The 57,265-nt window shown below is 70.5% G+C and carries 51 protein-coding genes and 2 pseudogenes (2 of these 53 only partly in view); 40 read left to right on the forward strand and 13 right to left on the reverse strand.

The features are described 5' to 3' along the window. Positions 1 to 209, forward strand: the 3' end of a protein-coding gene (locus ACWD4G_RS13180; protein WP_451292779.1) for a D-alanine--D-alanine ligase family protein. It extends 949 nt beyond the left edge of the window; 209 of the gene's 1,158 nt are visible here — the last part of the coding sequence; its start codon lies off the left edge, out of view; the stop codon is at positions 207 to 209. A 126-nt stretch (positions 210 to 335) separates the two neighbouring features. On the opposite strand, the gene ACWD4G_RS13185 is transcribed toward ACWD4G_RS13180, so the two are convergent. Together ACWD4G_RS13185 and ACWD4G_RS13190 are read right to left on the reverse strand one after the other, a co-directional pair. Further along, positions 336 to 857, reverse strand: coding sequence for a DUF3515 domain-containing protein (locus ACWD4G_RS13185; protein ID WP_451292780.1), 522 nt, complete (start codon positions 855 to 857; stop codon positions 336 to 338). A gap of 20 nt (positions 858 to 877) precedes the next feature. Next, the gene (locus ACWD4G_RS13190) at positions 878 to 1,111 is read right to left on the reverse strand and encodes an Lrp/AsnC family transcriptional regulator (RefSeq protein WP_451292781.1); all 234 of its coding nucleotides are present in this window, start codon (positions 1,109 to 1,111) and stop codon (positions 878 to 880) included. 332 nt (positions 1,112 to 1,443) lie between these two features. Here ACWD4G_RS13190 and ACWD4G_RS13195 point away from each other — a divergent pair, with 332 nt between their 5' ends. After that, entirely contained in the window at positions 1,444 to 2,409 is a 966-nt protein-coding gene (locus ACWD4G_RS13195; RefSeq protein ID WP_451292782.1) for a thiamine-phosphate kinase, read from the forward strand. Next, positions 2,406 to 3,254 (forward strand): bifunctional hydroxymethylpyrimidine kinase/phosphomethylpyrimidine kinase, encoded by an 849-nt coding sequence (gene thiD, locus ACWD4G_RS13200; protein WP_451292783.1) that lies wholly within the window; start codon positions 2,406 to 2,408, stop codon positions 3,252 to 3,254. The genes ACWD4G_RS13195 and thiD overlap by 4 nt, the downstream gene beginning before the upstream one ends. Here the strand turns inward: thiD and ACWD4G_RS13205 are convergent. From ACWD4G_RS13205 to rpmB, 3 genes and pseudogenes are all read right to left on the reverse strand, one after another. Then, positions 3,229 to 3,774 (reverse strand): annotated as a pseudogene (locus ACWD4G_RS13205) (FAD-dependent oxidoreductase); the annotation flags it as partial. The gene thiD and the pseudogene ACWD4G_RS13205 sit on opposite strands and share 26 nt — an antisense overlap. Continuing rightward, positions 3,768 to 4,265: pseudogene (locus tag ACWD4G_RS13210) on the reverse strand (AfsR/SARP family transcriptional regulator); the annotation flags it as partial. The pseudogenes ACWD4G_RS13205 and ACWD4G_RS13210, both read right to left, overlap by 7 nt. 114 nt (positions 4,266 to 4,379) lie before the next feature. Then, the gene (rpmB, locus tag ACWD4G_RS13215) at positions 4,380 to 4,565 is read right to left on the reverse strand and encodes a 50S ribosomal protein L28 (RefSeq protein ID WP_003993230.1); all 186 of its coding nucleotides are present in this window, start codon (positions 4,563 to 4,565) and stop codon (positions 4,380 to 4,382) included. 258 nt (positions 4,566 to 4,823) lie between these two features. On the opposite strand from rpmB, the gene ACWD4G_RS13220 reads away from it, so the two are divergent. Then, on the forward strand, positions 4,824 to 6,623 hold the full coding sequence (locus ACWD4G_RS13220; RefSeq protein WP_451292784.1) for a DAK2 domain-containing protein: 1,800 nt from the start codon (positions 4,824 to 4,826) through the stop codon (positions 6,621 to 6,623). Positions 6,624 to 6,843: 220 nt separating this feature from the next. Here the strand turns inward: ACWD4G_RS13220 and ACWD4G_RS13225 are convergent, their stop codons facing one another. Both ACWD4G_RS13225 and ACWD4G_RS13230 read right to left on the reverse strand, forming a co-directional pair. After that, positions 6,844 to 9,780: a tetratricopeptide repeat protein gene (locus ACWD4G_RS13225; RefSeq protein WP_451292929.1), complete on the reverse strand. Its 2,937-nt coding sequence runs from the start codon at positions 9,778 to 9,780 to the stop codon at positions 6,844 to 6,846. Positions 9,781 to 9,839: 59 nt separating this feature from the next. Beyond that, positions 9,840 to 11,714, reverse strand: coding sequence for an HSP90 family protein (locus ACWD4G_RS13230; RefSeq protein WP_451292785.1), 1,875 nt, complete (start codon positions 11,712 to 11,714; stop codon positions 9,840 to 9,842). A gap of 203 nt (positions 11,715 to 11,917) precedes the next feature. Here ACWD4G_RS13230 and ACWD4G_RS13235 point away from each other — a divergent pair, with 203 nt between their 5' ends. The 8 genes from ACWD4G_RS13235 (at position 11,918) to mutM (ending at position 20,679) form a co-directional block, all read left to right on the forward strand. Next, on the forward strand, positions 11,918 to 15,136 hold the full coding sequence (locus ACWD4G_RS13235) for a helicase-related protein (protein ID WP_451292786.1): 3,219 nt from the start codon (positions 11,918 to 11,920) through the stop codon (positions 15,134 to 15,136). Between the two features lie 352 nt (positions 15,137 to 15,488). Beyond that, entirely contained in the window at positions 15,489 to 16,073 is a 585-nt protein-coding gene (gene rsmD, locus ACWD4G_RS13240; RefSeq protein ID WP_451292787.1) for a 16S rRNA (guanine(966)-N(2))-methyltransferase RsmD, read from the forward strand. Between the two features lie 38 nt (positions 16,074 to 16,111). Then, positions 16,112 to 16,591, forward strand: a complete 480-nt coding sequence (coaD, locus tag ACWD4G_RS13245) for a pantetheine-phosphate adenylyltransferase (protein ID WP_451292788.1) — start codon at positions 16,112 to 16,114, stop codon at positions 16,589 to 16,591. Positions 16,592 to 16,689: 98 nt separating this feature from the next. After that, complete coding sequence (locus ACWD4G_RS13250) at positions 16,690 to 17,793, forward strand: ATP synthase F0 subunit B (protein WP_451292930.1); 1,104 nt, start codon at positions 16,690 to 16,692, stop codon at positions 17,791 to 17,793. Positions 17,794 to 18,013: 220 nt separating this feature from the next. Beyond that, positions 18,014 to 18,658 (forward strand): YceD family protein, encoded by a 645-nt coding sequence (locus ACWD4G_RS13255; protein ID WP_451292789.1) that lies wholly within the window; start codon positions 18,014 to 18,016, stop codon positions 18,656 to 18,658. Between the two features lie 2 nt (positions 18,659 to 18,660). Further along, positions 18,661 to 18,834, forward strand: coding sequence for a 50S ribosomal protein L32 (gene rpmF / locus ACWD4G_RS13260; protein WP_003951102.1), 174 nt, complete (start codon positions 18,661 to 18,663; stop codon positions 18,832 to 18,834). 7 nt (positions 18,835 to 18,841) lie between these two features. After that, positions 18,842 to 19,669 (forward strand): ribonuclease III, encoded by an 828-nt coding sequence (rnc, locus tag ACWD4G_RS13265; RefSeq protein WP_451292790.1) that lies wholly within the window; start codon positions 18,842 to 18,844, stop codon positions 19,667 to 19,669. A gap of 149 nt (positions 19,670 to 19,818) precedes the next feature. Continuing rightward, entirely contained in the window at positions 19,819 to 20,679 is an 861-nt protein-coding gene (gene mutM / locus ACWD4G_RS13270) for a bifunctional DNA-formamidopyrimidine glycosylase/DNA-(apurinic or apyrimidinic site) lyase (protein WP_451292791.1), read from the forward strand. Here the strand turns inward: mutM and ACWD4G_RS13275 are convergent. Both ACWD4G_RS13275 and ACWD4G_RS13280 read right to left on the reverse strand, forming a co-directional pair. Then, entirely contained in the window at positions 20,652 to 21,092 is a 441-nt protein-coding gene (locus ACWD4G_RS13275) for a winged helix-turn-helix transcriptional regulator (RefSeq protein WP_451292792.1), read from the reverse strand. The two genes, mutM and ACWD4G_RS13275, sit on opposite strands and share 28 nt — an antisense overlap. Positions 21,093 to 21,177: 85 nt before the next feature. Next, on the reverse strand, positions 21,178 to 22,143 hold the full coding sequence (locus ACWD4G_RS13280; RefSeq protein WP_451292793.1) for a CAP domain-containing protein: 966 nt from the start codon (positions 22,141 to 22,143) through the stop codon (positions 21,178 to 21,180). 191 nt (positions 22,144 to 22,334) lie between these two features. Between ACWD4G_RS13280 and ACWD4G_RS13285 the strand changes: the two genes are divergently transcribed. From ACWD4G_RS13285 to smc, 3 genes are all read left to right on the forward strand, one after another. Then, positions 22,335 to 22,616, forward strand: coding sequence for an acylphosphatase (locus ACWD4G_RS13285; RefSeq protein ID WP_451292794.1), 282 nt, complete (start codon positions 22,335 to 22,337; stop codon positions 22,614 to 22,616). A gap of 414 nt (positions 22,617 to 23,030) precedes the next feature. After that, positions 23,031 to 23,234 carry a hypothetical protein gene (locus tag ACWD4G_RS13290; protein WP_451292795.1) on the forward strand — a complete coding sequence of 68 codons (204 nt, stop codon included), beginning with the start codon at positions 23,031 to 23,033 and terminating at the stop codon, positions 23,232 to 23,234. Between the two features lie 225 nt (positions 23,235 to 23,459). Next, positions 23,460 to 27,080, forward strand: coding sequence for a chromosome segregation protein SMC (smc, locus tag ACWD4G_RS13295; protein ID WP_451292796.1), 3,621 nt, complete (start codon positions 23,460 to 23,462; stop codon positions 27,078 to 27,080). On the opposite strand, the gene ACWD4G_RS13300 is transcribed toward smc, so the two are convergent. Continuing rightward, entirely contained in the window at positions 27,061 to 28,059 is a 999-nt protein-coding gene (locus tag ACWD4G_RS13300) for an LLM class flavin-dependent oxidoreductase (RefSeq protein ID WP_451292797.1), read from the reverse strand. The genes smc and ACWD4G_RS13300 overlap by 20 nt on opposite strands. 135 nt (positions 28,060 to 28,194) lie before the next feature. Between ACWD4G_RS13300 and ftsY the strand changes: the two genes are divergently transcribed. Beyond that, positions 28,195 to 29,403: a signal recognition particle-docking protein FtsY gene (ftsY, locus tag ACWD4G_RS13305; RefSeq protein ID WP_451292798.1), complete on the forward strand. Its 1,209-nt coding sequence runs from the start codon at positions 28,195 to 28,197 to the stop codon at positions 29,401 to 29,403. Between the two features lie 111 nt (positions 29,404 to 29,514). On the opposite strand, the gene ACWD4G_RS13310 is transcribed toward ftsY, so the two are convergent. After that, positions 29,515 to 30,171 (reverse strand): bifunctional DNA primase/polymerase, encoded by a 657-nt coding sequence (locus tag ACWD4G_RS13310; protein WP_451292799.1) that lies wholly within the window; start codon positions 30,169 to 30,171, stop codon positions 29,515 to 29,517. A 426-nt stretch (positions 30,172 to 30,597) separates the two neighbouring features. On the opposite strand from ACWD4G_RS13310, the gene nsdA reads away from it, so the two are divergent. From nsdA to ffh, 5 genes are all read left to right on the forward strand, one after another. After that, positions 30,598 to 32,076 (forward strand): transcriptional repressor NsdA, encoded by a 1,479-nt coding sequence (nsdA, locus tag ACWD4G_RS13315; protein ID WP_451292800.1) that lies wholly within the window; start codon positions 30,598 to 30,600, stop codon positions 32,074 to 32,076. A 549-nt stretch (positions 32,077 to 32,625) separates the two neighbouring features. Next, on the forward strand, positions 32,626 to 33,873 hold the full coding sequence (locus ACWD4G_RS13320; protein ID WP_451292931.1) for an ammonium transporter: 1,248 nt from the start codon (positions 32,626 to 32,628) through the stop codon (positions 33,871 to 33,873). Continuing rightward, positions 33,870 to 34,208: a P-II family nitrogen regulator gene (locus tag ACWD4G_RS13325; protein ID WP_009308760.1), complete on the forward strand. Its 339-nt coding sequence runs from the start codon at positions 33,870 to 33,872 to the stop codon at positions 34,206 to 34,208. The genes ACWD4G_RS13320 and ACWD4G_RS13325 overlap by 4 nt, the downstream gene beginning before the upstream one ends. Positions 34,209 to 34,233: 25 nt before the next feature. Then, positions 34,234 to 36,693 (forward strand): [protein-PII] uridylyltransferase, encoded by a 2,460-nt coding sequence (locus ACWD4G_RS13330; protein WP_451292801.1) that lies wholly within the window; start codon positions 34,234 to 34,236, stop codon positions 36,691 to 36,693. Positions 36,694 to 36,836: 143 nt separating this feature from the next. Beyond that, on the forward strand, positions 36,837 to 38,396 hold the full coding sequence (gene ffh, locus ACWD4G_RS13335) for a signal recognition particle protein (RefSeq protein WP_451292802.1): 1,560 nt from the start codon (positions 36,837 to 36,839) through the stop codon (positions 38,394 to 38,396). Between the two features lie 333 nt (positions 38,397 to 38,729). Here the strand turns inward: ffh and ACWD4G_RS13340 are convergent, their stop codons facing one another. After that, positions 38,730 to 39,590 carry an SAM-dependent methyltransferase gene (locus ACWD4G_RS13340; RefSeq protein WP_451292803.1) on the reverse strand — a complete coding sequence of 287 codons (861 nt, stop codon included), beginning with the start codon at positions 39,588 to 39,590 and terminating at the stop codon, positions 38,730 to 38,732. Positions 39,591 to 39,793: 203 nt separating this feature from the next. On the opposite strand from ACWD4G_RS13340, the gene proS reads away from it, so the two are divergent. The 18 genes from proS (at position 39,794) to ACWD4G_RS13430 (ending at position 55,051) form a co-directional block, all read left to right on the forward strand. Then, complete coding sequence (proS, locus tag ACWD4G_RS13345; RefSeq protein WP_451292804.1) at positions 39,794 to 41,209, forward strand: proline--tRNA ligase; 1,416 nt, start codon at positions 39,794 to 39,796, stop codon at positions 41,207 to 41,209. Between the two features lie 260 nt (positions 41,210 to 41,469). Continuing rightward, positions 41,470 to 42,066 (forward strand): hypothetical protein, encoded by a 597-nt coding sequence (locus ACWD4G_RS13350; protein WP_451292805.1) that lies wholly within the window; start codon positions 41,470 to 41,472, stop codon positions 42,064 to 42,066. Between the two features lie 441 nt (positions 42,067 to 42,507). Then, positions 42,508 to 42,927 (forward strand): 30S ribosomal protein S16, encoded by a 420-nt coding sequence (gene rpsP / locus ACWD4G_RS13355; protein WP_451292806.1) that lies wholly within the window; start codon positions 42,508 to 42,510, stop codon positions 42,925 to 42,927. 2 nt (positions 42,928 to 42,929) lie between these two features. Beyond that, positions 42,930 to 43,169 (forward strand): RNA-binding protein, encoded by a 240-nt coding sequence (locus ACWD4G_RS13360; protein ID WP_033526925.1) that lies wholly within the window; start codon positions 42,930 to 42,932, stop codon positions 43,167 to 43,169. A gap of 87 nt (positions 43,170 to 43,256) precedes the next feature. Next, complete coding sequence (gene rimM, locus ACWD4G_RS13365) at positions 43,257 to 43,799, forward strand: ribosome maturation factor RimM (RefSeq protein ID WP_451292807.1); 543 nt, start codon at positions 43,257 to 43,259, stop codon at positions 43,797 to 43,799. A gap of 3 nt (positions 43,800 to 43,802) precedes the next feature. Then, positions 43,803 to 44,636, forward strand: coding sequence for a tRNA (guanosine(37)-N1)-methyltransferase TrmD (gene trmD, locus ACWD4G_RS13370; RefSeq protein WP_451292808.1), 834 nt, complete (start codon positions 43,803 to 43,805; stop codon positions 44,634 to 44,636). A gap of 135 nt (positions 44,637 to 44,771) precedes the next feature. Further along, positions 44,772 to 45,122: a 50S ribosomal protein L19 gene (gene rplS, locus ACWD4G_RS13375; protein WP_451292809.1), complete on the forward strand. Its 351-nt coding sequence runs from the start codon at positions 44,772 to 44,774 to the stop codon at positions 45,120 to 45,122. Positions 45,123 to 45,168: 46 nt separating this feature from the next. Further along, positions 45,169 to 45,915, forward strand: coding sequence for a signal peptidase I (gene lepB / locus ACWD4G_RS13380; protein ID WP_451292810.1), 747 nt, complete (start codon positions 45,169 to 45,171; stop codon positions 45,913 to 45,915). Next, positions 45,908 to 47,020 carry a signal peptidase I gene (lepB, locus tag ACWD4G_RS13385; protein ID WP_451292811.1) on the forward strand — a complete coding sequence of 371 codons (1,113 nt, stop codon included), beginning with the start codon at positions 45,908 to 45,910 and terminating at the stop codon, positions 47,018 to 47,020. Before lepB (ACWD4G_RS13380) ends, lepB (ACWD4G_RS13385) begins: the two co-directional genes overlap by 8 nt. Beyond that, positions 46,902 to 47,894: a signal peptidase I gene (lepB, locus tag ACWD4G_RS13390; RefSeq protein WP_451292932.1), complete on the forward strand. Its 993-nt coding sequence runs from the start codon at positions 46,902 to 46,904 to the stop codon at positions 47,892 to 47,894. The genes lepB (ACWD4G_RS13385) and lepB (ACWD4G_RS13390) overlap by 119 nt, the downstream gene beginning before the upstream one ends. Before the next feature lie 80 nt (positions 47,895 to 47,974). After that, positions 47,975 to 48,724, forward strand: a complete 750-nt coding sequence (lepB, locus tag ACWD4G_RS13395; RefSeq protein ID WP_451292812.1) for a signal peptidase I — start codon at positions 47,975 to 47,977, stop codon at positions 48,722 to 48,724. A gap of 97 nt (positions 48,725 to 48,821) precedes the next feature. Further along, positions 48,822 to 49,307 (forward strand): NUDIX hydrolase, encoded by a 486-nt coding sequence (locus ACWD4G_RS13400; RefSeq protein WP_451292933.1) that lies wholly within the window; start codon positions 48,822 to 48,824, stop codon positions 49,305 to 49,307. Between the two features lie 56 nt (positions 49,308 to 49,363). Then, positions 49,364 to 49,672, forward strand: a complete 309-nt coding sequence (locus ACWD4G_RS13405; RefSeq protein WP_055510545.1) for a DUF2469 domain-containing protein — start codon at positions 49,364 to 49,366, stop codon at positions 49,670 to 49,672. Positions 49,673 to 49,885: 213 nt separating this feature from the next. Further along, entirely contained in the window at positions 49,886 to 50,251 is a 366-nt protein-coding gene (locus ACWD4G_RS13410; protein ID WP_451292813.1) for a YraN family protein, read from the forward strand. Between the two features lies 1 nt (position 50,252). Next, entirely contained in the window at positions 50,253 to 51,875 is a 1,623-nt protein-coding gene (locus ACWD4G_RS13415) for a YifB family Mg chelatase-like AAA ATPase (protein ID WP_451292814.1), read from the forward strand. A gap of 34 nt (positions 51,876 to 51,909) precedes the next feature. Beyond that, on the forward strand, positions 51,910 to 53,070 hold the full coding sequence (gene dprA / locus ACWD4G_RS13420; RefSeq protein WP_451292815.1) for a DNA-processing protein DprA: 1,161 nt from the start codon (positions 51,910 to 51,912) through the stop codon (positions 53,068 to 53,070). 272 nt (positions 53,071 to 53,342) lie between these two features. Continuing rightward, a complete protein-coding gene (gene whiG, locus ACWD4G_RS13425; protein ID WP_451292816.1) occupies positions 53,343 to 54,179 on the forward strand; it encodes an RNA polymerase sigma factor WhiG in 837 nt (278 codons plus the stop codon). Positions 54,180 to 54,493: 314 nt separating this feature from the next. Beyond that, positions 54,494 to 55,051 (forward strand): TetR/AcrR family transcriptional regulator, encoded by a 558-nt coding sequence (locus ACWD4G_RS13430; RefSeq protein ID WP_451292934.1) that lies wholly within the window; start codon positions 54,494 to 54,496, stop codon positions 55,049 to 55,051. A gap of 469 nt (positions 55,052 to 55,520) precedes the next feature. Here ACWD4G_RS13430 and ACWD4G_RS13435 read toward each other — a convergent pair whose 3' ends face one another. After that, positions 55,521 to 56,144, reverse strand: a complete 624-nt coding sequence (locus ACWD4G_RS13435) for a murein hydrolase activator EnvC family protein (RefSeq protein ID WP_451292817.1) — start codon at positions 56,142 to 56,144, stop codon at positions 55,521 to 55,523. 275 nt (positions 56,145 to 56,419) lie between these two features. Between ACWD4G_RS13435 and rpsB the strand changes: the two genes are divergently transcribed. Continuing rightward, positions 56,420 to 57,265, forward strand: the 5' portion of a protein-coding gene (gene rpsB / locus ACWD4G_RS13440; protein ID WP_451292818.1) for a 30S ribosomal protein S2. 57 nt of this gene lie beyond the right edge of the window; only the first 846 of its 903 coding nucleotides appear in the window; it begins with the start codon at positions 56,420 to 56,422; its stop codon lies beyond the right edge, outside the window.

Consider the following 57,265-nt stretch of genomic DNA (forward strand, 5'->3'; position numbering starts at 1 on the left):
TCGAGGCCACGTCCTGCGAGGGCCTGGTCCGCGCGGACTTCTTCCTCACGGAGGACGGCGAGTTCGTGATCAACGAGATCAACACGCTGCCGGGTTTCACACCGATCTCGATGTATCCGGCGATGTGGGCGGCGAGCGGGGTGGAGTACGGGGAACTGGTGGACAGACTGATCCAGGCGGCATTGCGCCGGTCGACGGGTCTGCGCTGAGGCGTGCCCCTGATGGGCCGAAGGCCCAAAGGGGCGCGGGGCTGTATCGATGTACGGCTTCGCCGCGTGGGCGCGACCAGCCACAAACGAGCCGCAGCCTCCAGACGGCCGACCGAGGCACCCCCCTTAGGAAGCAATCCCCTCGGGAACCGCCTTCTTGATGGCAGGCGCGAGCGCCACAAGGATCGGTGAACTGTCCTCCCCGGCCCTCTCCGCCGGCACCGTCACCTCCACGTACGCGGAGCGGTTCGCGGTGGTGAAGCGGTACCCGCCCCCGTCCCGCTTCTCCATCAGCCAGTCGACCCCGTTCACGCCCCCGGCGACGGCGTCGGCGTCATGCCCCTGGGCCACCTTGGGGTCGACCATCTTCGGCGGCTGCTCCACACCGCAGCGCAGTATGATCGCCGGGCTGCCCCAGCCCGCCGTCAACGGGGAGGCCGGCTCGGGGTCCCGGCGGCTCAACCCGTCGACTTCCCGCGGCAGCGCCCCGTCCAGGTTCCGGCACAGCTTCGTGACGGCCGCGTCCGGGCTGGGAACCGCCGTCGATCCGTCGTCGTCTGCTGAGGAGCAGCCCGCGACGACGATCAACGACACAGCCAGGACGGGCGGCCAGGAGCGAGGGGCGAGCCGGTGACGGAACGGGTTCACCGGCCCAGGGTAGACGGGGGCTACAGGTGTACGACCGGGCAGGTCAGGGTGCGGGTGATGCCGTCCACTTGCTGGACCTTCGCGACCACCAGCCGACCGAGGTCGTCTACGGTGTCCGCCTGTGCGCGCACGATGACGTCGTAGGGGCCCGTCACATCCTCGGCCTGGATGACACCGGGGAGTTTGCCGATCGTCTCGGCGACGGTCGACGCCTTGCCGACCTCCGTCTGGATCAGGATGTACGCCTGTACCACGGAACCTCCAGGGCGGCCACGAGGATCATGTGGATCATGTCGGGAAAAGGAACGCCACGGTATCGCGTCGTCAGGCGCCGGGGGGAGACCCGTGGAGGCCGCGCCGCGCACACCGGGGTACCGGGACCGCGGAAGCCGACGGCCGCAACGACCGCCGAGTCGACCGTACCGAGGACGAGGACCGCTCGCGACCGGGCGCGCGCACTGCGTTTTCCCGGGGGACGACCCCCGGACCCCCAGCAGAAAAGCGGATCGGCCCGGATGACCGGCGCGGACATCGCGAGGCAAACCTGCGGAACACTGGAAGTGGCACGAGAAGGGGCGATACGAGGATGAAGGGCACCGTGGGAGAGCTGGGGGAGTTCGGGCTCATCAGGGAGCTCACCTCCCGGCTCACCACCACCCCGGCGGTCAGGGTCGGCCCCGGCGACGACGCCGCGGTGGTGGCCGCGCCGGACCGCCGGGTCGTGGCGAGCACCGATCTGCTGATCGAGGGGCGGCACTTCCGCCGCGACTGGTCCACGGCGTACGACGTCGGCCGCAAGGCCGCCGCGCAGAACCTCGCGGACATCGCCGCCATGGGCGCCGTGCCCACCGCGCTGCTCCTCGGTCTGGTCGCCCCGGTGGATCTGCCGGTCACCTGGGCCACCGAACTGATGGACGGGCTGCGCGACGAGTGCCAGGTCGCGGGGGCGGCCGTGGTGGGCGGCGATGTCGTACGCGGGGACACCATCATGATCTCGATCACCGCGCTCGGTGATCTGCGCAACCACGAGCCGGTGACCAGGGCGGGCGCCCAGCCCGGCGACGTCGTGGCCGTCACCGGCTGGCTCGGCTGGTCCGCCGCCGGGCACGCGGTGCTCTCCCGGGGCTTCCGCTCGCCGCGCGCCTTCGTGGAGGCCCATCGACGCCCGGAGCCGCCGTACCACGCGGGCCCCGCGGCGGCCGCCCTGGGCGCGACCGCGATGTGCGACGTCAGCGACGGGCTGATCGCCGATCTGGGGCACATCGCGGAGGCCAGCAAGTGCCGGATCGACATCCGTTCCGGCGCGATCGACATCCCGACCCAGATGAACGACATCGGGCAGGCCGTCGGCGTCGACCCCATCCAGTGGGTGCTCACCGGGGGAGAGGACCACGCGATCGTGGCGACCTTCCCGCCGGACGTGAAGCTGCCGGCACGGTGGAAGGTGATCGGCGAGGTGCTGAACCCCTCCGCCCTGCCCCAGGTGACCGTGGACGGGGCGCCCTGGACCAACAAGGGCGGCTGGGACCACTTCGCGGACATCGAGTCATGAGCGGGGCCGGGCTCTTTCGGTCCGGGGCCCGTGAGGCGGCGACCGCGCCTCCGCGCGTGCTGACGGTCGCCGGCTCCGACTCCGGTGGCGGGGCCGGCATCCAGGCCGACCTGAAGACGATGCTCGCGCTCGGCGTGCACGGCATGAGCGTCGTCACGGCGGTCACCGCGCAGAACTCCCTGGGCGTACAGGGCGCTTGGGAGCTTCCGGCGGAGGCCGTGCGCGCCCAGTACCGCGGTGTCGTCGACGACATCGGCGTCCAGGCGGTCAAGACCGGCATGCTCGCGACCGCCGAACTCGTCGAGGCCGTCGCCGAGTTGCTCGCGGCCACGGACGCGCCGGTCGTCGTCGACCCGGTCGGCGTCTCCAAGCACGGCGACCCGCTGCTCGCCGCGTCCGCGCTGGACTCCGTACGGGAACGCCTGCTTCCGGTGGCGACCGTCGCGACCCCGAACCTCGACGAGGTGGCCCAACTCACCGGCATACGAGTCGAGTCGGAGGCGGGGATGAAGAAGGCCGCGGCGGCCGTGCTCGCGTACGGGCCCCGGTGGGTGGTCGTCAAGGGCGGGCATCTGTCCGGGGACGCCGTTGATCTGCTCACGGACGGTTCCGAGGAGCACTGGCTGCGGGCGCCCCGCCACGACAACCGGCACACCCACGGTACGGGCTGCACCCTCGCCTCCGCGATCGCGTCACAGCTGGCCAAGGGGCACAGCGTGCCGGAGGCGGTGGCGGCGGCCAAGGAGTACGTCACCGGGGCGATCGCCGCCGGGTTCGCACTCGGCGGCGGGATCGGGCCCGTGGACCACGGCTGGGCGCTCACACGGGGTACTCCGGGAGCTTGATGTTCGTCGCCGACTTCTCGGTGATCCGCTTGAAGAAGGCCGTCGGCGGGCGCGATGCGAGCAGCCGGTACACGCGGTCCCGGCTGCGGACGCGCCGCTCGGTGGGCGGTGCGAAGAACGGGCCCGTTGCCGGAGGTCTTCTGGCAGCCCTTGGCGAAGCCCGCGATCCGCGCCTCGTACGCGGCGGACGCCGTACGGTGATCCCCGCCCGCCAGGGCGAGTTCACCGGCGAGGACAGGGGCGCCGACCATCGCCACTCCGGTGCCCATGCCAACCCGTGGTCGCCCGGCCCACCCAGCCCATGCCCGCGAACCGCTCGGCGACGATGCGCTTCTGGGCGGCGATGTCCTGACGGTCGTACGACATCCGCTCGGAGGGCGAGGGAACGGGTGTGGGAGTGGAGGCCGTCCGCGCCGATCACCAGGTCGAAGCGGCTGTCCGGGCCCTTGTCGAACGTGGCGTCCACACCGTGGGGTGTGTCGGTGAGCGTGGCGATCGAGTCGCCGAACACATACTCGACAGTTCATCGGTGAGGACGCGTCTGGCCTGCTCGTAGATGTGGAGTGCTTCGGCGGGGCGTCCGCTCGCGTGCAGGGCCCGCATCAGCTGGAGGTCGGGCAGGGCGGGTCCGCGCCAGAGGGCGAGCGCCTCGCGCAGTGGGGCGGTCGCCCGTGGATGGTCTCCGGCCGTGAGCGCGGTCCGCCCTTCGACGGTCAGCCGCTCGAAGCGGTGGGCGTCGACGGAGTCGGGCGGGACGGCGATGCGGTATCCGGCAGGTGTGGCCTCGATCTCCGTGTGCGGGCCCAGACGTCTGCGCAGGCGGGAGATCTGTGACTGGAGCGCGTTGGCGGCCCCGGCGGGCGGTTGGGCGCCGTACAGGCCGTCGACGAGGCGCTCGACGGAGACCGCACGGCCGGCGTCGAGGAGCAGCAGCGTCAACAGCGTGCAGGAGCTTTTCGCTCGGCGTGGTGGTGCGTTCGCTCGGCTGTGGTGGGTGTGGGAGCACAGCAAGAAACCGGCCCACCTTTGGTTTTGGTGGACCGGTTCTGTAAAGCGAACCAGCAGTGGCCGCGCGCGATGGGGGTCCCCCCGTCTCGAACGAAGTCGAGAGATGGGGGATGTGCGTCAGCGCGAGACCTTGCCGGCCTTGATGCACGAGGTGCAAGCGTTCACGCGCTTCGGCGTCCCGCCGACCACGGTACGCACACGCTGGATGTTCGGGTTCCAGCGGCGGGACGTACGGCGGTGCGAGTGCGAGATGTTGTTGCCGAAGCCCGGCCCCTTGCCGCAGACGTCGCAGTTGGCAGCCACGGGTCACTCCAAAGACTTCAGATGCACTTACGGTTGATCCCGGCATGCCGGGATCAAGATCGCAGGATCAGAGATCTGAGTGGCGGTGCCAGGGGAATGGCCCGATCTGCATCGGGCAACCGGAGCAGCATACAACGACTGCGCCAGTAGAACGAAACTACCATGGCTGCTCAGGGCCCTGTTCCCGGCCCTCTTCCGGTGGGCACCCACCCTGGGTCTACGCTGCGTCCGACGTTCCGGCAGTTCAAGGAGGCGCAGGTGGCGCAGGTGCCGCAGACATTCTTCGATGCTCTCGCGGTGCGCACCTGGTGCGGCCTCGCGCTGGCGGCGCTGGGACGCGCGCGTGAGGAGATCGACGCGATCAACGTGTACCCCGTCGCGGACGGGGACACCGGCACGAACCTGTATCTGACCATGGAGTCCGCCGTCACGGCCGTCGAGGCGGTGTTCGCGGGCCATGCGGCCGGTGCCGGGGCGGGCTCCGAGGCAGGGCCAGGGGCGAGCGGCAAGCCGACTCTGTCCGATGCCGCGCGCGCGATGGCGCACGGCGCGCTCATAGGCGCCCGGGGCAACTCCGGGACGATCCTCGCCCAGCTCCTGCGAGGCATGGCCCAGGTGCTGTCCGACGACGGTGAGGCCGCCCACACCGACGGACGGGGCCTGCGCCTCGCCCTCCGGCACGCCGCCGACTCCGCCCGCGACGCCGTGGCCCACCCCGTCGAGGGCACCGTCCTCACGGTCGCCTCCGCCGCGGCCGACGCGGTCACCGCCGTCGAGGGCGACTGCGGCGCGGTCGCCAGGGCCGCCTACGAGGGCGCCGGACGGGCCCTCGCCGCCACCCCCGGGCAACTGGCCGTCCTCGCGCGCGCGGGCGTCGTGGACGCGGGCGGACGGGGCCTGGTGGCGGTGCTGGCGGCACTCGTGGAGACGTTCACGGGGGAGGCCCCGAAGATTCCGGTGCCTGCCGCATCCGGTTACGGGGGGCACGCGCGCGTGGGGGAGCGTGTGCTGGACGCCGGGGGCATCGCGTCGGCCGGCACGGACGCCGGTACGGATGCCGCTGGGGCTGGGGCTGGGGCCGGCGTCGGTGTCGCGGTGGACGCGTGTGCGGATGACCGGCCCGGCGGCGGTGGGCCCGCGTTCGAGGTGATCTACCTCCTGGAGGCGGACGACGAGGCCGTGGCCCGGCTGCGGCGACGGCTCGACGCGCTGGGCGACTCACTGGTGGTGGTCGGCGGGGACGGCCTCTGGAACGTCCATGTGCACGTCGACGACGCCGGGGCCGCCGTGGAGGCCGGGGTCGAGGCCGGGCGGCCGTACCGGATCAGGATCACGCACTTCGGCGCCGAGGACGCCCATGTGTCCGGGGGCACCGGGCGCCCGCCGCGCGAGCGGGCCCAGCGGGCGGTCGTGGCCGTCGTACCGGGGGAGGGGCTGGCCGGGCTGTACACGGAGGCCGGTGCGACGACCGTGCTGGCCCGCCCCGGGGAACCGCCCGCCAGCGGGGAGTTGGTGGAAGCGGTACGACGTGCCCACGCGCGCGAGGTGGTGCTGTTACCCAACGACCCCGACCTGCGGCACACGGCCGCCGCAGCGGCCGACCAGGCGCGCGCCGAGGGCGTACGGGTCGCCCTCATCCCCACCCGCTCCGCCGTCCAGGGCATCGCCGCGCTCGCCGTCCACGAGCCGGACCGCCGCTTCGACGAGGACGTCGTGTCCATGACCTCGGCCGCCGGTGCCACCCGCTACGGCGAGGTCGCGATCGCCGAGCGGCAGTCCTGGACCATGGCTGGCATCTGCCAGGCCGGCGATGTCCTCGGCCTCATCGACGGGGACGTCGCCGTCATCGCCGACGACATCACGGCCACCGCCGTGACCGTCGTCGACCGCATGCTCGCCGCGGGCGGCGAGATGGTCACGCTCGTTCTGGGCGACGCCGCCCCCGCCGAGGTCGCGGACCGGGTGGAGGCCCGGGTACGGGAGTCGTACCTGGCGGTGGACACCGTGGTGTACCGGGGAGGCCGACAGGGGGCGTTGCTGTTGATCGGGGTGGAATAGGGCGAGCGGGCGCTGGGCGCGCGCGGGGCGCCTGAGAGGTCGATGGGCTCGGTGGTCGGGCGGCTCGAACGAACTGGCGGGGGTTCCAAGGGGGCGCAGCGCCCCTTGGCGGGGTCCGGGGCGGAGCCCCGTGGCGGGGTCGAAGGGGGCGCAGCCCTCTGGGGATGGGACGGGTAAGGGCGGCGGGGGCTAGGAAACCGCAGGAGTGCCCCCGCCACGTTCAGCCGCCCCGCCACCCCCGCCGCCCCGCCACACTCAGCCCGCCCCGGCCTCCCGCCACCTCCACGATCCGCTCCGCCTCCGCCCGCCGCGCCACCGCCACCTCGTCGTCCCGGTCGGCCAACGCGGAAAGCACTCCACGCGCGCGTGCCCTCGCCGCAGCGGCCCTCCGGAGGTCCGTCTCCAGCCATCCGGCGGCGAGTTCGGCGGCCGTGCGGGCATCGAGGAAGTCGGGGCCCAGGGAGTCGTACGCCGAGATCGCGCGCTCCATGGAGGACAGGGCCTCCTCGAACACCGGCCCGAACTCGGAGAGTTCCGCCTCTTCCCCCACCGACCGGGCGAGCAGATCGCCGAACTGCCGGTGGGTCTCGGCGAGTTCGGCGACGACACGGCGGCGGTCGTCCTCGCCGGCGACGTCCGACAGGGCCGCCTCACAGCCCAGCACCGCGTCGCCCATCAACTCCCGGGCCGCGTCCGGGCCGGCACCCTCCTGGGCCGCGTACCAGGCACGCGCGCGCAGCGCCCGCACATACCCGTGGACGTTGCCGAGCGAGCCCCACAGATCACCGGCGCGCTCGTAGGCGCGGTCGGCCTCGGCGGGCATTCCCGCGCGCGTGAGCGCCTCGGCGGCGAGATGGGCGAGCATGGCGTGGTCGCGCTGCTCCGGCCAGTGCCGGGTGATGTCGGCGGCCCGGAGCCAGCGTTCGGCCGCCTCCCGGTGCTCGCCCAGCTCGGTGTGGCAGTCGCCGAGCCACCACAGGGTCTGCGCGACGGCCCCCTCGCCGTGTGTCTCGGCGGTGAGATCGGCGAGCGCCGACTCCAGTACCTCAGCGGCCTCCGCGAAGCGCCCCTGGCCCAGCTGGAAGCCGCCGAGCAGATGCCGGGCCCAGGAGCCCAGCGTCCGGCTCTCGCCCGCCTCGTCGGCCCAGTGGGCCGCTTCCAGGGCGTGTTCTGCGGCCGGGTCGACCTGGTCGCTCGCGCCGAGGAGTTCGGCCAGCTGGATGTGGAGCTGGGCGTGGCCGAGCGGTTCCAGCTCCGGGCCGCTGTGCTCCAGCGCCGCCCGTGCCGCCCGTACGGCGGTCTCCAGGTCCCCGAGCTGCTGGGCGATCCTGGCGAGCCGTGCCTCGTACTGCACCGCGAACCACGGCAGCCCGGCCGCCACATAGCGCTCGGCCGCCTCCGCGAACAGCTGGGCGGCGCCCTGGGCGTCCTCCCGGTGCGCGGCCACCTCCCCGAGCAGCGCCCGTGCCTCGGCGGCCCGCGAGGCCAGCCGCGCGTCGTCCGCGCGATGCGGCTCGGTGAACTCCGCCAGCTCCCGTACGGCCGCCTCGGCGGCGTCCACCGCGTCCGCCGTGTCTGCGGACCGAGTCTCCTGCATCCGCTGGACGAGGACACGCGCGCGTCCCACCAGCACGGACGCCGTCTGCCGTACGCCGGTCGTGCCCGCCGCGCGGAGAGCCAGAACCTTCTCATGCGTCTCGGAGATCAGTTCGAGCGCCGTCTCCGTGCGGCCGTTCAGGGCCTCGACCGTGGCTCCACGCGCGCGTGCCGCCAGTGCCTCGCCCGGGTCGCCGGCCTCCTCGTACAACTCGGCCGCGCGCGCGAAGAGCGGGGCGCCCTCGGGGCCGCTGCCGATCGCCTGGTGGTCGACGAGTTCCGCGCGGTCATAGGGGCTCAGCGCCGCGTCCTCGGCCTCGGCGGCGCGCGCCACCGCGGCCCATGCCTCCACGGAGTCGGGATGCAGCGACTCGGAGAGCTGTCGCGCCCTCGCCAGCAGCGCGGGCACGCCGTCCGGGGCCGGTGCGGCACCGGTGGCCCTCTCCTCCGCGGCGGGCTGCCGGGGGGCCGGTACCGGCACCGTCCGCGTCGCACGCACGCCCAGCGGCAACCGCTCCACCAGCGGCCGCTGGTCCATGCGCTCCCGGGCGCCCGCGCTGACGTACGACGTGCCGTTGCGCGCGTCGAACAGCGCGGCCAGGGAGAGGGCCTCCTCGCGCGCGTGGGAGGCCAGTTCGGCGGCGGTCCAGGTGCGGCCCGCCGGGCCCGGGACCGTTTGGTTTCCGAACCCGCGCGCGGTGAGCCGGTCCATGAGCAGGGCCACCGACGACATGAAGTCCAGCCTGCTGCGCGGGTCCCCGGAGTCCGTGAAGTACGCCGGGCGCTCGGCCAGCAGCTCCAGACCGCGCGCCTCGTTGCCGGACAGGGCACAGAACTCCACGTGGTCCGCGTACGCGCCCCGCATGCTCTCCATGGCCCGCACCAGCCGGAAACCCCGCAGATGGTGGCCACGGGCCTCGTCGAGACGGCCCAGGCGCAGCAGTGGCACCAAGGAGGACGCCAGGACCGTGTGCGGCTCATGGGCGCACGTGTACTCGCCCTCCAGGACCGGCGCCCACAGCCGCAGCGCCTCCTCGTCCCGGCGCAGCCGGGCCTGCCACCAGCCCTGGCCGTGCAGTTCGCACGCGTGGCAGTCGGCCATGGTGTCCCGGTCCGCCGCCAGCCACGCCCCGTACGCCCGCTCGGCGCGCTCCAGGTCGCCGATGTGCGCGGCCACACTGAACTCGGCGCTGCGCACGGCCCGTTCGGAGTGCCCGGCGAGCCGGTAGCGGTGCTCCATCTCGCCGAGCCACTTCTCGATGGAGGCGAGCGGGATGTGCGGCTGGTTGAGCATGCCGGCCGACATCCACTTGAAGACCCAGTGCAGGGAGTGGATCTCGTACTCGTCGAAGTCCTCGGGGCGTTCGTCCCACATGCGCAGAAGTCGCGCGAAGGGGACGAACATCTTGTCCTTCTCGGAGCTGTAGTTGTAGACCTTCAGCTGGTGTCCGAGCGCCTCGATCACGGCGAGCGGGATGTTCAGCTTCTCGGCCTCCGCGAGCAGCCGCTCCGCGCGCGCGTTGCGGGCGGGGCCCTCCGGCTCCTCGTAGTTCTCCGCCATGGCCCGGCGCAGCTCGTCGAAGGCCGTGTTCTCGAAGGCCGCGCTCTCGGTGGACTCACTCACTGACGGCCGCCCTCCCCGTTGCCGTTCTCGCTGTGCGTGGCCCACTCCAGCAGGCCGATGAAGGCGCGGTTCAGCAGCGCCGAGTCGGCGGGCCTGAGCGGGCGCTGCGCCATCAGCAGGGCCTGCCCGTAGAGGGACTCGGTGGCGGTGCCGATCAGCTCCGGGTCCTTCAGGGAACCGATCCGCCGGATCAGCGGGTTGAGATGGTTGAGCACCAGCCGCGCGCGCGGGGCACTGCCGCGCAGCGAGCCGAGGATGCCCGCCCACAGGTCGTCGGCCTGCTCCTCGGCCTCCGCGCGGGCCTGCTCATGCCGGGAGGACCGGTCGTCCAGGTGCAGCGCGGGCACCGACAGCGGATGGAAGGCCCGGAGCACCACATCGCACCCCAGCGGGTCCAGCTTGGCCCGCGCGGCCGTCAGAAAGCCCGCCAGGGCCAACTCCTCGTCCGCGTCCAGCGCGTCCAGATGCGCGGTCACCGTGTCGGCGTCCAGCTCGGCGACCACCGTCCCCGGCCGCACCGACGGCAACGCCTCCACCAACTCGCTGTCATACGTGTAACCGCCGTTGACCACGCCGACGCCCTGCGCGGACGCGATCGGCGCCACCTGGCGGTACTCCTCCACCGTGCGCGTGAAGTGCACCACCGGGTGCCGCTGCGCGAACTCCTCCAGGGACAGCCGTCCGTCGGTCGTCTCGAAGGGCAGCCACGGCAGCATCGTGCGCAGCATCTCCTTGTCGTGCCGCGCCAGGGACTTCACCCCCAGGTAGTGCACCGACAGGAAGGCCGCCAGCCGCTCCGGATCACCGGCGGCCAGCCCGGTCAGCCACCCGCGAATCCTCTCCCCGAGCGCCTCCCGTACGGCCGACAGCATCTCGTCCTCGTACAGCGACTCGCGCGACGCCGTGGGCCGCAGACTGTCCGTGTCGAGCACACAGCGCACGAAGAACGCCCAGTCCGGCAACAGCTGTTCGGCCCGTTCGGTGAGCAGCATGCCCTTCAGATGCACCCGGTGACCGGCCCGCTGGGCCGGACTCACCGACGACGGCAGCACATACGCCACCCCCCGTATCCCGGCGAGCGGAACGTCCAACTCGATCGCGTCCAACGGCGTGAACCCGAACAGGTCGTGGCAGTGCCGCGCCAGAGCCACCCGCCGGGTCGCCGGGGACGGGTAGCGGCGGTCCCAGGGCGCGGGCAGATCGGTGACCGACTCCTCGCCCACCCGCACGTCGTACGGCAGCAGCGAACCGAAGTCCCGCGCCAGCGTCAGCACGCGCGCGTGGGAGAGCCATTCGTCCGCGCCGGGCCGCGCCACCAGGTGCACGGTCGTACCCGGTTCGGGGCGCGCCTCGTCGGGCAGCGTCCGCACGGTGTACGAGCCGTCGTCGGTCGCCGTCCATTCCACGGGCGGCGCCCCGGGCGTACGGGCGCTGCGGCTCACCACGCGGATGCGTTCGGCGACCACGAAGCAGGCGAGCAGCCCGATGCCGAACTGGCCCAGGAAGTCCGAGCGGACCTCCTGGAGCCCGTCGGCGATCCCGTCGGTCCGCTTGGAGCTGCGGCCGATCGTGGCCAGCAGATCGTGCACATCGGACTCGGTGAGCCCTATGCCGGAGTCCTCCACCCGCAGCGCGCCGCCCTCGGCGAACAGCCGTACCCGGGCGGGCGCGTCGGGCTGCTCGGCCCGGCGCGCGGTGATGGCGTCCACGGCGTTCTGCAGCAGCTCGCGCAGATAGACCTTGGGACTGGAATAGAGGTGGTGCGAGAGCAGATCCACCAGGCCACGCAGATCGACCTGGAACGTATGAGGCGACTGGGGTGACTGGGATGTCCGAGGTGCCTGGGATGACTGTGAGGTCATTGAATCCATCGTCGCAGCGCCGGTGGGGTGGGATTCTGGCGACGGCGGCGGGGTCGGGCGGTCCCGCGAGAGGGTGACCGCGGACGGGATGCGGACGAGGTGCGGCCGGGCCCGACTGCTGGGCCCGGGAGTGCGTCATCCTAGGCCCGAACGACCCGTCTGACCAGCGGATTTCAAGGACATTCACGGGATTGTCAGTGGCGTGGTGTGCAATGGATCTCGTGCCCGCGCTCGAAGAACCGCTCAAGAACTCGCTCGGTGCCGCCACCGCGAAGGTGATGGCCGAGCACCTCGGCCTGCACACCGTCGGGGATCTGCTGCACCACTATCCCCGCAGGTACGAGGAGCGCGGCCAGCTCACCCACCTCGCCGACCTGCCCATGGACGAGCACGTCACGGTCGTCGCCCAGGTCGCCGACGCCCGCCTCCACACCTTCGCCTCCGCCAAGGCGCCCCGGGGCAAGGGCCAGCGCCTCGAAGTCACCATCACGGACGGCAGCGGCCGCCTCCAGCTCGTCTTCTTCGGCAACGGCGTGCACAAACCCCACAAGGAACTCCTCCCCGGCACCCGAGCCCTCTTCGCCGGCAAGGTCTCCGTCTTCAACCGCCGCCTCCAGCTGGCCCACCCGGCATACGAACTGCTGCGCGGCGAAGACGTGTCGGAGACGGTCGACAGCTGGGCCGGTGCCCTCATCCCCCTCTACCCGGCCACCGCCAAGCTGGAGTCCTGGAAGATCGCCAAGGCGGTCCAGACGGTCCTGCCGAGCGCCCAGGAGGCCGTCGACCCGCTGCCTGAGTCGTTGCGAGAGGGCCGGGGCCTGGTCCCGCTCCCCGAGGCCCTGCTGAAGATCCACCGCCCCCACACCAAGGCGGACATCGAAAGCGCCCGGGACCGCCTGAAGTGGGACGAGGCCTTCGTCCTCCAGGTCGCCCTGGCCCGCCGCCGCCATGCCGACGCCCAGCTCCCCGCGGTGGCCCGCACACCCACCCCCGGCGGCCTCCTCACCGCCTTCGACGCCCGCCTCCCCTTCACCCTCACCCAGGGCCAGCAGAAGGTCTCCAAGGAGATCTTCGACGACCTGGCGACAGAGCATCCGATGCACCGGCTGCTTCAGGGAGAGGTGGGTTCGGGCAAGGCTCAGCCTCTCGACTCGCTCGTGCTCACACCCGCCGGTTTCCGCCGCATGGGGGACTTGAGGGTGGGGGACGAAGTCATCGTGCCGGACGGAGAGATCGCGCTGATCGACGGCGTCTTCCCGCAAGGGGCGCGCGATGTCTGGCGGCTGGTCCTTTCCGACGGAAGTTCCGTCGAGTGCGACGACGAACACCTTTGGATCGTCGGCACTGGTTGTGGATGGCGCCGTGGCCGGCCCCCCAAGGTCATGACGACTCGGGAGATCCGCCTTGACACGTCCAAAGCCAACGGATCTTCGAAGTGGTATCTCCCAACGGCCACGCCGGTTGACCTCGGGGACGACTCCGGTCTCCCTCTCGATCCGTACCTGCTCGGCCTCCTCCTGGGCGACGGCTCATTCCGCCACAACCTGCGCCTGTCCACGATCGACGCCGAGATCCGTGACGCGGTAGCGGTCGCCGTGGCACCGGAATGCCGACTGGTTCCGGTGGAGGGATCTCGCTGCGACTACACGATCCAGCTGACCCGCCGAACGGGCGGCGCTCGCCATCCACTGATCCAGACCTTGCGGGACTTGAGTCTTTGGGGCGTGACGTCGCATGGCACATTCGTTCCCGAAGCGTTCAAGAACACGTCGATCAAGAACCGCCTGGCCGTGCTCCAAGGGCTCATGGACACCGACGGCACTGTCGACACGGGCGGCTTCAGCACCTCGTTCCGCTCGGTCTCGCGGACGCTCGCGGAGGACGTCGCCTGGCTGGCGCGCTCGTTGGGAGGTCGGGCACAGATCTTGCCGAAGCGGGAGGCGTTCAGTGTCTCCGTGTCTCTGCCCGACGTGTACGCCCCGTTCAGATTGACACGCAAGGCTGAACAGCTGGGCCCCCGCCCGGAATACAACACATTCCGACGCGGGATTCGGGCGGTCGAGCACGTGGGACGGAAGCCGGTCCAGTGCATCAGCGTCGCCCACCCGAGCCATGCCTACATCACCGACAACTTCACGGTGACCCACAACACGATGGTGGCCCTGCGCGCCATGCTCGCCGTCGTCGACGCGGGCGGACAGGCCGCGATGCTGGCGCCCACCGAGGTGCTCGCCCAGCAGCACCACCGGTCGGTCACCGAGATGATGGGTGAGCTGGCCGAGGGCGGGATGCTGGGCGGGGCCGAGCACGCCACCAAGGTGGTGCTGCTGACGGGGTCGATGGGGGCCGCCGCCCGCCGCCAGGCACTGCTCGACCTGGTCACCGGCGAGGCCGGGATCGTCATCGGCACCCACGCGCTGATCGAGGACAAGGTGCAGTTCCACGACCTCGGCCTGGTCGTCGTGGACGAGCAGCACCGCTTCGGCGTCGAGCAGCGCGATGCCCTCCGGGGCAAGGGCAAGCAGCCGCCCCACCTCCTCGTGATGACGGCCACCCCCATCCCGCGCACGGTCGCCATGACCGTCTTCGGCGACCTGGAGACCTCGGTCCTCGACCAACTCCCCGCCGGCCGCTCACCCATCGCCAGCCATGTCGTCCCGGCAGCCGACAAACCCCACTTCCTCGCCCGCGCGTGGGAGCGCGTCCGCGAGGAGGTCGAGGCCGGCCACCAGGCGTATGTGGTCTGCCCGCGCATCGGGGACGAGGAGGACGACCCGAAGAAGGCCAAGAGGTCGCCGGAGGACGAGGCCGAGAAGCGCCCGCCTCTGGCGGTCCTCGACGTGGCGGACCAACTGACCAAAGGCCCCCTCCAGGGCCTCAAGGTCGAGGTGCTGCACGGCCGTATGCACCCCGACGACAAGGACGCGGTGATGCGCCGCTTCGCCGCCGGTCAGACCCATGTGCTGGTCGCCACCACGGTCATCGAGGTCGGCGTCAACGTCCCGAACGCGACGGCCATGGTGATCATGGACGCCGACCGCTTCGGCGTCTCCCAGCTCCACCAGCTCCGCGGCCGGGTGGGCCGAGGCTCCGCCCCGGGCCTCTGCCTCCTGGTCACGGAGATGCCGGAAGCCAGCGCGGCCCGCCAGCGCCTGAACGCCGTCGCCTCCACCCTCGACGGCTTCGAACTCTCCCGTATCGACCTGGAACAACGCCGAGAGGGCGACGTCCTCGGCCAGGCCCAGTCCGGCGCCCGCACCAGCCTGCGCATGCTGGCCGTGATCGAGGACGAGGAGATCATCGCCGAGGCGAGGGAGGAGGCAGCGGCGGTGGTGGCGGCCGACCCCGAGCTGCGGCACCTCCCCGGCCTGCGAACAGCCCTGGACGCCCTGCTGGACGAGGAGAGGGAACAGTACTTGGACAAGGGCTGAGCAACACCGGCCACTCGCCGCTCGTTGCTCGCCAGGGGCCAGGGGCCAGGGGCCAGGGGCCAGGGGCCAGGGGCCAGGGGCCAGGGGCCAGGGGCCAGGGGCCAGGGGGATGGCGGATGGGTGCTGGAGAGAGACGGTGCCGCTTGTCTCCGCTGGCGGCCGCCGACCTGTCTTTTAAGGGGCGCGGGGAACTGCGCGACCAGCCCCCACTCACCTGAAGCGGCCGACGCCGACCAGTCACCCACCCCCCTCCCGCCTGCCAAACTGAACCGTAAAGCCGCCCACGAGCCCACAACGCCCACGAGCCCACAACGCCCATGAAGCCCACAACGCCCACGAAGAAGGACCCCACATGACCCGCGTGATCGCAGGCCGAGCCGGCGGACGGCGCCTGTCGGTGCCGCCCGGCACAGGAACCCGGCCCACGTCGGACCGCGCACGCGAGGGCCTCTTCTCCACCTGGCAGGCCCTCCTCGGCGGCCCCCTGGAAGGCGAACGCGTCCTCGACCTCTACGCCGGCTCCGGCGCCGTAGGCCTGGAGGCCCTCTCCCGAGGCGCCGCCCACACCCTCCTCGTGGAGGCCGACGCCCGCGCCGCGAAAACGGTCCGCGACAACGTCAGATCGCTCGGCCTCCCCGGCGCCGAAGTGAGATCCGGCAAAGCCGAACAGATCATCCAGGGCCCACCCCCATCCACGCCGTACGACATCGTCTTCCTCGACCCCCCGTACGCCGTCTCGGACGACGATCTTCGCGAGATCCTGCTCACACTCCTGACCGGAGGCTGGCTCGCCGAGGAAGCCCTCGTCACCGTGGAGCGCAGCACCAGGGGCGGTGAATTCCGGTGGCCCACCGGTTTCGACGCGATCAGGGCCCGTCGCTACGGCGAGGGAACGTTTTGGTACGGTCGCGCCGCCGCTACGAGCGAAGACGCATGATGACCGGACCGAACGGACCGAAGAGCGAGGGAACCCAAGTGCGCCGAGCCGTCTGTCCCGGGTCGTTCGACCCCATCACCAACGGACATCTCGACATCATTGGCCGCGCCTCCAAGCTGTACGACGAGGTCTACGTCGCGGTGATGATCAACAAGTCGAAGAGGGGCCTCTTCGAGGTCGAGGAGCGCATCGAGCTGATCCGCGAGGTCACCGCCGAGTACGCGAACGTGAGAGTCGAGGCCTTCCACGGCCTCCTCGTCGACTTCTGCAAGCAGCGCGACATCCCGGCCATCGTCAAGGGCCTGCGCGCCGTCAGCGACTTCGACTACGAGCTGCAGATGGCCCAGATGAACATCGGCCTCTCCGGAGTGGAGACCCTCTTCGTCCCCACCAACCCCACCTACAGCTTCCTCTCCTCCTCCCTCGTCAAGGAGGTCGCCACCTGGGGCGGCGACGTCTCCCACCTCGTCCCCCCGGCCGTCCTCGACGCCCTCAACACGCGGCTGAAGAAGGACTGACGAGGCTCTACGGCTGAGCCGGGACGGTTGGGGCTACAGTCGACCCGACCGTCTCCAACACAGCTGTAGAGAGTGGCGAGCACACGGTGGACCACACGGTGGACGTGCAGAAGAAGCTCGACGAGATCGTCTCGGCGGTCTCCGGCGCCCGGGGCATGCCCATGTCGGCCTCGTGCGTGGTCAACCGCGCCGACCTGCTCTCGCTGCTCGAAGAGCTGCGCGCGGCCCTGCCCGACTCCCTCGCCCAGGCCCAGGAGCTGATCGGCGACCGCGACCACATGGTCGAGCGGGCCCGGCAGGAGGCCGAGCGGATCATCGAGAACGCGCACGCCGAGCGCGGTTCCCTGATCTCCGACACCGAGATCGCCCGCCGCTCCCAGAACGAGGCCGACCGCATCCTCACCGAGGCCCGCCAGGAGGCCGAGGAGGTCCGTGCCGAGGCCGACGACTACGTCGACTCCAAGCTCGCCAACTTCGAGGTCGTCCTCACCAAGACCCTCGGCTCCGTCGGCCGCGGCCGCGAGAAACTCCTCGGCACGGGCCCTGGCCTGGACGAACAGGGCTACGTGGACCCTGAAGAAGACGACGCCCCCGAGCGCAGCCACGACCCCGAGACCCTGCGCCGCGACGCCGACGCCTACGTGGACGCCAAGCTGGGCGCCTTCGAGGCGGTCCTCGCCAAGACCCTGGAGGCCGTCGGCCGGGGCCGGCAGAAGCTCCACGGCCGTATCGCCACCGACGACCTCGGCGCCCTCGCCCTCAACGACGACGGGGGCAACTCCCCCCGCCCCACCAGCGACGCCGACTACCTCGCCGAACTCGCCGCCCTCTCCGACACCCCCACCGGCGCACAGTCCCGCACGACCACGGACCAGCAGGACCAGTACGGCGCCCGGCAGGACGCGTACACGGCGACGGCGTACCAGCAGGACCCCTACGGCGGCTACCAGCAGCAGTACGGCCAGCCCCAGCAGCAGGCCGACCCCTACGGGTACGCGCAGGCCGACCCGTACGCCGTCGGCTACCCCCAGCAGCCCTCGTACGACCCGAACCAGCCGAACCAGGGGCTTCAGGATCAGCACGGGCAGCAGGGCCACCAGGGGTACGCGCAGCAGCAGCCGAACACGCTCGACGAGACCAGTCTCTTCGACACCACCATGATCACGGCGGAGCAGCTGCGCCGTTACGAGCAGGGCCGCTGACCGACGTACGACGAGGACCGCTGACCGAGGGACGACCAGGGCCGCCGACCGCGGATTGGGCCGACAGCGAAAGGTCCAGTATCCTGGCTCTTCGGTCGCGCGTGCGTTCATGCTGTCCTGCGTTCACGCTGTCTGCGGAAGACGCCCGCGATCGTGCGCTGCCCGGAACACCAGGGGCAGCGTCCTCCCCGAGTTTCGAATTCGAAGATCGAAAGTTGAAATGGCTCTGAACGCCCGCCTCGACCACCGCAACCCCCTCGTGTTCGACACGCACGAGCTGGGCCGGCGGCCGGGCGCGCTGCAGCGTCTGACGCGTTCGGTCGACGCTCCCCAGGACCTCGGGATCAAGGGGGTCATCGGAGTGCCGGAAGGCGCCCCGGTGGAGCTCGAACTCCGTCTGGAATCGGTCATGGAAGGGGTGCTCGTCACAGGCACCGCCCGTGCCGGGGCCGAGGGGGAGTGCGTAAGGTGTCTGGAGCCGGTCGAGCTGGAGCTCGAAGCGGACTTCCAGGAGATGTTCTCGTACCCCGACGCCGACGAGCGGGGCCGCGTGATCGCGGAGCCCGACAGCGACGCCGAGGACGACGAGGACAGGCTCTTCCTCGAGGACGGCATGTTCGACCTCGAACCCGTGCTGCGCGATGCGGTGGTGCTCGCACTGCCGATGCAGCCGGTGTGCCAGGACGACTGCCCCGGCCTGTGCTCCGAATGCGGAGCCCGGCTCGCGGACGACCCGGACCACCACCATGACGCCGTCGACATCCGTTGGGCGGCACTGCAGGGACTCGCCGGTTCACTCGAAGGCGGCGAGAAGGACGAGATGAGCGGCGCCGAAGCCGGTGTCGACGAGAAGCAGGAGAAGTAGCCGTGGCTGTTCCGAAGCGGAAGATGTCGCGCAGCAACACGCGCCACCGCCGGTCGCAGTGGAAGGCTGCGGTCCCCACCCTGGTTGCGTGCGAGCGCTGCCACGAGCCCAAGCAGCAGCACATCGCGTGCCCGTCTTGCGGCACCTACAACAAGCGCCAGGTCCTCGAGGTCTGAGCGGCTGGTGAGAGGCACCGTGTCCAGCCCCAAAAAGGCGCAAGACGCCAAGAAGCTCCGTGCCGACGGAGCCGGTCCGGCGGACAGCACGGCCTCGTCCCACACGCTTCTGGAAGGGCGGCTCGGGTACAAGCTCGAGTCCGCCCTTCTGGTGCGTGCCCTGACCCACCGTTCGTACGCGTACGAGAACGGCGGTCTGCCCACCAACGAGCGCCTGGAGTTCCTCGGGGACTCCGTCCTCGGCCTCGTGGTCACGGACACGCTGTACACCACCCACCCCGACCTGCCCGAAGGCCAACTGGCCAAGCTGCGGGCCGCGGTGGTCAACTCGCGTGCGCTGGCGGAGGTGGGCCGTGGGCTCGATCTCGGCTCCTTCATCCGGCTCGGCCGCGGTGAAGAGGGCACGGGTGGCCGGGACAAGGCATCCATCCTCGCCGACACCCTCGAAGCGGTGATCGGCGCGGTCTATCTCGACCAGGGCCTCGGCGCGGCCTCCGAACTGGTGCACCGCCTGTTCGACCCGCTGATCGAGAAGTCCTCCAACCTCGGAGCCGGCCTGGACTGGAAGACGTCCCTCCAGGAGCTCACCGCGACCGAGGGGCTCGGTGTGCCCGAGTACCTGGTCACGGAGACCGGCCCCGACCACGAGAAGACCTTCACCGCTGCCGCCCGCGTCGGAGGCGTCTCGTACGGCACCGGCACCGGCCGCAGCAAGAAGGAAGCGGAGCAGCAGGCGGCTGAGGCCGCCTGGCGTTCCATCCGCGCGGCTGCGGACGAACGCGCGAAAGGCTCCGCCGACGAACCGGGCCCGACCTCGGACGTGGCCTCGGCCTGATCCGGGGTGTGGGTTCGCCTGAGAGCTCGGGTGGTGGGGGTTGTCGCAAAAAGCACGGGGCGCAGCCCCAAGCTTTTAGGGGCGCGGGGAACTGCGCGACCAGCCCCCACCCACCCGCACGTACAACCGCCCAACCTCCGGAGGACCCCGTGCCCGAACTGCCCGAGGTCGAGGTCGTACGGCGGGGGCTGGAGCGGTGGGTCGCCCGGCGTGCGGTCGCCGATGTCGACGTGCTGCATCCCCGGGCCATACGGCGGCACCTGGCCGGTCCGGAGGACTTCGCGCACCGGCTCAAGGGGCAGCGCATCGGTGAGCCGAGCCGGCGCGGCAAGTACCTGTGGCTCCCGGTGGAGGGCACCGGCACGGCCGTTCTCGCGCACCTCGGGATGAGCGGCCAGTTGCTCGTGCAGCGGCACGACGCGGCCGAGGAGAAGCACCTCAGAATCCGTGTCCGCTTCGCGGACGCCCTGGGCACCGAACTCCGGTTCGTCGACCAACGCACCTTCGGTGGGCTCTCGTTGCACGACACCGGCCCCGAAGGGCTCCCGGACGTCATCGCCCACATCGCGCGCGACCCCCTGGACCCCCTGTTCGACGCCGAGGCCTTCCACCAGGCGCTGCGGCGGAAGCGTACGACCATCAAACGGGCCCTGCTCGACCAGTCGTTGATCAGCGGGGTCGGCAACATCTATGCGGACGAGGCGCTTTGGCGCGCACGCATCCACTACGAGCGCCCCACCGCCGGTTTCACCCGCCCCCGCACCACCGAACTCCTCGGCCACGTACGGGATGTGATGAACGCGGCCCTGGCGGTGGGCGGCACGAGCTTCGACAGTCTGTACGTCAACGTGAACGGCGAGTCGGGGTACTTCGACCGGTCACTGGACGCGTACGGCCGTGAGGGGCTCCCCTGTCGGCGCTGTGCCACCCCGATGCGACGGCGGCCCTGGATGAACCGGTCCAGCTACTACTGCCCCAGGTGTCAGCGGGTGCCGCGCGCCTCGTCGTAGCGGGCGCGGGCCTGAAGCACGTCCTCCATGCGGTCCTCCAAGCAGTTGATGAGGGCCATCAGCCGCTCGGAGACCTCGCGGCCGAGCGGGGTGAGGGTGTAGTCCACACGGGGCGGGTTGGTGGGCTGGGCCTCGCGGTGGACCAAGCCGTCGCGCTCCAGGGCGTGCAGGGTCTGGGAGAGCATCTTCTCGCTGACACCGTCCACGCGTCGCCGCAGCTCGTTGAAGCGGAGCGTGCCCTCATACAGCGCGCAGAGCGTGAGACCGCCCCAGCGGCCGGTGACATGCTCCAGGGTGCCCCGCGAGGGACAGTTCCTGGCGAACACGTCGAACACCAGCTCGTCGAGGCTCGGACCGTCCGCGTCCACGGAGGCCCGCGCGGGCGTCACTGCGGTCTGCGCGGCTGATTCCATACCCCGAGGATACTCCGGCGCAGCGCTAACCAACAGGTTGCACTAACTTCCAGATAGCGGGCCGGGGTGGTGCCTGGCCTAGCGCCTAGTACCCGAAGTCCTGGGTCCACCAAGGGCCGCCGTCGGCCATGTGGACGCCTACGCCGAGGGTCTTGAAGTCGCAGTTGAGGATGTTCGCGCGGTGGCCGGCGCTGTTCATCCAGGCATCCATGACCGCCTCGGCGGTGGCCTGGCCGCGGGCTATGTTCTCGCCGCCGAGAGTGGTGATGCCGAGGGCGGCGGCCCGGTCCCAGGGGTCCTGGCCGTCGAGGTCGGTGTGGTCGAAGAAGCCTCGCGCGGCCATGTCCTCGCTGAACGCCTCGGCGAGCTTGGCCAGCGAGCTGTCTGCGGCGACCGGGTCGCAGCCCGCCTTGGCGCGCTCCTCGTTGACCAGCTGGAGCACCGCGGCCTCGGCCTGCGTCTCGGAGGAGACCTCTGCCGGAGAAGTGGTCTGCTTCTCCTTCTCCTTCTCCTTGGTGGGCTCGGTGCTCGGCTTCTTGGTCTTCTGCGAGCCGTTGGATTTGCCCGGGTTCTCGGTGGGCTTCCCGGACGGCTTCTTCGCCTCGGACGGACTGGCCGACGGCGACGCCTCGCGCTCGGAGTCACGGCTGGTGGACTCGTCCTCGCGCTGCTGCTCCTGCGCGGAGCCGCCCAGACCGCCCTGCTGGTTCGCCGCACTGGTGGGCGAGCCCGCGGGAAGGGCGGTGTCGGCGCTGCTGCCACCGCTGATCGTGTACTGATCGCTGCCCGGCAGCACCCCGGTGGCCACCGCGACGGTGCCGAGGGCCACGGCGGCGGACACACCGAGCAGGCCGGTCTTCACGGGCGTGACGGCCCTCTTCTTACGGCGCCGCGAACCGCCGGCGCGCGTCGCGGCGGCGTCGGCCTCCAGGAACTCGGCGAACCCGTACAGGTTCTCCGGACCGTAGTACGGCTCCGGACCGGTACCCCCGGCCCCGGTGGCGCGGTCCCTGGCGGCGCGGCCGGCGGCTGAGCGTCGGTGGCGTCCCATGTACTGGCCTTCCTCGTCCTTGCGGTGTTCCTGCGGTCAACGTCGGAGAGATCGTCAACGTTGTGATCGTCGCCTTCACGAATCTCACACGAAGGAGTGAGTTTCATATGAGATTCATTGGGTTGGGACGGTACAGCATGGCGCCGGAGAAGGAAGAGACCCGGGAGACATTGGCCCGTTAGCGTGCAGTCATGAGCGAGGATGTACGGCTGGTCGTCTGGGTGCGCGGACGGGTGCAAGGTGTGGGTTTCCGCTGGTTCACCAGGGCCAGGGCGCTGGAGATCGGCGGGCTGAGTGGCTTTGCTCTCAATTTGGCCGACGGGCGGGTGCAGGTGGTCGCGGAGGGGCCCCGGGAGGGATGTCAAGGGCTGCTGGAGTGGCTTCAGAGTGACGACACGCCCGGGCGCGTGGACGGTGTCACCGAGATCTGGGACACACCGAGGGGCGGTTACGACGGCTTCGCCGTCCGCTGAGTCGTCCCGTGGGGCCGGGGTGGTCGGGAGGGGGAGGGGTGGGCCACTGGCATATGCCAACAGCATGAACAAAACAGAAACATGCTGGTGGTTGCCAAGAAGCACCAGACGTGGCAGGCTCCGCCAAGAGGATGATCCCCGCACCCCACCGCCTCTTCGGCGGCTCGCGGAGGCCCCGGAAACACCGCAGCGTCGCCCGTTTCGAGGCCGCGCGCACCGGGCCACCGCCCAATACGGGGCGTGATCGTGTTGACCGTCAAACTTTTTGGTGAGACGCTGAAAGCCCCGCGCACCTTAGCTGTTTGGCATGGATGAACGGCAGCTCGAACTCAACAGTGCCAAGCACCGCGGGTGCGATTTCCCTCACGACCCACACCGATTCGGTCGGTCACTCAGTGTGGAGGACCATCCATCATGGCAAAGGCGCTTCTCGGTTACGTCGGCGGCTCCGACCCGCGACTCCTCGCCGAGATGCGACGGCTCCAGCAGCGTGTCCAGGACCTGGAATCCGAGCTCGTACGGATTCAGGCCGAGAACGACGCGCTGACGGCTGCCGCTTCTCATGACTCGCTTCTGGAGAGCATCGACGCGAACCAGGCGGAGCCTGCGCTCACCTGATCACTGCATCGCATCGCACCAAGACAGCAGTGGTTGGGCTGCCCGTATCAACCGCTAAGTTGTCAAGATCTGCAAGGGGCGCCCTCCCAGGCGTCCCTTTCTCTTTGCGTCCCCCGCGCTCCCGCGCCTCCTCATCGTCTTTAACGTTTGGTGTGCCCTGCACGTTCATCCGCGAAACCGCGCGTTCATGGAGCGAGACAAACCCGGAAGGTAGAGTCCAGCGGCGTGCACCTCAAGGCCCTGACCCTCCGTGGGTTCAAATCGTTCGCCTCGGCGACCACGCTCCGGTTCGAACCGGGCATCACGTGCGTCGTCGGACCGAACGGCTCGGGCAAGTCCAATGTCGTGGACGCGCTCAGCTGGGTCATGGGCGAACAGGGCGCCAAGTCGCTGCGCGGCGGCAAGATGGAGGACGTCATCTTCGCCGGCACCACCGGCAGGCCTCCGCTCGGCCGCGCCGAGGTGTCCCTGACCATCGACAACTCCGACGGGGCCCTCCCCATCGAGTACTCCGAGGTCACCATCACGCGGATCATGTTCCGCAACGGCGGCAGCGAGTACCAGATCAACGGCGACACCTGCCGCCTCCTCGACATCCAGGACCTGCTCTCCGACTCCGGCATCGGCCGCGAGATGCACGTCATCGTCGGCCAGGGCCAGCTCGACTCCGTCCTCCACGCCGACCCCATGGGCCGCCGCGCCTTCATCGAGGAGGCCGCCGGAGTCCTCAAGCACCGCAAACGCAAGGAGAAGGCGCTCCGGAAGCTGGACGCGATGCAGGCCAACCTCGCCCGCGTCCAGGACCTCACCGACGAACTCCGCCGCCAGCTCAAACCCCTCGGCCGCCAGGCCGCGGTCGCGCGCCGCGCCGCCGTCATCCAGGCCGACCTCCGCGACTCCCGCCTCCGCCTCCTCGCCGACGACCTCGTACGACTGCGCACGGCGCTCCAGAACGAGATCGCCGACGAGGCCGAGCTCAAGCGCCGCAAGGAGACCGCCGAGACCGAGCTGAAGAAGGCGCTCCAGCGGGAAGCCCTCCTGGAGGGCGAGGTCCGCCGGCTCACCCCGCGCCTCCAGCGGGCCCAGGAGACCTGGTACGAGCTGTCGCAGCTGGCCGAACGGGTGCGCGGCACGATCTCCCTCGCCGACGCCCGCGTCAAGAGCGCCACCTCGGCCCCGCCCGAGGAACGCCGGGGCCGCGACCCCGAGGACATGGAGCGCGAGGCCGCACGTATCCGCGAACAGGAGGCCGAACTCGAAGCGGCCCTCGAAGCCGCCGAGCACGCGCTGGAGGACACGGTCGCGCACCGCGCCGAGCTGGAACGCGAACTCACCGTCGAGGAACGCCGGCTGAAGGACGTCGCCCGCGCGATCGCCGACCGCCGCGAATCCCTCGCCCGACTGAACGGCCAGGTCAACGCCGCCCGCTCCCGCGCCGCCTCCGCCCAGGCCGAGATCGACCGCCTCGCCGCCGCCCGCGACGAGGCGCAGGAACGTGCCGTCGCCGCCCAGGAGGAGTACGAGGCGCTCAAGGCCGAGGTCGACGGACTCGACGCCGACGACACCGAACTCGCCGAGCGGCACGACACCGCCAAGCGTGCCCTCGCCGAGGCCGAGGCGGCCCTGACCGCGGCCCGCGAGGCCACCACCACCGCGGAACGCCGCCGCGCCGCCACCCAGGCCCGCCACGAGACCCTGGCCCTGGGCCTACGCCGCAAGGACGGCACGGGCGCGCTGCTCGCGGCGAAGGACCGCCTTAACGGACTGCTGGGACCGGCCGCTGAGCTGCTGACGGTGACGCCGGGGTACGAGGTAGCCCTGGCGGCAGCCTTCGGCGCGGCGGCGGACGCCATCGCGGTGACGACGCCCGCTTCGGCCGCCGAGGCGATCCGCCTGCTACGCAAGCAGGATGCGGGCCGGGCGTCGCTGTTGCTGGCGGGGGCGCCGGAGGACTTGACATCCGACGGCACAGCGGTGCCGATAAGGGGCGCGGGGAACTGCGCGACCAGCCCCCACGAACCCGCACCCGACGAACGACCCCACCCGGCCCCCACAGCCGACCGCTTCGTCAAAGGCCCCGCCGACCTCATGCCCGCAGTCCGCAGACTGCTCCACGGCATCGTCGTCGTGGACACCCTCGAAGACGCCGAGGAGCTGATCTACGCCCGCCCCGACCTCACCGCGGTCACCGCCGAAGGCGACCTCCTCGGCGCCCACTTCGCCCACGGCGGCTCGGCGGGAGCGCCCAGTCTGCTGGAGGTGCAGGCGTCCGTCGACGAGGCGGCGGCCGAGCTGGAGGAACTCGCCGTACGGTGCGAGGAGTTGGCCGAGGCGCAGGAGGCGGCCGTCGAGTCGCGGCGGGAACGGGCGCGGATCGTCGAGGAGTTGGGGGAGCGGCGCCGGGCCGCCGAGCGGGAGAAGTCGGCGGTCGCCCAGCAGCTCGGGCGGCTCGCCGGGCAGGCCAGGGGCGCCGCAGGGGAGGCCGAGCGGTCCACGGCCGCCGCCGCCCGCGCGCAGGAGGCACTCGACAGGGCCGTGGAAGAAGCCGAGGAGCTGGCCGAGCGGCTCGCCGTGGCCGAGGAGATGCCCGTCGAGGAGGAGCCCGACACCTCCGTACGGGATCGGCTCGCGGCGGATGGGGCCAATGCCCGGCAGACCGAGATGGAGGCCCGGCTTCAGGTGCGGACGCACGAGGAGCGGGTCAAGGGGCTCGCCGGGCGCGCCGATTCGCTCGACCGGGCCGCCCGCGCGGAACGCGAGGCACGCGCGCGTGCCGAACAGCGCCGGGCGCGGCTGCGGCACGAGGCGGCCGTGGCCGAGGCGGTCGCCTCCGGTGCCCGGCAGCTGCTCGCCCATGTCGAGGTCTCCCTCGGACGCGCCGAGGAGGAACGCACCGCCGCCGACGCCGCCAAGGCCCGTCGGGAGCAGGAGCTGACCCGGGCCCGCGCCGAGGGCCGCGATCTCAAGGTCGAGCTGGACAAGCTCACCGACTCCGTCCACCGGGGTGAGGTGCTCGGCGCCGAGAAGCGGATGCGGATAGAGCAACTGGAGACCAAGGCGCTGGAGGAACTGGGCGTCGAACCGGCCGGGCTCGTCGCCGAGTACGGGCCCGACCAGCTCGTACCGCCGTCGCCGCCGGCCGAGGGCGAGGTGCTGCCGGAGGACCCGGAGCACCCCCGCAACCAGCCGAAGACGTTTCACCGCGCCGAGCAGGAGCGGCGGCTCAAGGCGGCCGAGCGGGCGTACCAGCAGCTCGGCAAGGTCAATCCGCTGGCCCTGGAGGAGTTCGCGGCGCTGGAGGAGCGGCACAAGTTCCTCAGTGAGCAGTTGGAGGACCTCAAGAAGACCCGCGCCGATCTGCTTCAGGTGGTGAAGGAGGTCGACGAGCGCGTCGAGCAGGTCTTCACCGAGGCGTACTGGGACACGGCCAGGGAGTTCGAGGGCGTCTTCAGCCGGCTGTTCCCCGGGGGAGAGGGCCGGTTGATCCTCACCGACCCCGACAACATGCTCACCACGGGCGTGGATGTCGAGGCCCGGCCGCCGGGCAAGAAGGTCAAGCGGCTCTCGCTGCTCTCCGGCGGTGAGCGCTCACTGACCGCCGTCGCCATGCTTGTCTCGATCTTCAAGGCGCGGCCCAGCCCGTTCTATGTGATGGACGAGGTCGAGGCGGCGCTCGACGACACCAACCTCCAGCGGCTGATCCGGATCATGCAGGAGCTGCAGGAGGCCTCGCAGCTGATCGTGATCACCCACCAGAAGCGGACCATGGAGGTCGCCGACGCGCTGTACGGCGTGTCCATGCAGGGCGACGGCGTGTCAAAGGTGATCAGCCAGCGGCTCCGGTAGCGCCACCGCCTCCCTCCAGTACCGGAAGCACCTCCTCCGCGAACAGCCGCAGACCCCGCCAGGCCTCCTCGATCGGCATCCCGCCCGCCAGGGGATGCAGTACGTAGTTGTCGAGGCCCAGCGCCACGCACTCGTCCGGGGTGACGATCCGGTACACGCCCTCGGTGCGCAGTTCGTCCACCGTCGTCGCCGCCGAGCGGACCGCCGAACGGATGCCGGGGGACTGCCAGGAGGCGTACGTCCGGGCCTCGTGCAGGAAATGCCGGCCGTACTCGGCCCACGCCCGGTCCGGGTCCTCGGCGATGTGCAGCAGGGGGGTCTCGGCGGCGGGCATCGTCGTCCAGCCCTCCGTGCCGTACTCCACCAGCCGCTCCTTGTAGTACGCCTCCAGCTCCGGCAGATGCGCGCTCGGGAAGAAGGGCAGCCCGAGGCGGGCCGCCCGCCGCGCCGCCGCCTTCGACGAGCCGCCGACCAGCAACAGCGGGTGCGGCTCGGTGCCCGGCCTCGGCGTGACCCGGACCGTACGGCCCCGATAGATGAACGGCTCTCCGGTCCACGCCTTGAGCAGGGTCTCCAGCAGCTCGTCCTGGAGCCGCCCCCGCGCCTTCCACTCCACGTCGAACTGGGCGTACTCCTGAGGCCGGTACCCGATCCCCGCGACGGTCACCAGCCGCCCGCCGCTCACCAGGTCCAGTACGGCGATGTCCTCGGCCAGCCGCAGCGGGTCGTGCAGCGGGCCGATCACCGCCGACACCGTCACCGCGATCCGGCGGGTCGCCCCGAACACCGCGCCCGCGAAGACGAACGGCGACGGCAGCCAGTTGTTGTCGACCCCGTGGTGCTCCTCCGTCTGCACGGTGGACACGCCCCGCTCATCGGCGTACGCGGCCATCTCCAGGGCCGCCCGGTAGCGGCCGCGCAGCGAGGCGGGGGTGGCACCGGGCTCGACCAGGTTGAAGCGGACGACCGTGACGGGCATGACAGGCCCCCTTCGGACGGGTGTGGAGGGGGACGTTAGCTGACGGTGCGTCAGCTATCCAGGGTGTGGAAGGCCCGTGTGGCCCCGTACGGCGATCGAACGCCGCGAGGGGTGGTCCCGCATACTGGACCCGTTATGGAAATCCTCATCCTTGCTGTAGTCATCGCCGTGGTCGTGCTCGGCGTGCTGGGCGGGCTCGTCGTCGGCAGCCGCAGGAAGAAGCCGCTGCCCCCGGCGCCCCCCACGACACCCGACATCACCGCACCTCCGGCCGAGCCGCATGTCGGCGACGAGGCCGAGACACCGCGCGACGAACCGCGCCGCACGATCGAGGAGGTGGACCTCCCGGACGCCACGGCGACGGCACCCGCCGCCGTCGAGGAGCCCCCGGTCGTCGAGGCTCCCCCGATCGAGATCCCCGAACCGACGGCGGGCCGTCTCGTACGGCTGCGCGCCCGGCTCTCCCGCTCGCAGAACGCGCTCGGCAAGGGGCTGCTCACGCTCCTGTCGCGCGAGCACCTCGACGACGACACCTGGGAGGAGATCGAGGACACCCTCCTCACGGCCGACGTCGGCGTCCAGCCCACCCAGGAGCTGGTCGACGGCCTGCGCGAGCGTGTGAAGGTCCTCGGTACCCGTACGCCCGAGGAGCTGCGCGGTCTGCTGCGCGAGGAGCTGCTCAAGCTGGTCGGCACCGATGTGGACCGCACGGTCAGGACCGAGCCGGAGGACCGCAAGCCCGGCATCGTGATGGTCGTCGGGGTCAACGGCACCGGTAAGACCACCACCACCGGCAAGCTCGCCCGCGTCCTCGTCGCCGACGGCAACAGCGTCGTCCTCGGCGCCGCCGACACCTTCCGGGCCGCCGCCGCCGACCAGCTCCAGACCTGGGGCGAGCGCGTCGGCGCCCACACCGTGCGCGGGCCGGAGGGCGGCGACCCCGCCTCCGTCGCCTTCGACGCGGTGAAGGAGGGCAAGGAGATGGGCTCCGACGTCGTCCTCATCGACACCGCGGGCCGGCTGCACACCAAGACCGGGCTCATGGACGAGCTGGGCAAGGTCAAGCGGGTCGTCGAGAAGCACGCGCCGCTGGACGAGGTGCTGCTCGTCCTCGACGCCACCACCGGGCAGAACGGTCTCGTCCAGGCGCGTGTCTTCGCCGAGGTCGTCGACATCACCGGCATCGTCCTGACCAAGCTCGACGGCACCGCCAAGGGCGGCATCGTCATCGCCGTCCAGCGTGAGCTGGATGTCCCGGTCAAGCTGATCGGTCTGGGAGAGGGCGCGGACGACCTGGCACCGTTCGAGCCGGAGGCGTTCGTTGACGCCCTTATCGGAGAGTGATCTCCAGGCACCTACAACAGTTGTAGGTGGTCTCGTGCGAGGCGAAGCGCCCGCCCCCGAGCTGCGGTTTCGGGGACGGGCGCTTCGTTGTGCGAGGTGTGATCGGTCGGATCAGGCCCGCGATCGGTGCGCCACATAGGCCAGGGTCCCCAGCAGCAGCCGCGCGGCCGGGGGCTTCGTCGCGGAGTCGAGGGCGGGGGAGCGGAGCCAGCGGACCGGGCCGAGGCCGGCGCGGTCGGAGGGCGGGGCCGTGATGTGGGCGCCGGGGCCCAGACCCCGCAGATCGAGGGCGGAGGGGTCGTCCCAGCCCATGCGGTAGAGCAGCTCGGGGAGCTGGGCGGCGGCGCCGGGGGCGACGAAGAAGTGGGCGCGGCCCTCGGGGGTGGCGGTCACGGGGCCGAGGGGGAGGCCCATGCGCTCCAGCCGGACCAGGGCATGCCGTCCGGCGGACTCGGCGACCTCGATGATGTCGAAGGAGCGGCCCACCGGCAGCATGATCGAGGCGCCGGGGAACTCGGACCAGGACTCGGTCACCTCGTCGAGTGTGGCGCCGGCGCGGACCGGGGGAGCGAAGCCGAGGGGATGTGCGCCGGGCGCGTCACAGGTCGTGTCGCCGCATGAGCACGCGCCCGAGGCCGTCCGTGCGCCGGGGACGACGTCCCACCCCCAGAGGCCGGTGAACTCGGCCACGGCCGTGCACTCCGAGGAACGGCCGCGCCGCCGCGTGCCGGCCCGCATCTCGCGCATGCCGCCGATCGTGAAGCCCATGCCCCCTCCAACGGGTCCAACGCGCCGGTGGTTACGCGACGGAGGCGGGATGTGACGCTCTGTTTCCGCCTGGGTGGCGCACGGTGCTACCCCGGGTCGTGAGGCATACGGCACGCGCCCCTGAGTGCATCACTCCGCCCACTCCCGGCCGTCGTGTGTCAAGTGAATCGCGGACCGACGGTCGTGAGTTCATTCGAAGGGGTGGCGAATGGTGGCGTTTCTGGAATCGCCGTGGCTGGACGGGTGATCGTGGGATTACTTTGAGTGCACGGTCCGGGGGACGTGCGCGCTCGTGGGTATGCCGGAGGCAAGTCGTCTTTCCGTTCGACGGGTGAGAACCATCGGACCTACGGCGGGGTAACCGGCATTCTGGTAGGGCTTGGCGCACACAGCGCATCAAGTGGGTTCAGGGATGGGGGCGTTCCAGTGGGCGGCAACGGCGGAAGCGGCACGAACGCTGAGAAGCGCCCGAACGAACTGCTGAGTTCGTGGTTTGTCCGCAGCGGCTGGTCCAAGGGCGAGCTCGCCCGTCAGGTGAACCGCCGCGCCCGCCAGCTCGGGGCCAACCACATTTCGACCGACACCTCCCGCGTACGCCGCTGGCTCGACGGGGAGAACCCGCGCGAGCCCATCCCGAGGATTCTGTCCGAGCTGTTCTCCGAGCGGTTCGGCTGTGTCGTCGCCGTGGAGGACCTGGGGCTGCGCGCGGCCCATCGGTCACCGTCCGTCTCCGGTGTCGATCTGCCGTGGACGGGCCCGCAGACCGTGGCGCTGATCGGCGAGTTCTCGCGCAGCGACCTGATGCTGGCGCGGCGCGGCTTCCTCGGGAGCTCGCTCGCCCTCGCCGCGGGCCCGGCCCTCATCGAGCCGATGCAGCGCTGGCTCGTCCCCTCGGCCCCCACCCCCCGCCCGGACCCCGAGCCGCCCTCCTCCTCGCGCCGAGGCAACCGCCTGTCCAAACCCGAGCTGGACCTCCTCGAATCCACCACGGTGATGTTCCGGCAGTGGGACGCCCAGTGCGGAGGCGGGCTGCGCCGCAAGGCCGTCGTCGGCCAGCTGCACGAGGTGACCGACCTCCTCCAGGAGCCCCAGCCCGAGGCCACCACCAGGCGGCTGTTCAAGGTCGCCGCCGAGCTGGCCGAGCTGGCCGGCTGGATGTCGTACGACATCGGACTCCAGCCCACCGCCCAGAAGTACTTCGTCCTCGCCCTGCACGCGGCCAAGGAAGCGGGTGACAAGCCGCTCGGCTCGTACATCCTCTCCAGCATGAGCCGGCAGATGATCCACCTCGGGCGGCCGGACGATGCGCTCGAACTGATCCATCTCGCGCAGTACGGCAGCCGTGACTGCGCCGGGCCGCGCACCCAGTCGATGCTGTATGCGATGGAGGCCCGCGCCTACGCCAACATGGGGCAGCCCGGAAAGTGCAAGCGGGCGGTGCGGATGGCGGAGGACACCTTCGCCGACGCCGAGGAATGGGACGACCCGGACCCCGACTGGATTCGCTTCTTCAACGAGGCCGAGCTGCACGGCGAGAACAGCCACTCCTACCGCGACCTCGCCTATGTCGCCGGTCGCAGCCCCACCTACGCCTCGCTCGCCGAGCCCGTGATGCGGCGCGCGGTGGAGCTGTTCTCCACCGACACTGAGCACCAGCGGTCGTACGCGCTGAACCTCATCGGGATGGCTACCGTGCATCTGCTCCAGCGTGAGCCCGAGCAGGGGGCCGTCATGGCCGGCCGGGCCATGGAAGTCGCCCGCAAGGTCCGCTCCGAGCGGGTCAACACCCGTATCCGCAAGACCGTCGACACCGCCGTACGCGAGTTCGGTGAGCTGGCCGAGGTGGTCGATCTCACCGAGCAGCTCGCCGCCCATCTGCCCGAGGCCGCCGAAGCGGCGGTCTGACCCGGCCCGCGCAGGGCCTCCCCGACACCGACCACGGCCGGCCACCCCGACTGCCCGACTCGGCTCCCCCATGCCAGGTCAACGGATGGCCCGCCGTGGTCGGCCCATGTCCCGGGTGCTGTCCGACTCCCGGGCCCGCGCCCGCTGACGTGTTCGGCCGGTCGGTAGACGATCCGGTGCGGGCGGGGCCGACGGGTGCACACGCCGCCACCCACACCAGGGGTCGACGGAAAGCGGCTGTCTGCCTGAGTTCCATCGGATACGAAACCGTTATCCGCGATCGGGCCCGCAGGGGCCCGGCCCCACATGGGGCGAATCCTCGGTGACGCACGTTTCACCTGTCTGTAACGCGACACGGCCGTTCGTCACATCAGGGAAACATTCCCAATCTTCCGGTGAAACGGTGCTGCGCCAATCTCCTACGCACAGTCGGCCCTCCCCGATAGCTCCCGAAGCTTCAGCATCCGCACGGGCCGTTCCGACCACGAGGAGATACCGGCATTGAACGGCACAGATACCGGATTCGTATTGATCAGCGCGGCGCTCGTCATGGTGATGACGCCGGGCCTCGCGCTCTTCTACGGCGGCATGGTCCGGGCCAAGAGCGTGCTGAACATGTTGATGATGTCCTTCATCTCGCTGGGCATCGTCAGCATCCTGTGGGTGTTGTTCGGATACTCGCTCGCCTTCAGCGGTGACGTCGGCCACTTCATCGGCAACCTGGACGCCATCGGCCTCAAGGGCATCGACATCACGAGCACCGTCGACAGCTTCGTCGCCGGCGCCGACGGCGAACCCCACAAGATCGCCGCTTTCGCGTTCATCCTCTTCCAGATGCTGTTCGCGGTCATCACGCCGGCCCTGATGAGCGGTGCCCTCGCCGACCGCGTGAAGTTCAGCGCCTGGATGATCTTCGTCGCCCTCTGGGTCACGATCGTCTACTTCCCGGTCGCCCACTGGGTCTGGGCCCCGGGCGGCTGGCTCTTCGACATGGGTGTCATCGACTTCGCCGGTGGTACCGCGGTCCACATCAACGCCGGTGTCGGCGCGCTCGCCGCGGTCCTCGTCGTGGGCAAGCGGGTCGGCTTCAAGAAGGACCCGATGCGGCCGCACAGCCTGCCGCTGGTCATGATCGGCACCGCCCTGCTGTGGTTCGGCTGGTTCGGCTTCAACGCCGGCTCCTGGCTCGGCGTCGACGGCACCACCGCCCGTATGGCCATCAACACCCAGATCGCGACCGCCGCCGCCATCATCGGCTGGCTGATCTACGAGCGCATCCGCCACGGCGCCTTCACCACCCTCGGCGCCTGCTCCGGTGCCGTCGCCGGTCTCGTCGCGATCACCCCCTCCGGCGGTCACGTCAACGCCTTCGGCGCCATCCTCATCGGCATCGTCGCCGGCGCGGTCTGCTCCTGGGCCGTCAGCCTCAAGTACAAGCTCGGCTACGACGACTCCCTCGACGTGGTCGGCGTCCACATGGTCGGCGGCATCATCGGCACCCTGATGGTCGGCTTCCTCGCCGTCGACGGTGTGGGCGGGCTGGAGCAGTTCGGCAAGCAGGCCACCGGCGCCTTCTCCGTCCTCGGCTACACCTTCGTCCTCACCTGGCTCATCGCCTTCGCCATCCAGAAGACGATCGGCTTCCGCGCCTCCGAGGAGGACGAGGTGGCCGGCATCGACCAGGCCCAGCACGCCGAGACCGGCTACGACTTCAGCCAGGCCGCCGGTTCCCACGTGTCGTCCGCCACTCCCAGCAGCGTCGCTGCCGCCCCCGCTAGCAAGAAGGTCGAGGCATGAAGCTGATCACCGCCGTCGTCAAGCCCCACCGGCTCGACGAGATCAAGGAAGCACTGCAGGCCTTCGGCGTGCACGGCCTTACGGTCACCGAGGCCAGTGGGTACGGTCGGCAGCGCGGGCACACCGAGGTGTACCGCGGCGCCGAGTACACCGTGGACCTGGTACCCAAGATCCGTATCGAGGTCCTGGCCGAGGACGACGACGCCGAGCAGCTGATCGACGTCATCGTCAAGGCCGCCCGCACCGGCAAGATCGGTGACGGCAAGGTCTGGTCCATCCCGGTCGAGACGGCCGTACGGGTCCGGACCGGCGAGCGCGGCCCCGACGCGCTCTGACCAACAGAAGAACAGGAGTCACTGGGTGACGAGTACGGACGCACGCACCGAAGCAGAGGACTCGGGACCCAGCGGCTACGCGGCGGCCCGGCTGCACCTCCTCCAGGAGGGGGCGCAGTCCGGGCCGCCGCGCCGTGCCGCCCTCGCCGAACTCACCGACGACTGGCTCGCGGGCCTGTTCGGCGCGGGGGCCACGGAGCCGCGCGGAGTCTCACTGGTCGCCGTCGGCGGATACGGGCGCGGAGAGCTCTCGCCCCGCAGCGACCTCGATCTGCTCCTCCTCCACGACGGCAGCGACGACAAGGCCGTCGCCGCCCTCGCCGATCGCATCTGGTACCCCGTCTGGGACCTCGGCCTCGCCCTCGACCACTCCGTGCGCACCCCCGCCGAGGCCCGCAAGACCGCGGCCGAGGACCTCAAGGTCCAGCTCGGACTGCTGGACGCCCGGCACATCGCCGGAGACCTCGGCCTGACCTCCGCGCTGCGCACTTCCGTCCTCGCCGACTGGCGCAACCAGGCCCCCAAACGCCTCCCCGAACTCCAGGAACTCTGCGCCGAGCGCGCCGAACGGCAGGGTGAGCTGCAGTTCCTCCTGGAGCCCGACCTGAAGGAGGCGCGCGGAGGGTTGCGCGACGCCACCGCACTGCGCGCCGTCGCCGCCTCCTGGCTCGCCGACGCACCCCGCGAAGGCCTCGCCGACGCCCGACGCCGCCTCCTCGACGTACGCGACGCCCTGCATCTGGCGACGGGGCGCGCGACCGACCGCCTCGCCCTCCAGGAACAGGACCAGGTCGCCGCCGCCCTCGGCCTCCTCGACGCCGACACCCTGCTCCGCCAGGTCTATGAGTCCGCCCGCGTCATCTCGTACGCCAGCGATGTCACCTGGCGCGAAGTGGGGCGCGTTCTGCGCTCGCGTGCCGTGCGGCCACGGCTGCGCGCCATGCTGGGCGGAGGCAAGCCCGCCCCCGAGCGCTCCCCGCTCGCCGAGGGCGTGGTCGAGCAGGACGGCGAGGTCGTGCTCGCCCGCGCCGCCCGCCCCGAACGCGACCCCGTGCTGCCGCTGCGCGCCGCCGCGGCAGCCGCCCAGGCCGGCCTCCCGCTCTCCCTGCACGCCGTACGCCACCTCGCCGCCACCGCACGGGCCCTGCCCACCCCCTGGCCCGCCGAGGCCCGCGAACAGCTCGTCACCCTGCTCGGCTCCGGGCGCCCGACCGTCGACGTCTGGGAGGCACTGGAGGCCGAGGGGATCATCACCCAGCTGCTGCCCGACTGGGAGCGGGTCCGCTGCCGCCCGCAGCGCAACGCCGTGCACATCTGGACCGTCGACCGGCACCTCATCGAGACCGCCGTCCGCGCCTCCGAACTCACCCGCCGGGTCCACCGCCCCGACCTGCTCCTCGTCGCCGCCCTGCTGCACGACATCGGCAAGGGCTGGCCCGGCGACCACTCCGTCGCCGGCGAGATCATCGCCCGCGATGTCGCCGCCCGCATCGGCTTCGACCGCGAGGACGTGGCCGTCCTGTCGACCCTCGTACGCCATCACCTCCTGCTCGTCGACACGGCCACCCGGCGCGATCTGGAGGACCCGGCCACCGTCCGCTCGGTCGCGGAGGCGGTCGGCTCGCCCGGCACGCTCGAACTGCTGCACGCGCTGACCGAGTCCGACGCGCTGGCCACCGGGCCCGCCGCCTGGTCGTCATGGCGGGCCTCCCTCGTCTCCGACCTGGTCAAACGGGTCGCCGCGGTCTTCGCAGGGGACGCCCCCGAGGAACCCGAGCCCCTCGCGCCCACCGCCGAGCAGGAGCGGCTCGCCGTCGAGGCGTTCCGCACGGGCGGGCCGGTGCTGTCGCTGCGCGCGCAGACCGAGACGCACACCGCCGACAAGGACGACACGGACGAGAAGGCCGACCCCGAGCCCCTCGGCGTGGAACTCCTCATCGCCGTCCCCGACCAGCCGGGCGTCCTGCCCGCCGTCGCCGGGGTACTGGCGATGCACCGCCTGACGGTCCGTACCGCCGAGCTGCGTGCCCTGGACCTGCCCGACGGCGTCGAGGGCTCGGTCCTGCTGCTGAACTGGCGTGTGGCCGCCGAGTACGGCTCGCTGCCGCAGGCGGCCCGACTGCGCTCGGACCTGGTGCGGGCGCTGGACGGCTCGCTGGACATCGCTGGGCGGCTGGCCGAGCGGGACGCGGCGTATCCCCGCCGCCGGGGCGTGGTCGCGCCCCCACCGCGCGTCACCGTGGCCGCCGCGGCCTCACGGCACGCGACGGTCATCGAGGTACGGGCCCAGGACGCGCCGGGGTTGCTGCATCGGATCGGGCGGGCGCTGGAATCGGCCGGGGTGCGGGTGCGGAGTGCGCATGTCTCGACGCTGGGGGCCAACGCGGTCGATGCCTTCTACGTGACGGGGCCGAAGGGGGCGCCGCTGCCGGGGGAGGAGGCGGCGTCCGTGGCGCGGAAGCTGGAGGAGACGCTGCGCGGCTGATCCGCGCCGGGGTACGGGGCTCGCGAGGCCCCGTACCCGTGGATCGCGCCCACTTGTCCACAGGGGTGGAGACCCAACCACACCCAGACAGATACCCTGGAGGGCAATTCAGACTGCCCCCGACTCCGAGGACCGACACCGCCGTGTTCGATACGCTCTCCGATCGCCTCTCAGCGACTTTCAAGAACCTGCGCGGCAAGGGGCGCCTCAGCGAGGCGGACATCGACGCCACGGCCCGCGAGATCCGCATCGCTCTCCTTGAAGCGGACGTGGCGCTCCCGGTCGTCCGGGGCTTCATCAAGAACATCAAGGAACGCTGCCTCGGCGCCGAGGTCTCCAAGGCCCTCAACCCGGCCCAGCAGGTCCTCAAGGTCGTCAACGACGAGCTGGTGACCGTCCTCGGCGGCGAGACCCGCCGTCTCCGCTTCGCCAAGCAGCCCCCCACCGTCATCATGCTGGCCGGTCTCCAGGGTGCCGGTAAGACGACCCTCGCGGGCAAGCTCGGCAAGTGGCTGAAGGAGCAGGGCCACTCGCCGCTGCTGGTCGCCTGTGACCTCCAGCGCCCGAACGCGGTCAACCAGCTCAGTGTGGTCGCCGAGCGCGCCGGTGTCGCCGTTTACGCCCCCGAGCCGGGCAACGGCGTCGGTGACCCGGTGAAGGTCGCCAAGGACTCCATCGAGTTCGCGAAGTCGAAGGTCCACGACATCGTGGTCGTCGACACCGCCGGTCGCCTGGGCATCGACCAGGAGATGATGCAGCAGGCGGCGGACATCAGGGACGCGGTCAGCCCCGACGAGATTCTCTTCGTCGTCGACGCCATGATCGGTCAGGACGCGGTCAATACCGCCGAGGCATTCCGCGACGGCGTCGGCTTCGACGGTGTGGTCCTCTCCAAGCTCGACGGTGACGCCCGTGGTGGTGCGGCGCTGTCGATCCGCCAGGTCACCGGCAAGCCGATCATGTTCGCGTCGAACGGCGAGAAGCTCGACGACTTCGACCAGTTCCACCCCGACCGGATGGCCTCCCGCATCCTCGACATGGGTGACCTGCTCACCCTGATCGAGCAGGCGGAGAAGACGTTCAGCCAGGAAGAGGCCGCCAAGATGGCCTCCAAGCTGGCGTCGAAGAAGGGCCAGGACTTCACCCTGGATGACTTCCTGGCTCAGATGGAGCAGGTCAGGAAGATGGGCTCGATCTCCAAGCTGCTCGGGATGCTGCCGGGCATGGGGCAGATCAAGGACCAGATCAACAACCTGGACGAGCGGGACGTCGACCGCACCGCCGCGATCATCAAGTCGATGACCCCGGGCGAGCGCCAGGACCCGACGATCATCAACGGCTCGCGCCGCGCCCGTATCGCCAAGGGTTCCGGTGTCGAGGTCAGCGCGGTGAAGAACCTGGTCGAGCGGTTCTTCGAGGCCCGCAAGATGATGTCCCGCATGGCCCAGGGCGGCGGCATGCCCGGGATGCCTGGCATGCCCGGTATGGGTGGCGGTCCGGGCCGGTCCAGGAAGCAGCCCAAGAAGGCCAAGGGCAAGCAGCGCTCGGGCAACCCGATGAAGCGCAAGCAGCAGGAGGCGGACGAGGCCGCACGCCGGGCCGCTGCCGCTCAGGGTGGTCCGGGGGGTGCGTTCGGTCTGCCGGGTCAGCAGGGCGGGCAGGACTTCGAACTGCCGGACGAGTTCAAGAAGTTCATGGGCTGACGCCCGTCGAAGGTGCCAAAGCGGGCGCCGCGTCACCGGCCGGGGGGTCTGGCCGGGGCGCGGCGCCCGTGCCGTTGCGTGGACGGCATATGTGGTGTCCCTCGTGGTGCTCCCGGTGGCAACTCCCGTACGCAGATGTGTTGTTCCCCTGGCTGGTGCGTCAGGCTATGGGTCCTGTCCGGCACTTGGCAGGGGGAAAGCCCTACTGGCCGGTTTTCTTCACACCATTCACACCCGCACAAATGAAAGTCTCGAAGACCTTCTCAGGGTTTCCGTTTCAGGGCGTCCGTCCGAGGGCGTCCGTCTGACGGCGTCCGTCTCAGGGTGTCCGTCTCAGGGCGTCCGCGCGATCAGATACCGGAACACGTTCGGCATCCACACGGTGCCGTCGTGGCGTCGGTGCGGTTGCAGGGCCTCGGTGAGTTCCTTGTCGACCTGGTCCTGGTCGGTGGCCTCGATCGCCGCGTCGAACAGTCCGGTCGACAGCAGCCCGCGTACCGCGTTGTCCACGTTGGCGTATCCGAAGGGGCAGGCCACGCGTCCGGAGCCGTCCGGCCTGAGACCGGCTCGCTCGGCGACGTCCTCAAGGTCGTCGCGCCGGGCCGGGCGCCAGCCGCCGGTGCCGGGCAGGGGATCGGCGAGCTTCGCGGCGATACGGAGCACGGCCGAGGTGGCGCAGCGCTCGGGGGGACCCCAGCCGGCGAGGACCACGGGGGTGCCGTGTTCCGCGAGCGGGGTGGCGGCGGCGAGGAGTTCGCCGAGGCCCTCGGAGTCCCCGGCGAGGCAGCCGATCGGCTCGAAGGCGGTCACGAGGTTGTACTTCGGGTCCCCGGGGGTGCCGGCCGCGTCCTCGGGGGTGCCGTCGACGACCCGGGCGTCAACGCGAGTGTGCGGGGCCCACCCTTCCGGGAGGAGCCGCTCTCGTGCGAGCGTCATCCTTTCGGGTGTGGTCGTATCGACACCGGTGACCGAGGCGCCCCGCGACGCCGCCATCAGCAGCGCCAGTCCCGAGCCGCAGCCGAGGCCGAGCAGCCGGGTGCCGGAGCCCACGTCGAGCCGCCGGTAGACCGCCTCGTAGAGCGGAACCAGCATGCGTTCCTGGATCTCGGCCCAGTCACGCGCGCGTGCGTACTGGTCCACGCCGGGTGCGGGCCCTGCGCAAGGCAAATGCCGCCGCACGAGCGTAGGTGTCATATTCAAAGCGCCCCATTCCGCCGAGAGTTGCCGCTGTGCCCATTTCGTGGGCCCCCGTGGCAGTGCGCTCGCACTCCCCCCGTATGCCAGGTAACTCCGCGTCCGACGTGTCGTCCAGAGGTCTCGGACACCGGCTTGTGAGCTGTCTGTGCCTTGGCGAAAAGAATTCACATCCCCGCAATGTGGCGCCGTAGCATCGCGCCATGGCAAAAGTTCCCGTACTCACACCCCGGGCGGACGACTTTCCGCGCTGGTACCAGGACCTGATCTCCAAGGCCGAAATGGCGGACAACGGGCCGGTGCGCGGCACCATGGTCATCCGACCGTACGGGTACGGGCTCTGGGAGCGCATGCAGCGCGAGATGGACGAGCGGATCAAGGAGACGGGCACGCAGAACGCCTACTTCCCGCTGCTGATCCCGCAGTCGTATCTCACCAGGGAGGCCGAGCACGTCGAGGGTTTCGCGCCCGAGCTGGCCGTGGTGACGCACGGCGGCGGCAAGGAGCTCGAAGAGCCCGCGGTGGTCCGCCCCACCTCCGAAATGATCATCAACGACTACTTCTCGAAGTGGGTGCAGAGCTACCGCGATCTGCCCCTGCTGATCAACCAGTGGGCGAACGTGGTCCGTTGGGAGCTGCGCCCCCGGCTCTTCCTCCGCACGAGCGAATTCCTCTGGCAGGAGGGCCACACGGCGCACGCGACGTACGAGGAGGCGCGCGACTTCGCCGCGCACATCCACCGGCAGGTCTACGAGGACTTCATGGTGAACGTTCTCGCGATGGATGTCGTCGCCGGCCGCAAAACCGTCAAGGAGCGCTTCGCGGGGGCCATCAACACCCTCACCCTCGAAGGCATGATGGGCGACGGCAAGGCCCTCCAGATGGCCACCAGCCATGAACTGGGCCAGAACTTCGCCAAGGCCTTCAACACCCGCTATCTCTCCAAGGAGGGGCGGCAGGAGCTGGTCTGGCAGACCTCCTGGGGCTCCACCACGCGCATGATCGGCGCCCTGGTGATGATGCACGGCGACGACCACGGGCTGCGCGTCCCGCCCCGGCTGGCGCACATCCAGGCGGTAGTTCTCGCGATCAAGGGCGACGAGGCGGTTCTGGCCAAGGTCCGCGAGCTCGGCGACCGGCTCAAGGCGGTCGGCGTACGCGTCCAGGTGGACGACCGCACGGACATCCCCTTCGGCCGCCGCGCCGTCGACTGGGAACTCAAGGGCGTCCCCGTACGTATCGAAGTCGGACCCCGTGACCTGGAGAACGGCACCGCGATGCTGGCCCGCCGCATCCCCGGGGGCAAGGAGCCGGTCGCCCTGGACGCCCTCCCGGAGCTGCTGCCGACGCTCCTCGAAGAGGACCAGGCACTGCTCCTGGCGCAGTCACGCGAGCGCCGGGAGTCCCGTACGACGGAGGTGTCGACGATCGACGAGGCGATCGAAGCCGCGACAGCCGGCGGCTGGGCCCGAATCCCCTGGTCGGCCCTGGGCGAGGACGGCGAGGACCGCCTCGGGGAGCACGCGGCGAGCGTACGGTGTCTGGTCGCCGAGGACGGGTCGGTGCCCGACTCCTATGACGCACCCGGTAACGTCGCTGTCGTGGCGCGCGCTTACTAGAGCGATCCGTTCCGTCGGGAGAGCGACCGAAAGGCCTCTTGCGTAACCGACGGCCACAGATGCCCCGGCGCGCGGATCACGTCTACGTGCCGGGGCGTACGTGTTGCTACGTACCGCCTTGGGTGGAGCTGTGAGGCTTCTCCGCAGATCAGCGCACCCGCCCTCGTCAGGACGCACTAGCGGCAACTGACGGGTACGTGCAAATTATTTGGGATGGCCCGGAATCGGAACACAGGGGCACTCAGGCTCGTTGTCATTACGTGAGCACGACACAGACACCACCTGTTCTCGCCGCAGAGCTGGCGCAGGCGTGGGCCGATATTCAGCGGTACCACCCCGAGCTGCCGGATCTTGCCGCTCCCGAGTCCCTGATCGGAGAGTCGTCGTCCGCCTGCGGGCACGAACTCTCCTTCGAGCGACTGCTCCATGAGGCAGTCCATGGCATCGCCGCCGCCCGAGGAGTCCGCGACACCTCCCGGGCCGGCCGTTACCACAACCGCAGATTCCTCGCGATCGCCGAGGAACTGGGTCTCGACCACCCGGACGAGCCGCATCCCAGCAGCGGCTTCTCCCTGGTCACGCTGAACGCCGAGGCGAAGCGTCGCTACCGCCCGACCATCGAGAGACTGCAGCGCGCGCTGAAGGCCCACACGGCGGCGACGTCCGCGGACACGGCCCGCAGCTTCCGGGGGCCGGCCGCCCGGCACGGCTCCTCCGGCGGCGGCGTCCGCGTCAAGGCCGTCTGCGACTGCGGTCGTAACGTCCGGGTCGTCCCGTCCGTCCTCGCCCAGGCGCCCATCGTCTGCGGCGGCTGCGGCAAGCCGTTCCGCATCCCGGAGGTCGTGGGCGCGGCCTAGCGTGCGCCGAGCTGAGAAGACGGCTGCTCGTGGCAGTCGTACGTCAGCGAGTCGTACGTGCGTGTACGTGCGGTGCGGGGAGGGTGCGGCGGCGCCCGGCGCCGGTCTAGACCGGAGGCCGGGGGTTCGCTTACCGGCGCTTACAGGGTGCCGCCTGCGCCCACCCTCCCCCACGCTCGGCTTCGCTCGCGCGGGCGGTACCCCCATCGCCCCAGCGGCACGACTTCCCGCAGTTGGGGCGGGCGGTTGTTCTGCGTGCCCGCGTCTGCCCTCGCGGGAGAAGCGGTCCCTGTGGTGTGGCACAATGGCTAGCTGTACTCGACAGCCGCACAGGACCCCTCTCTCCTCCGGCTGACGCGTCCATCGGGCACTCGGGTACCGCAACCCCACGCGGCCTTCTCGCCGTGCCCAACCACGTCAAAACCAGGAGAACCCACTCCCGTGGCAGTCAAGATCAAGCTGAAGCGTCTGGGCAAGATCCGTTCGCCTCACTACCGCATCGTCGTCGCCGACTCCCGTACCCGTCGTGACGGCCGTGCGATCGAGGAGATCGGCAAGTACCACCCGACGTACCACCCGTCGGTCATCGAGGTCGACGCGGACCGTGTCGCGTACTGGCTGGGTGTCGGCGCGCAGCCGACCGAGCCCGTGCTCGCCATTCTGAAGAAGACCGGCGACTGGCAGAAGTTCAAGGGCGAGCCCGCCCCGGCGCCGCTGCTCGTGGCCGAGGCCAAGTCCGCGCGTCCGTCCTTCGAGTCCCTCGGTGGCGACGACGAGGGCAAGGGTGAGGCGATCACCCAGAAGAAGAAGGCCGAGAAGAAGGACGAGGCTGCGGCTGAGTCCGAGTCGACCGAGGCCTGAGCATGCTCGAGGAGGCTCTCGAGCACCTCGTCAAGGGAATCGTCGACTACCCCGACGACGTCCAGGTCGCCTCGCGCAACCTGCGTCGCGGGCGCGTCCTTGAGGTCCGGGTGCACCCCGACGACCTCGGCAAGGTGATCGGCCGCAACGGCCGTACCGCCCGCGCACTGCGCACCGTCGTGGGTGCCATCGGCGGCCGCGGAGTCCGTGTCGACCTCGTCGACGTGGACCACGTCCGCTGACGCCAATCGCAGCACCGGCTCGGGCCGGGGAGGGCCACTGGGCCGTCCCCGGCCCGTAGTCGTACCGGATCAGGAGAAGCAAGCACAGTGCAGCTGGTAGTCGCTCGCATCGGCCGTGCCCACGGCATCAAGGGCGAGGTCACCGTCGAGGTCCGCACGGACGAGCCGGAGCTGAGGCTCGCGCCCGGCGCCGTCCTGCTCACGGACCCCGCCTCGACGGGCCCGCTCACCATCGAGTCCGGCCGGGTGCACAGCAGCCGGCTGCTGCTGCGTTTCGAGGGCATCCGCGACCGCAACGCCGCCGAGGCCCTCCGCAACACCCTGCTCATCGCGGAGGTGGACCCGGACGAGCTGCCGGAGGAAGAGGATGAGTACTACGACCATCAGCTCATCGACCTGGATGTGGTGACCAAGGACGGCGTCGAGGTCGGCCGGATCACCGAGATCTCGCATCTGCCCTCCCAGGACCTGTTCATCGTCGAGCGGCCGGACGGCAGCGAGGTGATGATCCCGTTCGTCGAGGAGATCGTCGTCGAGATCGACCTGGAGGAGCAGCGGGCGGTCATCGATCCGCCGCCGGGTCTCATCGACGACAAGGCGCAGATCGCCTCCGCGCGGGAAGAGTCGTAAGAGATGCGCCTCGACGTCGTCACGATCTTCCCCGAGTACCTCGAACCCCTGAACGTCTCCCTGGTCGGCAAGGCACGCGCGCGTGGGCAACTGAACGTCCAGGTGCACGATCTGCGTTCCTGGACCCACGACCGGCACAACACGGTCGACGACACGCCGTACGGCGGCGGTCCCGGCATGGTCATGAAGACGGACCCCTGGGGCGACGCCCTCGACTCCGTCCTCGCCGACGGCTACGAGACCGGCTCGCGCGAGCCCGCGCTCATCGTTCCCACCCCCAGCGGGCGCCCGTTCACCCAGGCGCTCGCCGTCGAACTCTCCGAGCGCCCCTGGCTGATCTTCACGCCGGCGCGTTACGAGGGCATCGACCGCCGGGTGATCGACGAGTACGCCACCCGGATACCCGTCTACGAGGTGTCCATCGGTGACTATGTGCTGGCCGGAGGGGAGGCGGCCGTCCTGGTCGTCACGGAGGCCGTCGCCCGGCTGCTGCCCGGGGTGCTGGGCAACGCCGAGTCCCACCGTGACGATTCGTTCGCGCCCGGCGCCATGGCCAACCTCCTGGAGGGGCCCGTCTACACCAAGCCGCCCGAGTGGCGCGGCCGGGACATCCCGGAGGTGCTGCTCAGTGGCCACCACGGGAAGATCGCGCGCTGGCGGCGGGACGAGGCCCTGAAGCGTACGACCACCCACCGGCCCGATCTGATCGAGCGCTGTGACCCCAAGGCGTTCGACAAGAAGGACCGAGAGATGCTCTCCATCCTGGGCTGGGCCCCGGACCCGGAGGGCGAGCCCCATGGCCGATTTTGGCGTCGGCTGGAGGGCGTGGAAGAATAGGCCGCTGTTGTGCGTCGTCCGGCGCGCGCCCCTGCCACAGGGGGACACGACGCCCGCCCCGACCTGACAGCATCCCCTTGTGAAACACCTAGCTCCCGCTCATGACCTGTGGCATGGGCGAAGAAAGCAGACGAAATGTCTCACGTGCTCGACTCCGTCGACGCCGCGTCGCTGCGCAGCGACATCCCGGCCTTCCGCCCGGGTGACACCGTCAACGTCCACGTCCGCGTCATCGAGGGCAACCGCTCCCGTGTGCAGCAGTTCAAGGGCGTTGTGATCCGTCGCCAGGGTTCCGGTGTCCGCGAGACCTTCACGGTCCGCAAGGTCTCGTTCTCCGTCGGCGTCGAGCGCACCTTCCCGGTGCACACCCCGATCGTCGAGAAGATCGAGCTCGTCACCCGCGGTGACGTCCGTCGCGCGAAGCTGTACTACCTGCGCGACCTGCGCGGCAAGGCGGCGAAGATCAAGGAGAAGCGCGAGAACTGAGCGCGCGCTCAGGTGTCCTAGGAGGGCCGGATACGATCTGGCCCCGATGGACACCGAAGCACAGCAGCACATGGAGCGCGACCGCTCCTCCAGCCCTTCTGGAGCCGACAGGGCAGCGCCCCCGGCTCGCTCCGAGGAGAACTCGGACACAGAGCGGCCGGAGGGACGGTCGCGTTTCGCGTTGCTGGGCAGAACCACCGAGCTGGTCCCCGGCGGTCGTTACACCCTGACCGTGTTGATCTGCCTGCTTTTTCTGGCGCTCTTCAGCAACTTCGTGATGCAGCCGTTCCAGATTCCCAGCAGCTCCATGGCGAGCTCATTGAGGATCGGGGACCGAGTTCTCGTAAATAAGTTGGCGTACCGTTTCGGTTCTGAGCCGCAGCGCGGTGACGTCGTCGTGTTCGACGGCACCGGCTACTTCGGGAACGCCGACTACATCAAGCGCGTTGTCGGCGTGGGGGGAGACCGGGTGGTCTGCTGCGACCAGGAGGGGAGGCTTGAGGTGAACGGCCGGTGGGTCGACGAGTCGTCGTTTCTGTACCCGGGGGACAGCCCGTCGAACGTGCCATTCGACGTGGTCGTCCCGGAGGGCAAGCTGTTTGTCCTCGGCGACCACCGCAGTGACTCCAGTGACTCCCGCGACCATCTGGGTTCCCCCGGTGGCGGCATGGTCCCTCTCGACGCCGTGATCGGCCGGGCCGACTGGATCGCCTGGCCCGCCGACCACAGCAGACGGTTGGACCGCCCGGACGCCTACGCGCGCGTGCCCGCCGCCGGCGGTGCGCATGGGTAACCGTGGCAAGCCGCGCGGGGCACCGACTTCCGCCGCCGAGACCCTGCTGCCCACCGGCACCAGGCGGGCCGGTGGCGCGGCCCGGCCGAGCCGGGTGGAGCGGCGCAAGCTCGCCCGCAAGATCAAGCGGCGAAGGCGGCGTTCGGCGGTCAAGGAGATCCCGCTGCTGGTCGGTGTGGCCGTCCTGATCGCGCTGGTCCTGAAGACGTTCCTCGTCCAGGCGTTCGTGATCCCGTCGGGCTCCATGGAGCAGACGATCCAGATCGGCGACCGGGTCCTGGTCGACAAGCTGACCCCTTGGTTCGGCTCCAAGCCGACGCGCGGTGACGTCGTCGTCTTCAAGGACCCCGGGGGCTGGCTGGAGGACGAGCAGACGACCACCTCGGCGGAAGACCCGATCGTCATCAAGCAGGTGAAGGAGGGGCTGCAGTTCATCGGCCTGCTTCCCTCCGACGACGAGCAGGATCTGATCAAGCGGGTCGTCGCGGTCGGCGGCGACACGGTCAAGTGCTGCGACACCCAGGGCCGTGTCACGGTCAACGGCATGCCGCTGGACGAGACGGCGTACATCCACCCCGGAAACAAGCCATCCATCCAGCCATTCGAAGTGACGGTCCCTCAGGGCCGTCTCTGGGTCATGGGCGACCACCGGGAGAACTCCGCCGACTCGCGAGCCCACCAGAGCGACACCTCCAGCACCGCCAAGTACGGCGGCACGGTCTCCGAGGAGTCCGTCGTCGGCCGGGCCGTGGTCATCGCCTGGCCGGTCGGCCACTGGGGACAGTTGGAGGAACCGGACACGTTCGCCGCCGTGCCGAACGGGTCGTCCACGGTCCTGGGCGCTTCGCATAGGGTGGCCCCCGCGGATCGAAACGGATTGATCCCCCTCCCGACCCCTGCGGAACTCCCGCTCGTTATGGGAGTGGTGGGCCTGCACCGGATGTGGCGTGGGCGGCGGTACGGCGTGAGGAGTGGATGTGGGGGATTTGGCGGTCGGCGCACGATCCGGACACGGTGGTTCCGAGGAACCGGAGCGGCCCGACGAGGCGGGTTCCCCGGCCGCGGAGGACGTACGTCGCGAAGATTCCGTGTCCGCCGGGAGTGACTCCCCGGCCGGAGCGGACGGTGAGGGCGGCGAGGGCGGTGAGGAGACCGCCCGGACGTCGGTCGACGACGGCGAGCAGGGCCAGCGGCCCAAGAAGAAACAGCGCTCCTTCTGGAAGGAGCTGCCGATCCTGATCGGTATCGCGCTGGTGCTGGCGCTGCTGATCAAGAGCTTCCTGGTGCAGGCGTTCTCCATCCCGTCGGACTCGATGCAGAACACCCTGCAGCAGGGCGACCGGGTCCTGGTCGACAAGCTCACCCCATGGTTCGGCTCGGAGCCCGAGCGCGGCGAGGTCGTCGTCTTCCACGACCCGGACGGCTGGCTGGACGGCGAGCCCACCATCGAGCCCAACGCCATGCAGCGCGTCCTCAGCTGGATCGGCCTGATGCCGTCCGCCGAGGAGAAGGACCTCATCAAGCGGGTCATCGGCGTCGCGGGCGACACCGTGGAGTGCGACGGCACGGGCCCGCTGAAGGTCAACGGCAAGGCGCTCAACGAGCCGTACGTCTACCCAGGCAACACCCCGTGCACCGTCGACGACACCGGCGGCCAGTTCAAGGTGAAGGTACCCGAGGGCAAAATCTGGGTCATGGGTGACCACCGGCAGAACTCGCTGGACTCCCGCTACCACCAGAGCGACAGCAACAAGGGCATGGTCCCCGTCAGCCAGGTCGTGGGCCGCGCCATCGTGGTCGCCTGGCCGCCCACCCGCTGGTCCACGCTGCCGATTCCCGACACCTTCGACCAGAACCTGAGCGCCGCCGCCCCCGGCGCGCTCGGCCTCGCCGGTGCGGTACCGCTGGTGCTGTGGCGCCGACGCCGCCTTCTGGCCACCGAGAGCCCGAGGGTTTCTGGCACGGGTACCGCCGGGTAGGGTGCCGTCCCAGATCACCGACCGCCGGGGCCCCGTACAAGCCCCGCAAGGTCGTATCTCCGACCTGGGGGAGCACTGGGATGAGCGGGACGACACGTCGTACGGACGAGGGCCACGGACGGCTCGGCAGCATGCTGTCGGGACTGGCTGTGGCCCTCGGCTGTGTGCTCTTCCTCGGCGGCTTCGTCTGGGGCGCCATCGTCTACGCGCCCTACACCGTGCCGACCGACTCCATGGCCCCCACCATCACCTCCGGGGACCGCATCCTGGCCGAGCGGATCGACGACGGCGACATCAAGCGCGGTGACGTCGTGGTCTTCCGCGAGGAGGCCTGGGGCAACTCGCCCATGGTCAAGCGGGTCGTCGCGGTCGGCGGTGACACGGTCGCCTGCTGCACCGACGGCAAGCTGACCGTCAACGGCGAGAAGATCGACGAGGGGTATCTGCCCAAGGGCGAGGACGCCGAGCTGAGCGGTATCCCCGAGATCAAGGTCCCTGAGGGCCGTCTCTTCCTCCTCGGCGACGAGCGCAGCGGCTCCCTGGACTCCACCGCCCACCTCACCGAGGCCGGCCAGGGCACCGTGCCACGCGCCAACGTGGACGCGCGCGTGGACGCCGTCGTGTGGCCCATGGAGGGCATGCTGGCCCGCCCCACGGGCTTCGAGAAGCTCGGCGCGCTCTCCTCGCCCGGCCCGCTGCGACTGATCACCACCGCGTTCGTCCTGGGCATGGTGCTCGTGCTGGGCGGCGCCGCGTACGGCCCGGTCGCCAAGCGGCTCGGCGGCCGGGGCCGGTCGCAGCAGCAGGCGGAGCCCGCCCGTGTCGGCTGAACCGTCGGGCGGCGTGTACGACGGTGGCGCAGGCGCAGGCGCAGGCGCAGGCGCAGGCGCCGGTGACCGTGGGGCCGAGGACACGTACGAGGGCGGGCTGCGCAAGGTGGCCCGGGTGGTCCTGCTCGATCCCGAGGACCGCATCCTGCTGCTGCACGGGCATGAACCGGACGATCCTACGGACGACTGGTGGTTCACCCCCGGCGGCGGTGTCGAGGGCTCGGAGACGCGTGAGGAGGCCGCGCTGAGAGAACTCGCCGAGGAGACCGGGATCACAGAAGTCGAACTGGGGCCCGTCCTCTGGCAGCGGATGTGCTCCTTCCCCTTCGCCGGGCGACGCTGGGACCAGGACGAGTGGTACTACCTGGCCCGCACCGCCGATACGCATCACACACCGCCCGCCGCGGCACGGCTGACGGACCTGGAACGACGCAGCGTCGCCGGAGCACGTTGGTGGACGTGCGGGGAACTCGCCCGGGCGCATGAGACGGTGTACCCGACCAGACTCGCCGAACTGCTGCGCACACTGCTCGACGAGGGTCCCCCGGCCGGACCCGTGGTCCTCAAGACCGAAATTGTCTAGAGGCGCGCGGGACTGGCGCACAATGGTGGGATCGCACGGCTGAAGGGGAACATGCCATGAGCGCCGAGGACCTCGAGAAGTACGAGACCGAGATGGAGCTGAAGCTCTACCGGGAGTACCGCGATGTCGTCGGTCTGTTCAAATACGTGATCGAGACCGAGCGGCGCTTCTATCTCACCAACGACTACGAGATGCAGGTGCACTCCGTCCAGGGCGAGGTGTTCTTCGAGGTATCCATGGCGGACGCCTGGGTGTGGGACATGTACCGGCCGGCTCGTTTCGTGAAGCAGGTCCGTGTGCTCACGTTCAAGGACGTGAACATCGAGGAGTTGAACAAGAGCGATCTGGAGCTGCCGAGCAGCTGACCCGCCCTGTCGCCGGGGAGGGGCCGGCCGTGAGCAGTGCTCGGAGGTGTGTCTCGGGGTGTGCCTCTGGGGTGTGGCCTGGGGTGGTGTCGGCTCGGCGATGCGGCTTTCACTCTTGCGGGTGACCGAGTTGTCCACAATCGCCTGGTTGTCCACCAAGATCCACTAGCGGGTCGTTCTGCCCTCAGTGTTGGCGCCGGAGGTGGTGCCGACATGAGCAACGCACGAGGTGCACTCGGCAAGTACGGCGAGGAACTGGCCGCGCGGCGGCTGGCCGAGGCCGGGATGACGGTCCTGGAGCGCAACTGGCGCTGTGGCAGGACCGGAGAGATCGACATCGTCGCCCGGGACGGGGACGCGCTGGTCGTCTGCGAGGTCAAGACCCGCAGGACCGGCGCGTTCGAACACCCCATGGCGGCCGTGAGCCCCACGAAGGCCGACCGCCTGCGAGACCTCGCCGAACGCTGGCTCCAGCAACACGGCGGGGCACCACCGGGCGGTGTCCGCATCGATGTCGTGGGTGTCGTCCTGCCCGAGCGCGGCGCCCCCGTCGTGGAGCACGTACGGGGGGTGGCCTGAGATGGGATTCGCCCGTACGTGTTCCGTGGCCCTCGTCGGAGTCGAGGGCGTGGTCGTCGAGGTCCAGGCAGACCTGGAGCCCGGCATCGCGGCGTTCACCCTGGTGGGGCTGCCCGACAAGAGTTTGACAGAGAGCAGGGACCGGGTGAGGGCGGCGGTGGTCAACTCCGGCGCCGAGTGGCCGCAGAAGAAGCTGACGGTGGGACTCAGCCCGGCGTCGGTGCCCAAAGCGGGCAGCGGATTCGACCTCGCGGTGGCGTGCGCGGTTCTGGGCGCCTCCGAGCGCATCGACCCACGCGTGCTCTCCGACATCGTGATGATCGGTGAGCTGGGGCTCGACGGCAGGGTGCGGCCGGTGCGGGGCATCCTGCCCGCCGTGCTGGCCGCCGCCGACGCGGGCTATGAGCAGGTGGTGGTGCCGGAGTGCGCGGCCGCCGAGGCCTCGCTGGTGCCCGGTGTGTCGGTACTGGGTGTGCGCACCCTGCGGCAACTGATCGCCGTCCTCGCCGACGAACCCGTGCCGGACGAGGAGCCCGACGAGGGGCGCCCCGATCCCCTGATGGCCGGGCTGCGCCTGCCGGGTACGGGAGCGGCCACCGGTATGCACACGGCTGGAGCGGCCCAGCACGACCAGGGGCACGATCTCGCCGATGTCGTCGGTCAGCTCTCGGCGCGTACGGCGGTGGAGGTCGCCGCGGCCGGCGGACATCACCTCTTCCTGGAGGGGCCGCCGGGCGCAGGCAAGACGATGCTCGCCGAACGTCTGCCGGCCATCCTGCCGGGGCTGACACGGGAGGAGTCGCTGGAGGTCACAGCGGTTCACTCGATCGCGGGCCTGCTGCCGATGGGCAAGCCGCTGGTCGATGCGCCCCCCTACTGCGCTCCGCACCACTCGGCCACGATGCAGGCCCTCGTCGGTGGTGGTCAGGGCATCGCACGGCCCGGTGCGGTGTCACTCGCCCACCGAGGAGTGCTCTTCCTCGACGAGACGCCCGAGTTCAGCAGCCACGCACTGGACGCACTGCGGCAGCCCCTGGAGGCGGGACATGTCGTGATCGCCCGGAGCGCGGGAGTCGTCCGGTTCCCGGCGAAGTTCCTGATGGTCCTGGCGGCCAATCCATGCCCCTGCGGTCGCTTCTCGCGCACCGACGACCTGTGCGAATGCCCGCCGGCCTCGATCCGTCGTTATCAGGCGCGGCTCTCCGGGCCCCTGCTCGACCGAGTGGACCTCCGGGTCGAGGTCGACCGCGTCACCCGCTCCGAGCTCAGTCGGCGGGGTGCGAGGGGTGAGTCCACGGCGACCGTCGCCGATCGCGTGCGCGCTGCGCGGGAACGGACGGCTGCCCGTCTGGCGGACACTCCCTGGCGGAAGAACAGCGAAGTGCCGGGACGTGAACTGCGCAGCCGGTGGTATGCGACGCCGGGAGCGATGGACGAGGCGGAGCGCAGCCTGGAGCGGGGGGTGCTGACCGCACGCGGTCTTGACCGGGTGCTGCGGGTCGCCTGGACCATCGCCGATCTCGTGGGCCACGACCGCCCTGACGCGGCGGACGTCAACCTCGCGCTCCAACTGCGCACCGGAGTGCCTCGTGGGGTGCCCATGGCGATCGGGGCGTCGGTATGAGGCCCGCACTCCCCGGCCCCCGGGTGGGCAGGCCATGAGCGACAGCGGTGTATCGGATGCCGAGCGGCTCGACCGCGTGTTCCTCGCCCGTGTCATCGAACCGGGGGACGAACTCGGTGGACGGTGGCTGCGGGAATTCGGCGCCCGCGAGATGGTGCGGCGCCTCTCCGGGGAGGGCGGGCCGCTGCCGGAGGTCTCGCAGAAACGGTGGGCGGGGCTGCGCGCTCGCGCCGGGTGGGCCGACCCCGAAGCGGATCTGGCCCAGGCGCGAACAGCCGGGGCGCGGTTTCTGGTCCCGGGGGACGTGGAGTGGCCCGGGCAGCTCGATGATCTTGGGGAGGGGCGGCCCATCGGGCTGTGGGTGCGGGGCACGGCCAATGTGCGGATGTGGGCCCTGCGGTCCGTGGCTCTCGTGGGGGCGCGGTCCTGCACGGAGTACGGGGCCCATATGGCGACCGTGCTGGCGGCGGGGCTCGCCGAGCGGGGGTGGGTGGTCGTGTCCGGCGGGGCGTACGGGGTCGACGGGGCCGCCCACCGGGGAGCGCTCGGGGTCGGTGGGGCGACCGTCGCCGTGCTGGCCTGTGGGGTGGACCGGCCCTATCCGCGAGGGCACCACCAGTTGATCAGCAGGATCGCCGAACAGGGGCTCGTGGTCGGGGAGTTGCCGCCGGGTGATCATCCGACGCCGAGCCGGTTCATCCTGCGCAACCGGGTCATCGCCGCCCTCACCAGGGGCACCGTGGTCGTCGAGGCCGCCTACCGCAGTGGCGCACTGGTCACCGCGCGGGCCGCGCAGCGGTTGGGGAGATTCACCATGGGGGTGCCGGGGCCCGCCACCTCGGCCCTGTCGGCGGGGGTGCACGAACTGCTGCGGGGCGACGCGGTGCTCGTCTCCGACGCCGCCGAAGTCGTCGAGCTGGTGGGCGAGATGGGAGAGCTGGCACCCGAACGGCGTGGGCCCGTCCTCCCGCGCGATCTGCTGGAACCCGGGGCGCGGCAGGTGCTGGCCGCCCTGCCGGGGCGGGGCACCGCGCGGGCCGACGGGATCGCCCGGGGCGCGGGGACGACGGAGGACGACGCGATCGGGAGGCTGTACGAACTGCGCGCACTTGGTTACGTCGAACGACACGGCGACGGCTGGAAGTTGACACGCCAGGCGATGATCTCCGTTTCGTCGGATCGGAGGCCGAGTTGACCGAGCGTGTTCGGCCGTCCGGGGGAACGCCGACAGCCTTGCGGTTTCCGGCAGTTGGCGTTCACGGAGTGGTCACACAGTGCGACGGTCGGGACGCCGGGGGACGCTCAGCGGAACGTATCTGCGTACCGGCGATCTGCAGACCTTCGCGCACTGCGACTCCCCAGTCACGCTACGCTCACGAGGATTCCGACTCAGACAGGCATCTCGACATCAGACCGACAGCTCACCCAGGCATCCTCAGTTCACGGCAGAACGGCACAAGGCGACGAATGCCCCAGCACACCTCCGGGTCTGACCGGGCGGCGGTACCGTCCGCCGCTCACGGCACCGTGCGCCCGCCCGCCCCCTCGACACTCGACGAGCTGTGGCGGACCTACAAGACGACGGGCGACGAACGGCTGCGCGAGCAGTTGATCCTCCACTACTCACCCCTGGTGAAGTACGTCGCGGGCCGGGTGAGCGTCGGCCTGCCGGCCAATGTGGAGCAGGCGGACTTCGTCTCCTCCGGGGTGTTCGGGCTCATCGACGCGATCGAGAAGTTCGACATCGACCGGGAGATCAAGTTCGAGACATACGCGATCACCCGGATTCGGGGCGCGATGATCGACGAGCTGCGCGCGCTGGACTGGATTCCCCGCTCGGTGCGGCAGAAGGCCCGCAATGTGGAGCGGGCCTACGCCACCCTGGAGTCCCGGCTCAGACGTACCCCGAGCGAGGGGGAGGTCGCCGCCGAGATGGGTATCCCCGTCGATGAACTGCACTCCGTCTTCAGCCAGTTGTCGCTGGCCAACGTGGTGGCGTTGGAGGAGCTGCTGCATGCCGGGGGTGAGGGCGGCGATCGGCTGAGCCTCATGGACACGCTGGAGGACACCGCCGCGGACAACCCCGTGGAGGTGGCCGAGGACCGTGAACTGCGGCGGTTCCTGGCGCGGGCCATCAACACGTTGCCCGAGCGGGAGAAGACCGTCGTGACGCTCTACTACTACGAAGGGCTCACGCTCGCCGAGATCGGCAACGTTCTCGGGGTCACCGAGAGTCGGGTCAGCCAGATCCACACCAAGTCGGTGCTCCAGCTGAGGGCGAAATTGGCGAGTTTCGGACGCTGAGCGGGGGCGAGGCGGGTTGGGGGCGATGGGGCGTGCGGCGATGGGGCGTGGGGTGATGTGGGTGTCGGGGCGGGTGCTGCGGGTCGGGTAGCCGCGACCGGTCCGGTCCGTGCGGTGGCGTGGACGCGCTCGCGGTACGCGCCCGCGTCGCGTCGTGCGTTCTGGTCGGCCCGGCTTCGTCGGATTGTCGGGCCGGCCTGGCCGGATTCGGCTTGTGTGGGGGATTTGGTGGGGGGCCGGTCGAGGGAAGCGTCTCCCGTGGGTGGCGGTCCGTCCGTACAGTGGTTGACGTGCCAAGGATTCGAGCGGCCTCCGTGGCCGAGCACCGGTCGATGCAGCGAGCCGCCCTGCTGGACGCGGCTCGGTCCCTGCTGTCCGAGGGTGGGACGGAAGCGTTGACGTTCCCCGCGCTGGCTGAGCGCACGGGGCTCGCGCGATCGTCCGTGTACGAGTACTTCCGGTCGCGGGCGGCCGTGGTCGAGGAGCTGTGCGAGGTCGACTTTCCCGTGTGGGCTGCGGAGGTCGAGGCGGCGATGGCGGCCGTGGACGGGGCCGAGGCGAAGGTCGAGGCGTACGTTCGGGCGCAGCTTGAGCTGGTGGGGGATCGGCGGCATCGGGCCGTGGTCGCGATCTCGGCGAGTGAGTTGGATGCCGGGGCGCGGGAGAAGATCCGGGCCGCGCATGGTGGGCTCGTCGCGATGATCGTGGAAGCGTTGGCGGGGCTTGGGCATGCGGAGCCTCGGTTGGCCGCGATGCTGTTGCAGGGGGTTGTGGACGCGGCTGTGCGGCGGATCGAGTTGGGGGCTGCGGAGGAGCCGGGAGTTGTTACCGAGGCGGCTGTGGGGATGGCCCTGAGGGGGGTTCGGGGCTGACGCTTCGGCCCCCGTTGCTGGGCACCCGGTGGCTGGGGCTGAGCTGGGGCGGGGTTTCGCTTGCCGGCGCTGACAGGGTGCCGCTGCGCCCACTCGTGCCGCCCCAGCGGCACGACTGCCCGCAGCTGTGACGGCTGCTGGGTGGGCGCCGCCTCGGCGGCACGGTTGTCCCCGGGGCTGTGACGGCTGCTGGGTAGGTGCCGCTCGGTGGCGCGATTGCCCGGGGCTGTGACGGGTGCCGGGTGGGTGCAGTCCAGCGGTACGACTGCCCGGGGCTGAGGCGGCTGCTGGGTGGGTGCCGCTCGGTGGCGCGATTGCCTGCGGCTGCGGCGTCGGCTGGGTGGGTGCTGCCCCAGCGGCATGGTTCCCCGGGGCTGAACGGCTGCTGGGTGGGGGCTGCCCCGGCGGTATGGCTGACCGCGGCTGAGTTGAGCCCATTAGGTCGCCCCGGTGGCGCGATTGCCCGCAGCTAGGGGGCCGCGCGGTGGTGGTGCTGAGGCAGGGGGAGCAGGCGTGATGGGCCCCTCCGTAGGAGCCATTGCGGCAAGAGCGACAGTGGGTTCAAGTACGTGTTTGCTCTGCGTAGGCCCCAGTGGAGGCATGGGGTTTCGCAGTGGGAGGGGGATGGGGGCAGGGTGCCGAGGATGTCTCCCGTGGTTACCTCGTCGCCCTTTTTCACTGTCGGGCGTACCGGTTCGTAGGTCGTTCGTAGGGGTGGCTCGCCCGTTCCCGTCAGTTCGACCGAGATGACTCCTCTGCCCGCGACGCGGCCCGCGAAGGAGACTCGGCCCGGGGCGATGGCCCGTACGGGGGAGTCCGGTGGGGCCGCGAGGTCCACGCCTCGGTGGCCTCGGGCGTAGGGCGTCGGTGGAGGGTCCCAGGTGTTGACCACCAGGGGGCGCAGGCCCACCGGCCAGGCGCGGGCGATGGCCGGTACCGATGCGTCGGTCGTCGGTGGGAGCGGGGCGGCCCGCGAAGGGGCCGCGAGGGTCGGTGTCCAGGCCGTGAGCAGGAGCGTTGCCGTCACGGAGAGCAGCAGGGCAAGCCAGGTGCGCAGGCGCCGTTTCGTGTGGATGAGGGTCGTGCGATGCATGGCCGAAGCGTCCCGCGGATGGCCGGATCGTGGCCGGGGGCTGTGGAGTACTCGGCGGTTGTGGATATCGGCGTCACCCGGGGGCTCGTGGGTCCCGTACACTTCTGGTGGCGATCCGGGTCACCGGGTCGACTTCGCACGCCCCGATACGAGGTCCGGCAGACGGTTCGTATCAAGCGCCCCTCGGTCCCTTGTGGCACGGCGCGTCGTGGGCGTCAGGCGCGGAAGCCGTCCGGCATCCGCGGCACAACCGAGAAATTCAAGGAGATACGGCCATGGCCGTCGTCACGATGCGGGAGCTGCTGGAGAGCGGCGTCCACTTCGGTCACCAGACCCGTCGTTGGAACCCGAAGATGAAGCGCTTCATCTTCACCGAGCGCAACGGCATCTACATCATCGACCTGCTCCAGTCGCTGTCGTACATCGACCGCGCCTACGAGTTCGTCAAGGAGACCGTCGCCCACGGCGGCACGGTCATGTTCGTCGGCACGAAGAAGCAGGCGCAGGAGGCCATCGCCGAGCAGGCCACCCGCGTCGGCATGCCCTACGTCAACCAGCGCTGGCTGGGCGGCATGCTCACCAACTTCTCGACCGTCTACAAGCGTCTGCAGCGCCTCAAGGAGCTTGAGCAGATCGACTTCGAGGACGTCGCGTCCTCCGGTCTGACCAAGAAGGAGCTTCTCGTGCTCTCGCGCGAGAAGGCCAAGCTGGAGAAGACCCTCGGTGGTATCCGCGAGATGCAGAAGGTGCCCAGCGCCGTCTGGATCGTGGACACCAAGAAGGAGCACATCGCGGTCGGTGAGGCCCGGAAGCTCAACATTCCGGTGGTCGCCATCCTCGACACCAACTGCGACCCCGACGAGGTCGACTACAAGATCCCGGGCAACGACGACGCGATCCGCTCCGTCACCCTGCTCACCCGTGTGATCGCCGACGCCGTCGCCGAGGGCCTCATCGCCCGCTCCGGCGTCGCCACCGGCGACAAGGGCGAGAAGGCCGCCGGCGAGCCCCTCGCCGAGTGGGAGCGCGACCTGCTTGAGGGCGAGAAGAAGGCGGACGCCGAGAACGCCGCTCCGGCCGCCGCCGAGGCTCCCGCCGCCGAGGCCCCGGCCGCCGCTGAG

The organism is Streptomyces sp. NPDC002643, assembly GCF_053592555.1.

Bases quoted from the DNA above. Each gene is read 5' to 3' on its own strand.
- ACWD4G_RS13195 (WP_451292782.1), top strand. From the start codon at position 1,444: ATGAAGGGCACCGTGGGAGAGCTGGGGGAGTTCGGGCTCATCAGGGAG.
- thiD (WP_451292783.1), top strand. From the start codon at position 2,406: ATGAGCGGGGCCGGGCTCTTTCGGTCCGGGGCCCGTGAGGCGGCGACC.
- ACWD4G_RS13225 (WP_451292929.1), bottom strand. From the start codon at position 9,780: ATGGCGGAGAACTACGAGGAGCCGGAGGGCCCCGCCCGCAACGCGCGC.
- ACWD4G_RS13230 (WP_451292785.1), bottom strand. From the start codon at position 11,714: ATGGATTCAATGACCTCACAGTCATCCCAGGCACCTCGGACATCCCAG.
- ACWD4G_RS13235 (WP_451292786.1), top strand. From the start codon at position 11,918: ATGGATCTCGTGCCCGCGCTCGAAGAACCGCTCAAGAACTCGCTCGGT.
- rsmD (WP_451292787.1), top strand. From the start codon at position 15,489: ATGACCCGCGTGATCGCAGGCCGAGCCGGCGGACGGCGCCTGTCGGTG.
- ACWD4G_RS13255 (WP_451292789.1), top strand. From the start codon at position 18,014: ATGGCTCTGAACGCCCGCCTCGACCACCGCAACCCCCTCGTGTTCGAC.
- ACWD4G_RS13275 (WP_451292792.1), bottom strand. From the start codon at position 21,092: ATGGAATCAGCCGCGCAGACCGCAGTGACGCCCGCGCGGGCCTCCGTG.
- ACWD4G_RS13280 (WP_451292793.1), bottom strand. From the start codon at position 22,143: ATGGGACGCCACCGACGCTCAGCCGCCGGCCGCGCCGCCAGGGACCGC.
- ACWD4G_RS13285 (WP_451292794.1), top strand. From the start codon at position 22,335: ATGAGCGAGGATGTACGGCTGGTCGTCTGGGTGCGCGGACGGGTGCAA.
- ACWD4G_RS13290 (WP_451292795.1), top strand. From the start codon at position 23,031: ATGGCAAAGGCGCTTCTCGGTTACGTCGGCGGCTCCGACCCGCGACTC.
- ACWD4G_RS13300 (WP_451292797.1), bottom strand. From the start codon at position 28,059: ATGCCCGTCACGGTCGTCCGCTTCAACCTGGTCGAGCCCGGTGCCACC.
- ftsY (WP_451292798.1), top strand. From the start codon at position 28,195: ATGGAAATCCTCATCCTTGCTGTAGTCATCGCCGTGGTCGTGCTCGGC.
- ACWD4G_RS13310 (WP_451292799.1), bottom strand. From the start codon at position 30,171: ATGGGCTTCACGATCGGCGGCATGCGCGAGATGCGGGCCGGCACGCGG.
- ACWD4G_RS13320 (WP_451292931.1), top strand. From the start codon at position 32,626: ATGGTGATGACGCCGGGCCTCGCGCTCTTCTACGGCGGCATGGTCCGG.
- ACWD4G_RS13325 (WP_009308760.1), top strand. From the start codon at position 33,870: ATGAAGCTGATCACCGCCGTCGTCAAGCCCCACCGGCTCGACGAGATC.
- ACWD4G_RS13340 (WP_451292803.1), bottom strand. From the start codon at position 39,590: ATGACACCTACGCTCGTGCGGCGGCATTTGCCTTGCGCAGGGCCCGCA.
- proS (WP_451292804.1), top strand. From the start codon at position 39,794: ATGGCAAAAGTTCCCGTACTCACACCCCGGGCGGACGACTTTCCGCGC.
- ACWD4G_RS13360 (WP_033526925.1), top strand. From the start codon at position 42,930: ATGCTCGAGGAGGCTCTCGAGCACCTCGTCAAGGGAATCGTCGACTAC.
- trmD (WP_451292808.1), top strand. From the start codon at position 43,803: ATGCGCCTCGACGTCGTCACGATCTTCCCCGAGTACCTCGAACCCCTG.
- rplS (WP_451292809.1), top strand. From the start codon at position 44,772: ATGTCTCACGTGCTCGACTCCGTCGACGCCGCGTCGCTGCGCAGCGAC.
- lepB (WP_451292810.1), top strand. From the start codon at position 45,169: ATGGACACCGAAGCACAGCAGCACATGGAGCGCGACCGCTCCTCCAGC.
- lepB (WP_451292811.1), top strand. From the start codon at position 45,908: ATGGGTAACCGTGGCAAGCCGCGCGGGGCACCGACTTCCGCCGCCGAG.
- lepB (WP_451292812.1), top strand. From the start codon at position 47,975: ATGAGCGGGACGACACGTCGTACGGACGAGGGCCACGGACGGCTCGGC.
- ACWD4G_RS13405 (WP_055510545.1), top strand. From the start codon at position 49,364: ATGAGCGCCGAGGACCTCGAGAAGTACGAGACCGAGATGGAGCTGAAG.
- ACWD4G_RS13410 (WP_451292813.1), top strand. From the start codon at position 49,886: ATGAGCAACGCACGAGGTGCACTCGGCAAGTACGGCGAGGAACTGGCC.
- ACWD4G_RS13415 (WP_451292814.1), top strand. From the start codon at position 50,253: ATGGGATTCGCCCGTACGTGTTCCGTGGCCCTCGTCGGAGTCGAGGGC.
- dprA (WP_451292815.1), top strand. From the start codon at position 51,910: ATGAGCGACAGCGGTGTATCGGATGCCGAGCGGCTCGACCGCGTGTTC.
- whiG (WP_451292816.1), top strand. From the start codon at position 53,343: ATGCCCCAGCACACCTCCGGGTCTGACCGGGCGGCGGTACCGTCCGCC.
- ACWD4G_RS13435 (WP_451292817.1), bottom strand. From the start codon at position 56,144: ATGCATCGCACGACCCTCATCCACACGAAACGGCGCCTGCGCACCTGG.